The 43,855-nt window shown below is 59.9% G+C and carries 40 protein-coding genes; 18 read left to right on the forward strand and 22 right to left on the reverse strand.

Features of this window, described 5'->3' with window-relative positions; all coding sequences use genetic code 11:
* Nucleotides 1-254: 254 nt before the first annotated feature.
* Entirely contained in the window at nucleotides 255-3,005 is a 2,751-nt protein-coding gene (locus tag AACY49_RS27375) for a response regulator (protein WP_339527437.1), read from the forward strand.
* 97 nt (nucleotides 3,006-3,102) lie between these two features.
* A complete protein-coding gene (locus AACY49_RS27380; RefSeq protein WP_258699541.1) occupies nucleotides 3,103-4,092 on the forward strand; it encodes a 2-hydroxyacid dehydrogenase in 990 nt (329 codons plus the stop codon).
* A gap of 5 nt (nucleotides 4,093-4,097) precedes the next feature.
* Here AACY49_RS27380 and AACY49_RS27385 read toward each other — a convergent pair whose 3' ends face one another.
* Entirely contained in the window at nucleotides 4,098-4,493 is a 396-nt protein-coding gene (locus AACY49_RS27385; RefSeq protein WP_258699540.1) for a hypothetical protein, read from the reverse strand.
* A gap of 134 nt (nucleotides 4,494-4,627) precedes the next feature.
* Here AACY49_RS27385 and AACY49_RS27390 point away from each other — a divergent pair, with 134 nt between their 5' ends.
* Entirely contained in the window at nucleotides 4,628-5,062 is a 435-nt protein-coding gene (locus tag AACY49_RS27390) for a hypothetical protein (protein ID WP_339527438.1), read from the forward strand.
* Nucleotides 5,062-5,466 (forward strand): META domain-containing protein, encoded by a 405-nt coding sequence (locus tag AACY49_RS27395; RefSeq protein WP_258699538.1) that lies wholly within the window; start codon nucleotides 5,062-5,064, stop codon nucleotides 5,464-5,466. The genes AACY49_RS27390 and AACY49_RS27395 overlap by 1 nt, the downstream gene beginning before the upstream one ends.
* Before the next feature lie 174 nt (nucleotides 5,467-5,640).
* On the opposite strand, the gene AACY49_RS27400 is transcribed toward AACY49_RS27395, so the two are convergent.
* Nucleotides 5,641-6,108, reverse strand: coding sequence for a TlpA family protein disulfide reductase (locus tag AACY49_RS27400; RefSeq protein ID WP_320393639.1), 468 nt, complete (start codon nucleotides 6,106-6,108; stop codon nucleotides 5,641-5,643).
* Nucleotides 6,109-6,222: 114 nt separating this feature from the next.
* Here AACY49_RS27400 and arsC point away from each other — a divergent pair, with 114 nt between their 5' ends.
* The 3 genes from arsC to AACY49_RS27415 are packed head-to-tail and all read left to right on the forward strand — an operon-like array spanning nucleotide 6,223 to nucleotide 7,596.
* A complete protein-coding gene (gene arsC / locus AACY49_RS27405; protein WP_339527439.1) occupies nucleotides 6,223-6,576 on the forward strand; it encodes an arsenate reductase (glutaredoxin) in 354 nt (117 codons plus the stop codon).
* Nucleotides 6,573-7,178 (forward strand): NAD(P)H:quinone oxidoreductase, encoded by a 606-nt coding sequence (gene wrbA, locus AACY49_RS27410; protein WP_258699535.1) that lies wholly within the window; start codon nucleotides 6,573-6,575, stop codon nucleotides 7,176-7,178. The genes arsC and wrbA overlap by 4 nt, the downstream gene beginning before the upstream one ends.
* Nucleotides 7,171-7,596: a DUF2069 domain-containing protein gene (locus AACY49_RS27415; protein WP_339527440.1), complete on the forward strand. Its 426-nt coding sequence runs from the start codon at nucleotides 7,171-7,173 to the stop codon at nucleotides 7,594-7,596. The genes wrbA and AACY49_RS27415 overlap by 8 nt, the downstream gene beginning before the upstream one ends.
* 99 nt (nucleotides 7,597-7,695) lie before the next feature.
* On the opposite strand, the gene AACY49_RS27420 is transcribed toward AACY49_RS27415, so the two are convergent.
* Nucleotides 7,696-8,370, reverse strand: a complete 675-nt coding sequence (locus AACY49_RS27420; RefSeq protein WP_320393636.1) for a DNA-3-methyladenine glycosylase I — start codon at nucleotides 8,368-8,370, stop codon at nucleotides 7,696-7,698.
* 131 nt (nucleotides 8,371-8,501) lie between these two features.
* The gene (gene ttcA, locus AACY49_RS27425) at nucleotides 8,502-9,326 is read right to left on the reverse strand and encodes a tRNA 2-thiocytidine(32) synthetase TtcA (protein WP_258699532.1); all 825 of its coding nucleotides are present in this window, start codon (nucleotides 9,324-9,326) and stop codon (nucleotides 8,502-8,504) included.
* A 329-nt stretch (nucleotides 9,327-9,655) separates the two neighbouring features.
* Here ttcA and AACY49_RS27430 point away from each other — a divergent pair, with 329 nt between their 5' ends.
* Nucleotides 9,656-10,258, forward strand: a complete 603-nt coding sequence (locus AACY49_RS27430) for a Yip1 family protein (protein ID WP_320393635.1) — start codon at nucleotides 9,656-9,658, stop codon at nucleotides 10,256-10,258.
* A gap of 158 nt (nucleotides 10,259-10,416) precedes the next feature.
* Nucleotides 10,417-10,911: a SprT family zinc-dependent metalloprotease gene (locus AACY49_RS27435; RefSeq protein WP_095051660.1), complete on the forward strand. Its 495-nt coding sequence runs from the start codon at nucleotides 10,417-10,419 to the stop codon at nucleotides 10,909-10,911.
* Between the two features lie 39 nt (nucleotides 10,912-10,950).
* Here AACY49_RS27435 and AACY49_RS27440 read toward each other — a convergent pair whose 3' ends face one another.
* Complete coding sequence (locus AACY49_RS27440; RefSeq protein WP_339527441.1) at nucleotides 10,951-12,132, reverse strand: CaiB/BaiF CoA transferase family protein; 1,182 nt, start codon at nucleotides 12,130-12,132, stop codon at nucleotides 10,951-10,953.
* 146 nt (nucleotides 12,133-12,278) lie between these two features.
* A complete protein-coding gene (locus AACY49_RS27445) occupies nucleotides 12,279-13,613 on the reverse strand; it encodes a dicarboxylate/amino acid:cation symporter (RefSeq protein ID WP_339527442.1) in 1,335 nt (444 codons plus the stop codon).
* 340 nt (nucleotides 13,614-13,953) lie between these two features.
* On the opposite strand from AACY49_RS27445, the gene AACY49_RS27450 reads away from it, so the two are divergent.
* Nucleotides 13,954-14,967, forward strand: a complete 1,014-nt coding sequence (locus tag AACY49_RS27450; protein WP_339527443.1) for an AraC family transcriptional regulator — start codon at nucleotides 13,954-13,956, stop codon at nucleotides 14,965-14,967.
* 146 nt (nucleotides 14,968-15,113) lie between these two features.
* Here the strand turns inward: AACY49_RS27450 and AACY49_RS27455 are convergent, their stop codons facing one another.
* From AACY49_RS27455 to AACY49_RS27470, 4 genes are all read right to left on the reverse strand, one after another.
* On the reverse strand, nucleotides 15,114-15,473 hold the full coding sequence (locus AACY49_RS27455; RefSeq protein ID WP_339527444.1) for a DUF6124 family protein: 360 nt from the start codon (nucleotides 15,471-15,473) through the stop codon (nucleotides 15,114-15,116).
* A 483-nt stretch (nucleotides 15,474-15,956) separates the two neighbouring features.
* Nucleotides 15,957-17,303 (reverse strand): ATP-binding protein, encoded by a 1,347-nt coding sequence (locus AACY49_RS27460; RefSeq protein ID WP_258699526.1) that lies wholly within the window; start codon nucleotides 17,301-17,303, stop codon nucleotides 15,957-15,959.
* Nucleotides 17,300-17,977, reverse strand: coding sequence for a response regulator (locus AACY49_RS27465; protein ID WP_030131106.1), 678 nt, complete (start codon nucleotides 17,975-17,977; stop codon nucleotides 17,300-17,302). Before AACY49_RS27465 ends, AACY49_RS27460 begins: the two co-directional genes overlap by 4 nt.
* Before the next feature lie 217 nt (nucleotides 17,978-18,194).
* The gene (locus tag AACY49_RS27470) at nucleotides 18,195-18,797 is read right to left on the reverse strand and encodes a hypothetical protein (RefSeq protein ID WP_339527445.1); all 603 of its coding nucleotides are present in this window, start codon (nucleotides 18,795-18,797) and stop codon (nucleotides 18,195-18,197) included.
* Between the two features lie 147 nt (nucleotides 18,798-18,944).
* Between AACY49_RS27470 and AACY49_RS27475 the strand changes: the two genes are divergently transcribed.
* Both AACY49_RS27475 and AACY49_RS27480 read left to right on the forward strand, forming a co-directional pair.
* Nucleotides 18,945-19,736: a dienelactone hydrolase family protein gene (locus AACY49_RS27475; RefSeq protein ID WP_339527446.1), complete on the forward strand. Its 792-nt coding sequence runs from the start codon at nucleotides 18,945-18,947 to the stop codon at nucleotides 19,734-19,736.
* Nucleotides 19,737-19,941: 205 nt separating this feature from the next.
* Entirely contained in the window at nucleotides 19,942-20,667 is a 726-nt protein-coding gene (locus AACY49_RS27480) for a 4'-phosphopantetheinyl transferase family protein (protein WP_320393627.1), read from the forward strand.
* A 133-nt stretch (nucleotides 20,668-20,800) separates the two neighbouring features.
* Here AACY49_RS27480 and AACY49_RS27485 read toward each other — a convergent pair whose 3' ends face one another.
* A complete protein-coding gene (locus tag AACY49_RS27485; protein ID WP_339527447.1) occupies nucleotides 20,801-22,411 on the reverse strand; it encodes an ATP-binding protein in 1,611 nt (536 codons plus the stop codon).
* On the reverse strand, nucleotides 22,408-23,130 hold the full coding sequence (locus tag AACY49_RS27490; RefSeq protein WP_095051649.1) for a response regulator: 723 nt from the start codon (nucleotides 23,128-23,130) through the stop codon (nucleotides 22,408-22,410). The genes AACY49_RS27485 and AACY49_RS27490 overlap by 4 nt, the downstream gene beginning before the upstream one ends.
* A gap of 738 nt (nucleotides 23,131-23,868) precedes the next feature.
* Here AACY49_RS27490 and AACY49_RS27495 point away from each other — a divergent pair.
* Complete coding sequence (locus tag AACY49_RS27495; RefSeq protein ID WP_339527448.1) at nucleotides 23,869-26,763, forward strand: ribonucleoside-diphosphate reductase subunit alpha; 2,895 nt, start codon at nucleotides 23,869-23,871, stop codon at nucleotides 26,761-26,763.
* A gap of 161 nt (nucleotides 26,764-26,924) precedes the next feature.
* Here the strand turns inward: AACY49_RS27495 and flgE are convergent, their stop codons facing one another.
* From flgE to AACY49_RS27525, 6 genes are all read right to left on the reverse strand, one after another.
* Nucleotides 26,925-28,253 (reverse strand): flagellar hook protein FlgE, encoded by a 1,329-nt coding sequence (flgE, locus tag AACY49_RS27500; RefSeq protein WP_258699520.1) that lies wholly within the window; start codon nucleotides 28,251-28,253, stop codon nucleotides 26,925-26,927.
* A 31-nt stretch (nucleotides 28,254-28,284) separates the two neighbouring features.
* Entirely contained in the window at nucleotides 28,285-29,007 is a 723-nt protein-coding gene (flgD, locus tag AACY49_RS27505; protein ID WP_258699519.1) for a flagellar hook assembly protein FlgD, read from the reverse strand.
* Nucleotides 29,008-29,022: 15 nt separating this feature from the next.
* Nucleotides 29,023-29,466 carry a flagellar basal body rod protein FlgC gene (gene flgC / locus AACY49_RS27510; protein ID WP_007937507.1) on the reverse strand — a complete coding sequence of 148 codons (444 nt, stop codon included), beginning with the start codon at nucleotides 29,464-29,466 and terminating at the stop codon, nucleotides 29,023-29,025.
* 3 nt (nucleotides 29,467-29,469) lie between these two features.
* On the reverse strand, nucleotides 29,470-29,877 hold the full coding sequence (flgB, locus tag AACY49_RS27515; protein WP_007937506.1) for a flagellar basal body rod protein FlgB: 408 nt from the start codon (nucleotides 29,875-29,877) through the stop codon (nucleotides 29,470-29,472).
* A gap of 264 nt (nucleotides 29,878-30,141) precedes the next feature.
* Complete coding sequence (gene cheR / locus AACY49_RS27520; RefSeq protein WP_320393621.1) at nucleotides 30,142-30,969, reverse strand: protein-glutamate O-methyltransferase CheR; 828 nt, start codon at nucleotides 30,967-30,969, stop codon at nucleotides 30,142-30,144.
* 46 nt (nucleotides 30,970-31,015) lie between these two features.
* Nucleotides 31,016-31,948, reverse strand: a complete 933-nt coding sequence (locus tag AACY49_RS27525) for a chemotaxis protein CheV (protein ID WP_258699517.1) — start codon at nucleotides 31,946-31,948, stop codon at nucleotides 31,016-31,018.
* 81 nt (nucleotides 31,949-32,029) lie between these two features.
* Here AACY49_RS27525 and flgA point away from each other — a divergent pair, with 81 nt between their 5' ends.
* The 4 genes from flgA (at nucleotide 32,030) to AACY49_RS27545 (ending at nucleotide 34,649) form a co-directional block, all read left to right on the forward strand.
* A complete protein-coding gene (gene flgA, locus AACY49_RS27530) occupies nucleotides 32,030-32,791 on the forward strand; it encodes a flagellar basal body P-ring formation chaperone FlgA (RefSeq protein ID WP_339527449.1) in 762 nt (253 codons plus the stop codon).
* Nucleotides 32,792-32,971: 180 nt separating this feature from the next.
* Nucleotides 32,972-33,298, forward strand: coding sequence for a flagellar biosynthesis anti-sigma factor FlgM (gene flgM / locus AACY49_RS27535; protein ID WP_258699515.1), 327 nt, complete (start codon nucleotides 32,972-32,974; stop codon nucleotides 33,296-33,298).
* Between the two features lie 48 nt (nucleotides 33,299-33,346).
* On the forward strand, nucleotides 33,347-33,814 hold the full coding sequence (locus AACY49_RS27540) for a flagella synthesis protein FlgN (protein WP_339527450.1): 468 nt from the start codon (nucleotides 33,347-33,349) through the stop codon (nucleotides 33,812-33,814).
* 88 nt (nucleotides 33,815-33,902) lie between these two features.
* Nucleotides 33,903-34,649 carry a flagellar brake protein gene (locus AACY49_RS27545; protein ID WP_258699514.1) on the forward strand — a complete coding sequence of 249 codons (747 nt, stop codon included), beginning with the start codon at nucleotides 33,903-33,905 and terminating at the stop codon, nucleotides 34,647-34,649.
* 64 nt (nucleotides 34,650-34,713) lie between these two features.
* On the opposite strand, the gene AACY49_RS27550 is transcribed toward AACY49_RS27545, so the two are convergent.
* From AACY49_RS27550 to AACY49_RS27565, 4 genes are all read right to left on the reverse strand, one after another.
* The gene (locus AACY49_RS27550) at nucleotides 34,714-36,096 is read right to left on the reverse strand and encodes an MFS transporter (protein ID WP_339527451.1); all 1,383 of its coding nucleotides are present in this window, start codon (nucleotides 36,094-36,096) and stop codon (nucleotides 34,714-34,716) included.
* Between the two features lie 71 nt (nucleotides 36,097-36,167).
* Nucleotides 36,168-37,409: a glutamine synthetase family protein gene (locus AACY49_RS27555; protein ID WP_339527454.1), complete on the reverse strand. Its 1,242-nt coding sequence runs from the start codon at nucleotides 37,407-37,409 to the stop codon at nucleotides 36,168-36,170.
* A gap of 361 nt (nucleotides 37,410-37,770) precedes the next feature.
* Nucleotides 37,771-38,463, reverse strand: coding sequence for a sensor histidine kinase (locus tag AACY49_RS27560; protein ID WP_339527452.1), 693 nt, complete (start codon nucleotides 38,461-38,463; stop codon nucleotides 37,771-37,773).
* A complete protein-coding gene (locus AACY49_RS27565) occupies nucleotides 38,460-40,064 on the reverse strand; it encodes a response regulator (RefSeq protein ID WP_320393616.1) in 1,605 nt (534 codons plus the stop codon). The genes AACY49_RS27560 and AACY49_RS27565 overlap by 4 nt, the downstream gene beginning before the upstream one ends.
* Nucleotides 40,065-41,004: 940 nt before the next feature.
* Between AACY49_RS27565 and AACY49_RS27570 the strand changes: the two genes are divergently transcribed.
* On the forward strand, nucleotides 41,005-43,855 hold a 2,851-nt coding region (locus AACY49_RS27570), incomplete at its 3' end, for a beta strand repeat-containing protein (protein ID WP_339527453.1).

Below are 43,855 nucleotides of genomic sequence, written 5' to 3' on the forward strand. Positions count from 1 at the left end.
GTTTTCCCAAAAATATTTGTTTTAAAATTATATGCCAAAAAAATAAAAGTTGCCCTTTAAAAAAAATTCCCCCCCCCGGGGAAAAAAAATTTTTGCCCCCCCCCCCCCCCCCCCGCGACCAAAGCGCTGAAGTGGCCGACGAATGACGACATCAATTTTACGAAGATTGCCCGCATGCAAATCGCTACACTGCGCAGGTGGCGCGTGCCGGACGCATGTGCAGGTCAATAAACAGCTGGATGCAGGAGAGTTGCGTGCTCAAGAAACTGGGAATTAAAGGCCGCGTGCTGTTGCTGACCCTGTTGCCGACCACCCTGATGGCGCTGGTCCTGGGCGGCTATTTCACCTGGATGCAGCTATCGGACTTGCAAGCCCAACTCATGCAGCGCGGCGAAATGATCGCCGAACAGCTGGCGCCATTGGTGGCCCCCGCCATGGGTCGCAAAGACAACGAGCTGCTGGAGCGCATCGCCACCCAGTCCCTGGAGCAAACCGATGTGCGCGCGGTGACCTTCCTCGCCCCCGACCGCACGACGCTGGCCCATGCCGGCCCGACCATGCTCAATCAGGCGCCCTTGGGCAACGGTTCACAGCTGCTGCGCCGCAGTGGCAATGACGCCACGCGTTACCTGCTGCCGGTGTTCGGCAAGCACCGCAACCTGGCTGGCGACCTGATCCCCGGTGAAGCCGACCGCCTGCTGGGCTGGGTCGAACTCGAACTGTCCCACAGCGGCATGTTGCTGCGCGGTTACCGCAGCCTGTTCGCCAGCCTGCTGTTGATCGGAGGGGGCCTGGCCGGTGCGGCGCTATTGGCGTTGCGCATGGGCCGGACCATCAACCGGCCGCTGAGCCAGATCAAACAAGCCGTGGCGCAGCTCAAGGACGGTCACCTGGAAACCCGTCTGCCGCCCCTCGGCAGCCAGGAGCTGGATGAACTGGCGTCCGGCATCAACCGCATGGCCGGCACCCTGCAGAACGCTCAGGAAGAATTGCAGAACAGCGTCGACCAGGCCACCGAAGACGTGCGTCAGAACCTGGAAACCATCGAAATCCAGAACATCGAGCTGGACCTGGCGCGCAAGGAAGCCCTGGAGGCGAGCCGGATCAAATCCGAATTCCTGGCCAACATGAGCCATGAAATCCGCACGCCGCTCAACGGCATTCTCGGCTTCACGCATTTGCTGCAAAAAAGCGAGTTGACCCCGCGTCAGCTCGATTACCTGGGCACCATCGAAAAATCCGCCGACAGCCTGCTGGGGATCATCAACGAGATTCTCGACTTCTCGAAAATCGAGGCCGGCAAACTGGTGCTCGACCATATTCCGTTCAACCTGCGCGACCTGCTGCAAGACACCTTGACCATCCTCGCCCCGGCCGCCCACGCCAAAGAGCTTGAGCTGGTGAGCCTGGTTTATCGCGATACGCCACTGTCGCTGGTGGGCGATCCGCTGCGACTCAAGCAGATCCTCACCAACCTTGTGAGCAATGCGATCAAGTTCACCCGCGAAGGCACCATCGTCGCCCGGGCGATGCTCGAAGAAGAGCATGAAGACAGCGTGCAACTGCGCATCAGCATTCAAGACACCGGCATCGGTCTGTCCAATCAGGACGTGCGCGCCTTGTTCCAGGCCTTCAGCCAGGCTGATAACTCGCTGTCCCGGCAACCTGGCGGCACTGGCCTGGGGCTGGTGATTTCCAAACGCTTGATCGAGCAGATGGGCGGCGAGATCGGCGTCGACAGTACACCGGGCGAAGGCTCGGAATTCTGGATCAGCCTGAGCCTGCCCAAAACCCGCGACGACGCCGAAGACCTGCCCGGCCCACCGCTGCTGGGGCATCGGGTGGCGGTCCTGGAAAACCATGAACTGGCCCGTCAGGCATTGCAGCATCAACTGGAAGACTGCGGCTTGGCCGTCACGCCGTTCAACACCCTGGAAAGCCTGGCCAATGGCGTGACCGGCGCCCATCAGACTGATCAGGCGATCGGCCTGGCGGTGCTCGGCATCACCAGCAACGACATGCCACCGGAGCGCCTCAACCAGCATATCTGGGACCTCGAACACCTGGGTTGCAAAGTGTTGGTGCTGTGCCCGACCACCGAACTGACGCTGTTCCACCTCTCGGTGCCCAACCCCCACAGCCAGCTCCAGTCCAAACCGGCCTGCACCCGCAAATTGCGCCGGGCCCTGTCCGATCTGGTCAACCCACGCCAGCAACGCAGCGACCCCGGCGAGCCGGTCTCCAGTCGCGCGCCGAAGGTCCTTTGCGTGGACGACAACCCGGCCAACCTGCTGTTGGTGCAAACCCTGCTCGAGGACATGGGCGCCAAGGTGCTCGCGGTGGAAAGCGGTTACGCCGCGGTCAAGGCCGTGCAGAACGAGACCTTCGACCTGGTGTTGATGGACGTGCAGATGCCCGGCATGGATGGGCGTCAAAGCACCGAAGCCATCCGCCAGTGGGAAAGCGAACGGCATTGCACGCCACTGCCGATCGTTGCCCTCACCGCCCATGCGATGGCCAACGAAAAACGCGCGTTGCTGCAAAGCGGCATGGATGACTACCTGACCAAACCCATCAGCGAACGGCAACTGGCGCAAGTGGTGTTGAAATGGACCGGCCTGGCGTTGCGTAATCTGGGGCCGGAGCGCTCCAGCGACCGCCATAACGGAAATGAGTTGCAGGTGCTCGATCACGAAGAAGGCCTGCGCCTGGCGGCCGGCAAGGCCGATCTGGCGGCGGACATGCTGGCAATGTTGCTGGCCTCCCTGGAAGGCGACCGCGAGGCCATCCGCGTCGCCCGTGAAGCCAACGACCAGAATGCCCTGATCGAGCGGGTCCATCGCCTGCATGGGGCAACCCGTTATTGCGGCGTACCGCAACTGCGCGCCGCCTGCCAGCGCAGTGAAACCCTGCTCAAGCAACAAGACCCGAAAGCCCCCGGCGCGCTGGAAGAACTCGAACGAGCCATCAATCGCCTCGCGGCCCACGCGCGCATCAATGCCTGATGCAGCGCAATAACGCCGAGCGCCCTGAACGCTAAACTCAACGCCTGTAGCAGCTGCCGAAGGCTGCTACGGGGTTTGAGACTTCCAGGAGGACAGCATGCGCACGATTCTTTTCAGCAGCCAGACCTACGACCGCGACAGTTTTCTTGCCGCCGACCTGCCCGCCGGCATCGAGTTGCAGTTCCAGTCGGCCCGGCTGAGTCTCGACACGGCGGCACTGGCCGAACATCACGAAGTGGTCTGCGCCTTCATCAATGATGACCTCAGCGCCCCGGTGCTCGAACGCCTGGCAGCAGGCGGCACGCGCCTGATCGCCCTGCGCTCGGCCGGTTACAACCATGTCGACCTGACAGCGGCGAAGCGCCTGGGATTGCTGATCGTGCGGGTCCCGGCCTACTCGCCTCATGCCGTGGCCGAACATGCGGTGGCGTTGATCCTGGCGCTCAACCGTCGTCTGCACCGTGCCTACAACCGCACGCGAGAAGGCGATTTCAGCCTGCACGGGTTGACCGGTTTCGACCTGGTGGGCAAGACCGTCGGCGTGGTCGGCACCGGGCAGATCGGCGCGACCTTCGCGAACATCATGCACGGCTTCGGCTGTCGGTTGCTGGCCCATGACCCTTATCCGAACCCGCAGGTCGAAGCCCTCGGCGCGCGCTACCTGAGCCTGCCGCAACTGCTGGCCGAGTCGCAGATCATCAGCCTGCACTGCCCGCTCAACGAGCAGAGCAAACACTTGATCAACCGCGAGTCACTGGCGCACATGCAGCCCGGCGCAATGCTGATCAACACCGGGCGCGGCGGTCTGGTCGACACGCCGGCGCTGATCGACGCGTTGAAAAACGGCCAGTTGGGTTATCTGGGGCTGGACGTGTATGAAGAGGAGGCGCAATTGTTCTTCGAGGATCGCTCCGACCTGCCGCTGCAAGACGATGTGCTGGCGCGCCTGCTGACCTTTCCGAACGTGATCGTCACCGCGCACCAGGCCTTCCTGACCCGCGAAGCCCTGGGCGCGATTGCCGCGATCACCCTGCAAAACATCGCGGCCTGGGCGGCAGGTTTGCCACAGAACCAGGTCGAGAGCTGATCGGCTCAGGCCTTGGACAAAATAATCATCAGCGCCAACCAGCCGAAGCCGATCAAGCGCTGCCCAAGGGAATGTCCGCGACGCAGCAGGAACCAGACAAAAAACGGCGGCAGAAAGAAAATCATGAGTTTCAGCCAGAGTTCCACGGGACGCGGCCCATTGAGCACAGGTGCCGGAACCTCGGCCTGAACTTCGGTCTTTCGTTTACGCCCGAACGCGGCCGGGGTTACCCGAGGCACACTCTCATTGCTCGGTAAATGCCCGAAAGAAAGCGGTGCTTCCACAGGCGCTGCCGTCGAAGTGGCCGCTTGCACCGTTGCCGCAGGTGCACCGCAATGAATGCAAGCAGGCGCCGTGGAGCTGATGCGCTGCTTGCATTCATAACATTCGATTAAGGCCATTTCCGTTCCTTAGAGATGCAAAAGCGGCAGTGTGCCATGAGTTGGCGAGTCATTTGAACCAGATCGAAGGTCACATGCCCGCGCCATGCTGCGTTCAAGCCCGTGCTAGCATATCGCGCATATTTGGAGGACCCATGGTCGAACACGATTTCCGTTACAACCTGATGAACCCGCAACACACCCTCACCGAATGCCGCGCCCTCGTGCCGGGGCGTTATCAAGTCACCGGCAACGGCGGCTCGATTCGTAATAACGACGTGCTGGTAGTGACCCTCAAAGGCAGCAAGGACTTGTCCATGCGCCTGACCGTCGAAACGGTTCGCCACCTGATCAACCCGCCCGGCCAATGGGTCGCGGTGGCCAGTGGTCCGGTGTTCGGCGAATTGGCGATTCACACCTGGCAAGTCAACTGCGACAGCTGCGCCAAAGAACTGAGCTTTGAGTTCGCGGTCGACGCCAAGCTGGGCAACAAGGCCGAAAAACCGGCTGCCACCGCGCGAATTGCCGAATTGGGCTGGACCACTGCCTCCGAGAAGCACCTGTGCCCGAAATGCCAGGAGCCTGCGTGATGAAACGCCTTGCTCTGACCACGATGGTCGGTGCCAGCCTGCTGGGCTGCGCCGCCGAGCCGGTAAAGTTGCAACAGAACCGCAGTTACATTCTGGAATGGATCGGCGAACGTCCGCTGATGGACTACAGCCACCTGACCATCACCCTCGATGAAGACGGTCGGGCTTATGGCAATGGTGGCTGCAACCACTGGTTCGCGCCGTATTCCCTGGAAGGCGAAAAGCTGAGCTTCGGCAAGATCGGCAGCACCCGTAAACTCTGTGCGCCGGCGCTGATGGAGCAGGAAAAACGCTTCCTGCAGGTGTTGGAAAACGTCCAGCGCTGGGACGTCTCGCCGATCGATCAGATGCGCTTTTGGCCAGCAGAAGGCAAGCCGTTGCGTTGGTGGCTTGAAGAGGGTTGATTACTCTCGGTTGTAGCCAAGTGAATGACTGTGGCGAGGGAGCTTGCTCCCGCTCGGCTGCGTAGCAGTCGTAAACCGGTCCATACGGTCTGTCTGAAGAACCGAGGTAACGTGTTTTAGGGCTGCTTCGCAGCCCAGCGGGAGCAAGCTCCCTCGCCACAGGTCGGTGCTCGATCAGTTGGTCGCCTGCAACGCCTCAAGCTTCGCCATCACCCCCGCCGCCGTCTGCTCGCCCATCAACTGTTCCCGCACCTTGCCCTTGTCATCGATGATGTAAGTCACCGGCAGCGCTTCACTGCGCGGCAATTCGAAAAGGTCGGCCGGGTCCTGGGCCAATACAGTGAACTTGATCCCCAGTTTCTCACTGGCGCTTTTCAACTCTTCGCCCTGCACATTGTCGAAGTTGACCCCGAACACACCGATCTTCTTGCCCTTGAGCTGCTCGGCCAGCACGTTCAGCTCCGGGATTTCGGTACGGCACGGGCCGCACCATTCAGCCCAGTAATTGAGCACCAGCCATTGTTTGTCCAGACGCTCGGCGGCGATTTTGTGGCCGTTCTGGTCGATGCCATAGTCGTTGCCACATCCCCCCAGCAATAACGCCCCCATGATCGCCAATGCCGCTGCCAGTCGCCTTGTCATGTCTCGATCCTTGTCAAAAATAGAATGCACCTGCGACCCATCGCCTCCCAAGGTTCTGGATTACGCGCCGCACAGTTAGAATAGCCGCCACCTTACGCAAGATGCGACCCGCACATGACCGATCTGACGCTTTATCACAACCCGCGCTGCTCGAAATCCCGCGGTGCGCTCGAACTGCTCGAAGCCCGTGGCCTGGCCCCAACGGTGGTCCGCTACCTGGAAACGCCGCTGGACGCCGCGCAAATCCAGAGCCTGCTGAGCAAGCTCGGCATCAGCGCCCGACAACTGCTGCGCACCGGCGAGGACGAGTACAAAACCCTCAACCTGGCCGACAGCGGTTTGAGCGAGGCGCAATTGATCGCCGCCATCGCCGCGCACCCCAAACTCATGGAGCGCCCGATTCTCGAAGTCGGCGACAAAGCCATCATCGGCCGTCCGCCGGAGAATGTGCTGGAGTTGCTGCCGTGAGCGCGCCGTACATTCTGGTGCTGTATTACAGCCGCAGCGGCTCGACCAATGAAATGGCCCGGCAGATTGCCCGTGGCGTCGAGCAGGCCGGCCTTGAAGCCCGGTTGCGCACGGTGCCGGCGATCTCCACTGAATGCGAAGCCGTGGCGCCGGACATTCCCGATGAAGGCGCGCTGTACGCCAGCCTCGACGATTTGAAGAACTGCGCCGGCCTGGCCCTGGGCAGCCCGACCCGCTTCGGCAACATGGCCGCTCCGCTCAAGTACTTCCTCGACGGCACCAGCAACCTGTGGCTGACCGGCGCCCTGGTGGGCAAACCGGCCGGGGTCTTCACCTCGACCGCGAGCCTGCACGGCGGCCAGGAAACCACCCTGCTGTCGATGATGCTGCCGTTGCTGCACCACGGCATGTTGATCACCGGCCTGCCCTACAGCGAATCCGCGCTGCTGGAAACCCGCGGCGGCGGCACGCCGTATGGCGCCAGCCATCACGCCGGGGCCGATGGCAAAAGCGGTTTGAATGAACATGAAGTCGCGCTATGCCGGGCTTTGGGTCTGCGGCTGGCGAAAACCGCGCAGAAGCTGGAGAGCCACAGTGGCTAAGAAGCCTAAGATTCTGCCTTCCATCGAATGGCTCGAACCGCGAGTCAGAGCGATGCGCGTCATCAGCCTGCTGTGCTTTTTCGGGCTGGCGGGGCTGCTTTGCGCCTACTACCTGGTGTTCGCCGACCTGCATGGCGCGCGGCCGTGGGTGATTCTGCTGATCGAACTGGTGCCGTTGCTGTTACTGGCGCCGGGGATGATTGTCGGCAGCGCTCGTGGGCATTCGTGGATGTGTTTTGTGGTGAACCTGTATTTCATCAAGGGCGCACTGGCCGCGTATGACCCGAACCGGCAGCTGTTCGGTTTGCTGGAGATGGGCGCAAGCCTGGCGGTGTTCTGCTCGGCGTTGCTGTATGTGCGGTGGCGGTTTCAGTTGAACCGCAAGTTGGCGGGGGAAGGCGGGATTTCCGCCGCCTGACACACCGCTATCACGAGCAGGCTCGCTCCCACAGGGGATTTGTGAACGACACCAATCCAATGTGGGAGCGAGCCTGCTCGCGATGCGGACGACTCGGTCTTAATGATTGACGGTATACGCCAGCATCATCGAAATCTGGCTCATCGGCCGTCCACCGCTCTCTTCATGCCACTGGTTGAACGCATTCTGCACTGTGGCCAGATCCCGCAAACTGCTCGGCACCTTGTCGACGATCTGCTGCGCACTCAGCGCCGCGACCACGTCGTAGCTCGGCACGAAGGTGTCCTTGCCGACCATTCGCAAGAATCGCGGAGCCGACAAACCGCCCAATTGATGGCCGTGTTTTTTCAGGCAGGTCCATAAACCGACGATATCGGTCACCGGCCACTCGGCGATCAAGGCACCAAAACTGCCCTTCTCATGGGCGACATCCAGAATGAACTGCGCATTGCGCGGCACGCTCTTGAGCTTGCCCAGGTGGCGGATGATCCGCGCGTCCTGCATCAAGCGCTCCAGATGTTCGGCGCTCATCAACACGACTTTTTCCGGGTCGAATTTGAAGAACACTTCTTCGAACGCCGGCCACTTGGCATCCACCAGGCTGTGCTTGAGCCCGGCGCGGAATACCCGCAACGCCATGGTCGAGAGGTAGCGGTCGTCGCTGATCTTGCGCAATTGCGCCGGGGTCTTGGGGACGGGCAGATGGGCTTCCAGTTCAGCCGCCGAACCGAAGCGGTTCAAGCAGTACTCGTTCAGCCACTTGTAGTCGCGCATGCCCTCTCCTGAGGAATGAAGCGAAAAACCAACTGTGGGAGCGAGCCTGCTTGCGATGGCGCCGTATCAGTCAACACTGATGTCTCTGACAGAACGCTATCGCGAGCAGGCTCGCTCCCACACTATTTGTGTCAGAGATTGACCACGTTGACGAAGCGCGAAGCCGCCGTTTCGTCGATCTTGAGGCTGGTGAAGTCGAACAGGTTGCGGTCCGCCAGTTGCGACGGGATCACGTTCTGCAAGCTGCGGAAAATGCTTTCGGTACGGCCCGGGGTCTTGCGTTCCCACTCCTGCAACATCTCCTTGACCACCTGGCGTTGCAGGTTTTCCTGAGAGCCGCAGAGGTTGCACGGGATGATCGGGAATTGCTTGAGGTCCGAGTAGGCCTGGATGTCTTTTTCGTTGCAGTACGCCAGCGGACGGATCACCACGTTGCGCCCGTCGTCGGCGCGCAGTTTCGGCGGCATGGCCTTGAGCGAACCGTTGAAGAACATGTTCAGGAAGAACGTCTCGACGATGTCGTCGCGGTGGTGACCGAGGGCCATTTTGGTCGCGCCGATTTCATCGGCAAAGGTATAGAGGGTGCCGCGACGCAGGCGCGAGCACAGCGAGCAGGTGGTTTTTCCCTCAGGAATAAGCTCCTTGACCACCGAGTAGGTGTCTTTCTCGACGATGTGGTACTCGATGCCCAGTTCTTTGAGGTAAGCCGGCAGCACATGCTCGGGAAAGCCTGGCTGCTTCTGGTCCATGTTCACGGCGACGATCTCGAACTTGATCGGGGCGACCTTCTGCAAATGCATCAGCACGTCGAGCATGGTGTAGCTGTCCTTGCCACCGGACAGGCAGACCATGACCTTGTCGCCGTCTTCAATCATGTTGAAATCGGCGACAGCCTCACCGGCCTGGCGGCGAAGGCGCTTTTGCAGTTTGTTCTGGTTGACCGTAAGAGTGCCCATGACGCGAAATCCGTGAGGTGTGACGAAAGGCCGGCATTTTACGCAAAAACCCTGGCGGGGCGAAGCCTGCGCTTTATATGACTTGAGCATACCCCTGTGGCGAGGGAGCTTGCTCCCTCGCCACAGGATTCATTCGGCACAGACCCGGCGGCGATTAACAAGATTGTTTACAGCGCGATTTGCTCTAAAGCCCTCGCACTATTGCCAGTAACTCCTTTCTATACTGCGACATAAGGTCGCGCACGTATTCAGACCTGTACTTACCTGGCCACTTTGGCCCGTAAGCGCTCCGCTGGGGGGCGATGGCAACAACAAGAGGAGTGACTGGCATGATCCATCACGTAGTGGGGCTTTTCACCCACCCTGACCAGGAATGGAAGGAAATCCGTGGCGACCAGGAGGAAAGCATCAGCCACATGTACCTGACGCACACCCTGATTCTGGCGGCGATCCCCGCCGTCTCCGCGTTTATCGGCACCACGCAGGTCGGCTGGGTCATTGGTAGTCGAGCGCCGGTGATGCTGACCATGGAAAGCGCGCTGTGGATGACCATCATGTCGTACGTGGCGATGCTCGGCGGCGTCGCGGTGATGGGCGCCTTCATTCACTGGATGGCGCGCACCTATGACGCCAACCCAAGCCTGGCACGCTGTGTCGCGTTCGCCACGTACACCGCGACCCCACTGTTCGTCGGCGGCCTGGCGGCGCTGTATCCGCACCTGTGGCTGGGGATGATCGTCGGCACCGCGGCCGTCTGTTACACGGTGTACCTGCTGTATGTAGGCTTGCCGACCTTCATGAACATTCCGTCGGACGAGGGATTTCTGTTTTCAAGTTCGATACTCGCCGTCGGACTGGTGGTGCTGGTGGCCATCATGGCGTTCACCGTGATTGTCTGGGGCCTGGGCGTGGGACCGGTCTATACGAATTAGCAACACATCGGCCAAAAACAGGACTTGCCAATACAGGCCGCCGCAAGGCGGCCTTCTAGCGCTTAAGAATAGAGCGTGGCGACGACCATTCGGCCCCTCGGCGATTCGCAAGTCCCCAGGGTTGCGGCATACTCGACGCCTCTGGAGATCCATCAAGCATGCCCGAGCAACTCAATACCCGCGTCGAAGACTGTTTCCTGCAAGCCGAATCCTTTTTCAAACGACCTTTCAAACGCCCCGTGGTAAGCCTCAAGCTGCGCGGGCAAAAAGCCGGTGTCGCGCATCTGCACGAGAACCTGCTGCGTTTCAACCCGCAGCTGTACCGGGAAAACACCGAAGACTTCCTCAAACAGACCGTGGCGCATGAAGTCGCGCACCTGATCGCCCATCAACTGTTCGGCGACCGCATCCAGCCTCACGGCGAAGAGTGGCAACTGATCATGCGCGGCGTCTACGAACTGCCGCCCAACCGCTGCCATACCTATGACGTCAAACGCCGCAGCGTGACCCGCTACATCTACAAATGCCCGTGCCCCGACAGCGATTTCCCGTTTTCGGCCCAGCGTCATGGTTTGGTGAGACAGGGGCGGCGGTATCTGTGCCGGCGTTGTCGCAGCACGTTGGTGTTCAGTGGCGAGATGCGGGTCGAGTAACCCCATGATCGTTCCCATGCTCCGCGTGGGAACGATCAATCAGCTCACTACTTTCGCCATACGCAACTCTTCGATGCGCTGCGCACTAAACCCCAACTCCCCCAACACCTGATCGGTATGCTCACCCAAGCCCGCCCCGATATGCTGCGGCTCAGGCAACCCATCCGAAAATTTCAACGGACAAGCCATCTGCGCCTGAGTCGTTCCATCGCCCCTCGGCACTTCAACCACTAATTCCCGTGCCTTCAACTGCGGATGCCGCACCGCTTCGCCCAGGCTCAACACCGGTTCGACGCACGCATCGACCCCGGCAAACAGCTCACACAACGTGGCAAAGTCGTATTTTTCGAATTCAACTTTCAACGCTTCCTTGAGCACCTGTTGCCGGGCCGGTTCGGGTGACAGCCCCTGAGCTGCCAATTCCGGCCGGCCCAGCGCCGTGCAAAGTTGCTGCATGAACGCCGGCTCCAGGCTGCCCACTGACAACCAGCGCCCATCGCGTGAACGGTAGTAGTCGTAGAAGCTGCCACCATTGAGCATCTGCTCTTCCCTGCCCGGCGCCACACCACAGGCCAGGTATCCGGCACCGGCCATGGCATTCAGGCTGAAAGCGCAATCGGTCATGCTTACATCCAGATGCTGCCCCTGCCCTGTCTGCTGCCGCGCGATCACCGCCGCCAGCAGGCCGATCACCCCGTGCAGCGAGCCACCCGCGACATCCGCCACCTGCATGCCCAACGGTAACGGGCCGCTGTCGGCCCGGCCGGTGTAGCTTGCCAGCCCGGCCAGCGCCAGATAGTTGATGTCGTGGCCGGCGCGGTCCTTGTAGGGGCCGGTCTGGCCGTAACCGGTGATCGACACATAAATCAGCCGTGGGTTGATCGCCCTCAAGGCTTCATACCCCAGGCCCAGCCGGTCCATCACGCCGGGACGGAACTGCTCCAGCACGATGTCGTAGTCCGCAAGCAACGACTTGATCACCTCCAGCGCCTCGGGCTGCTTGAGGTCCAGGGCCAGGCTGCGCTTGTTGCGATTGAGGTACGCGTGGCTGGCCGACACGCCTTGATCGTGCGGCGGCAATACTCGCAGCAGGTCCATGCGGGTCGGCGATTCGATGCGCAACACCTCGGCGCCCATGTCTGCCAGCAGCAACGAGGCGAACGGCCCCGGCAACAGTGTCGAGAAATCCAGAACCTTGAGTGATGCCAGTGGACCGAGCATAAGCGTTCTCCCGTGCGATTCCCCAAGCCTAGGCAGCCGAGGACATTGCAGCAATCACCTGATGCGTCAGTGGCAGTGACCGTTGCGCTCAAATTGCAGGCATGAAAAAACCCGCCGAAGCGGGTTTTTTCATGCAGCCAGAGTGCTTACTTGACGCTGGCCGGGGTCGGGCCTTCAGCCACGCCCAGGTCGTCTACTTCACGCTCGTCGGAGATACCGCGACCGCCGGAAGCCAGTTCGACTTGCAGCTTGTCTTCGTCCAGCTCTTTCACCCACTTGGCGACCACGAGGGTGGCCACGGCGTTACCCACAAGGTTGGTCAGCGCACGGGCTTCGGACATGAAGCGGTCGATACCGAGGATCAGCGCCAGGCCAGCCACCGGCAGAGTGCCCACGGCCGACAGGGTGGCTGCCAGCACGATGAAACCACTACCGGTCACACCCGCCGCACCTTTGGAGGACAACAGCAGCACCAGCAGCAAGGTGATCTGGTGAGTGAGGTCCATCGGGGTATCAGTCGCCTGAGCGATGAACACAGCCGCCATGGTCAGGTAGATCGAAGTACCGTCGAGGTTGAACGAGTAACCAGTCGGAATCACCAGACCCACAACCGATTTATCCGCACCCAGGCGCTCCATTTTGATCAGCATGCGTGGCAGAGCCGATTCCGACGAGGAAGTGCCCAGTACGATCAGCAGTTCTTCACGGATGTAGCGAACCAGTTTCAGCACGCTGAAGCCGTGTGCGCGGCAGATCGCACCCAACACCACGACGACGAATACGATGCAGGTGATGTAGAAGCAGATCATCAGCTGACCGAGTTGCACCAGCGAACCGACACCGTAGGCGCCGATGGTGAAGGCCATCGCACCGAACGCGCCGACTGGAGCGAGCTTCATGATCATGTTGATGATGTTGAACATCACGTGAGCGAAGCGATCGATGAAGTCCAGCACCGGTTTGCCGTAGGCACCCAGGCGATGCAGGGCGAAACCGAAGATCACCGAGAACATCAGCACTTGCAGGATGTCGCCGTTGGCGAACGCGCCGACGATGGTATTCGGGATTACATTGAGGACAAAGGCAATGATGCTCTGGTCTTTACCGGCCGAGATGAAGCCAGCAATTTTGCTGGTGTCCAGGGTCGTCACGTCGATGTGCATGCCGGCGCCCGGTTGCACGACGTTGACCACGACCAGACCGATCAGCAAGGCAATGGTGGAGACGATTTCGAAGTACAGCAGCGCATAGCCGCCGGTCTTGCCGACCGATTTCATGTTCTGCATGCCGGCGATGCCGCTGACAACGGTACAGAAGATGATCGGTGCGATGACCATTTTGATCAGTTTGATGAACCCGTCACCCAGCGGCTTGAGGGCTACACCGGTCTGCGGGTAGAAGTGACCGAGCAGGATGCCGATAGCGATGGCAACGATCACCTGGAAGTACAGGGATTTATACAGTGGCTGACGAGTCGTCATTGCAAAGTTCCTCAAGAGTGCCTCAGTAACAACATCCAACTGTTGCCCCTGACACCTCATTTGCGAACCCTCCTGCACTGGAGGGATTTGTTTTGTCGAGCTGCGCGATGGCAGACCTCTGCGACTTGTATCGCAAGCCCCGTGCCACCTTCGAAAAAAACCCTGCCAGCCTCGTGACATCAAGGGTTACAGGTTTTTTTGGGTCACTGACCCGCTACATCGATGTGGCGGATTTCCGCCCATCAGCCAAACCTCGTCCTGCAATTTGGCGGATATCCGCCTTGTTGATTCTCGACAGGCACCGCTACCATCCATTGCTCAGTGGACGGACCTGCCCTCTATGCGCGAACGCACCATCGCCAGCCATTTCGCCCGTGCCGCCCTCGGTGGCGCGCGTCGGCGTGGCTATGACTATTCGAGTCTTTTACTGCAACTGGGGATCAGCCCCGAGTTGCTCGAGGAGCCGCGCGCCCGAATCGCACCTGAGCAATTCGCCCGATTGATCCAGGCACTGTGGCTGGCCCTGGACGACGAATACTTGGGCTTCGGGCAGGCACCGAGCAAACCCGGCAGCTTCGCGATGATGTGCCACGCGGTGATCCACTGCCGCACGTTGGAGAAAGCGCTCAATCGCGGTTTATTGTTTTACAGCCTGTTCCCTGGGGCGCCACGTCTGACGCTGAGCCGCGAAGGCGACAGGGTTCGCCTGAGCCTGGACGATTCGCCGCTGTGGGACCCGGACCATTTCCTCAGCGAAAGCCTGTTGGTGATCTGGCATCGGTTCGGCAGCTGGCTGATTGGCCAGCGCATTCGTCTGGAGCAGGCGACGTTCAGCTACCCGAGACCCGAACACGGGGCCGAATACGACTTGCTGTTTTCTTGCCCGCTGAGCTTTTCCACCGTAAAGAGCACGACGGCGCAGAGCAGTCTGTTATTTCACAGTCGCTACCTGAACATGCCGCTGTTGCAGGACGAACGAACCCTCAAGCACTTTCTCGAGCGCTCCCCCGCCGACCTGCTATCGCGTCCCGACGAGGGCGACAGCCTGAGCAGCCAGCTGCGGCGTTTGCTCAGCCGCGACAGTGCGCGCTGGCCGGACCTGGAAGCGGTGGCCGCGCACCTGCACATCAGCCCGCAAACCTTGCGTCGGCATTTGCGCGAAGAAGGCACGAGTTTTCAGGAGTTGAAGGACCAGTTGCGGCGGGATATTGCGATTTATCACCTGGGGCGCGCGGATCTGTCGTTGCAACAGATTGCCGAGCAGCTGGGGTTTTCCGAGCCGTCGGCATTTCACCGGGCGTTCAAGAAGTGGACGGGGTTGACGCCGGGGGCCTATCGCGCTCAGGAGAGTTGAGTTCTAGCGCTATTTTTTTGATCGTTCCCACGCGCAGCAAAGGAATGCAGCCCGGGACGCTCCGCGTCCCATCTAGAGCCGAACGCGGAGCGTCCGTTGAGGCATTCCCACGCAGAGCGTGGGAACGATCGGTTACAGGTTTTTCGCTAGCCTTGTGGATCGTAGTTATCCAGCACCCGATTGACTGCCAACTCACCCAGCATGACCACCTGCTGAATCCCCAACATCATGTTGCGATGGGGCATGTCCATCAACCCGGCGAACTCACTGAGCATCACGCTCGCTGACGCCAGGGATTCGCAGGCGTTGACCAGCAGGGTCTCGTTATCGACCTCGGCGCCGACATGGTAGATGGTGCTGGGTTTGCGCGGAGTGTCTTTGGGAATGACCGGTTTGAGGTAGTAATCGAGGGCGCGGTCGGCGGCTTCGTTGAGTTTTTTGGAGTCGGGGGTTTCGTACGGAGAAACGTCGTCGGTTTCCGGTGGGTTGGGCGTGATCTTGAACATGTGAAGCTCCGTGGTTGGTTGAGCCGCCACGACCTATCGCTAAACAAGTAAAGGTGGCGGCTGTACGCAGGTTAGCGATCCGGGTCACAGAAACCCCGGGTAGACTCGAAGGTCTCCCACGCACAGCCACCATTACGCGAATTGCAGGCAATAAGAACTGCAAGCAAAACTTGGGCGCTTTTGCGTCTGTGTATGGGATCGGATCGCTAAACCCGATCGCTGATTCGTCAGCGACCGGCAAACGATAGAGCCCACACCCCAGGCGCACAAGCCGGCGGATTCTGGCGTAGTCGTAGGCAGCGGCGCAAGGATGTGTAGCCTGAGTGAGTGTCTGGAGATGTGTTTTAAACACCGCTGTTAAAGATCGTTCCCACGCTCTGCGTGGGAATGCCTCAATGGACACTCCGCGTCCGCTTCGGCAGGGACGCGGAGCGTCCCGGGCTGCATTCCCACGCGGAGCGTGGGAACGATCGGTGACAGGGGTCAAACCACCGGAAAATGAATCCGGAACGCCGCCCCGCCCATCGGCGAATCCCCCAGTGTCAGCTTGGCGCTGTAGCTTTCGATGATGTCCTTGACCACCGCCAACCCGATTCCCTGCCCCGGATGCTGGCGATCCAGCCGCTCGCCCCGCTGCAGAATCCGTGCACGCTGATCTGGTGGCACGCCCGGCCCGTCATCTTCGACGCAGAGTTCAATGCCACTGAGGGTTTCGCGCACGCTGATACGTACTTCGCTCAGGCACAGGCGATAGGCGTTTTCCAGCAGGTTGCCCATCATTTCCAGCAAGGCGCCTTGCTCGATCGGCACGTAGCACGGCTCCGGCAGGTCGAACGCGACACGCACACGTTTGTCGCGGTAGACCTTGTCCAGCGTGTCGCAGAGGCTTTGCAGCACCGGGCGCAGGCGCACCTGATGGCGCACCAGGCCACTTTTGCGCAGGCTGGCGCGTTGCAGTTGATAGCCGATCTGCTGGCTCATGCGTTCGATCTGGGTTTGCAGCACCCAGGCCTGATCGCGCTCTTGCGGCTTTTGCGCCATGTCTTCGCTGACCCCTTGCAACACCGCCAACGGGGTTTTCAGGCTGTGGGCCAAGTCGTCGAGGGAGTCGCGATAACGGCTGCGCTGTTCACGCTCGCTGTGCAGCAAGCGGTTGAGCGAGCCGGTCAGGCGCAGCAGTTCCCGAGGGTGCTCTTCACTCAGGCTTTCACGCGTACCGCCCTCGATCTGGTCCAACTCCTGGCTCAGCCGGCGCAACGCCTGCAAACCCCAGGTCAGGCCGATCCACAGCAAGGCGAGCAACACCAGTAACGCCGCGCCGAAGCCAAGGTAGAGGTTTTCCCGCAGGCCTTCGAGGGTGATTTCGTATTCGCGCACCGGTTGCAGCGCGACGATGCTGAACGCCGCGCTTTTGCCGCCCAGCAGTTTGACCTCAACGTCATAAACGAAGAACTCTTCACCATTGGCCTCGCGAATCCTCGCGAACTCGTTACCGCGCCCGTCGTAACGCGGCTTGTAGTTGATGTTCTCTTCCTGGGTGGCCTTCGAACGCCACACCAGATGACCTTCGCGGTTATAGATGTAGCCAAGCAAACGGCTGTCGGTGAGGTTGAAGCGCTCATCGGGCAACTGCGCCGGCATCTGCAAGCTGTTGTTGTCCACCCGGGCAGCGGAGATCAGCGTGGTGACGTCCGACGCCAGGCGCTGTTCGATGGAATCCTGCAACGCCAGGCTGAACGCGCCCTGCATCGCCGGCAGCAACGCCAGCATGAACAACACCGCCAGGGTCGTGGCGGCGAGCATCAAACGGACACGGAGGGAACGAATCAAGTGCAGCGCTCATTGAACAGGTAGCCGAGGCCACGCACGGTATCGATTGGTTTGAAGCCAGCCGGGCCTTCGAGTTTGCGGCGCAGGCGGCCGACCAGCACTTCGATCACATTCGGATCGCGCTCGTCGTCATCCGGGTAGAGCTGCTCCATCAAACGGTCCTTGGCCACCACTTGCTGGTGATGCCGCATCAGGTACTCGAGGATCCGGTATTCGTAGGCGGTCAGTGCCAGCGGTTGTTCATCGAGGGACGCCTGTTTGCGGTTGAGGTCCAGCAGCAAGGGACCGGCGACGATGGTCGACTGGGTGAAGCCGCTGGAGCGGCGCAGCAAGGCATTGAGCCGGGCGTCCAGCTCTTCGAACTGGAACGGCTTGACCACGTAGTCATCGGCGCCGGCGGCGAGGCCTTCGACCTTGTCTTGCCAGTTGCCGCGCGCGGTGAGGATCAGAATCGGAAAGGTTTTGCCTTGGGAACGCAACTGACGAATCAGGTCGAGCCCGCCCATGCCCGGCAAACCGAGGTCGATCACCGCCAGGTCATGGTTGAACTGCCCGGCCTGATACAACGCCTCCTCGGCATTGGCCACGGACTCGACCACGTGGCCGCTATCCGTCAGGCGGGTTTGCAGGTGATGGCGCAACAGCGCTTCATCTTCGACGACCAGCAATTTCATAACGCTCTCCTGGGCAAATCAATATCTCCAAAGACAACCTCGATGGCTGACAGGGCGATGCCAGTCAATTAAGCCGCGGAACCTGTGGGAGCGGGCTTGCCCGCGATGACGGCAGCACATTCACCATCGATGTGTCAGACAGATCGCTATCGCGGGCAAGCCCGCTCCCACAGGAATTGCGTTTAACTGACTGGCGCATACCCTCGCGAAACGCTGTTTAGAAAGCGTAGTTGGCGGACAGGTAAGTCTGGGCGCTGCTGGTCAAGTCCAGCGAACCCTGTTTGCTGCCGCCGCGCTCGCTCATCTCGGTGCTGGCATTGCTGCGCAGGTAACGGTAACCCAGCTCGACCGAGGTGTTTTGCGAAACTTGCTGCAATACACCGATCTGGCCACCGATGGCGTAACCGATGTCGCTGTCGCGGCTGAAGCCTGGCGAATCCTGGGTCAGTTTGGTCAAACCAGCGGTGGCACCGCCGAACAGTCTGGTGCTGCCACCCACCGGGTAAAACAAATCGTAGCTGCCCAGCAGGTTTTCCTGACGCAGTTTAATGCCATTGTGCGAGCCTGAGACGTTGTCATAAGTGGCGTAGTAGCGGCCCTTGCTGTCTTGCTGGCCCACACGCAAGCCCCAGGTGTTGTCCTTGCCGATCACACCATCGGCGTTCGGATGGTTGAGGTTGTCGTTCAGGGCGTTGGATTTTTTAACCTTGTCGCTGGTCTGGCCAAAGGTCAGGCCGGCGAAATTGGTGGTGTCGGCGTGGGCGGCAACACTGGCGCCCATCACGGTGAAAGCCAGCAGCAGTTTTTTCAAAGTAGTCATTGGGGAATTTCCTCATGCGCTATGTGCTTTTTGGGTACGGGGCAAGGTTACCGCCCCCTCCCTGTACTGCCCCTGAACGCACTCTGAACCTGAGCTGAATCACATCGACTACGCTGTTCTGACAACTCTTGATAAGGAGGTTTGATCATGCGTGTGTTACTCGCCCTCGTATTACTGGTTCTGAGTGGGGTCAGCCAGGCCGCCATCCAGACCCGGGAAATTCCCTACCAGAGTGCCGACGGCACCAAGCTGATCGGCTATTACGCCTACGACGACGCCATCAAAGGTCCGCGCCCGGGCGTGGTGGTGGTGCATGAGTGGTGGGGCCTCAACGACTACGCCAAGCGCCGCGCCCGTGATCTGGCCGGTCTGGGCTACAGCGCGCTGGCGATCGACATGTTTGGCGACGGCAAGAACACCGAACACGCCAAGGACGCCATGGCTTTCATGCAAGCAGCGTCGAAGGACAGCGCAGCGGCCAGTGCGCGGTTTCTGGCCGGGCTCGATTTGCTGAAGAAACAGCCACAGACCGATCCGGCCAAACTGGCAGGCATCGGTTATTGCTTCGGCGGCAAGGTGGTGCTGGATGCGGCACGTCAGGGCTTGCCGCTGGCGGGCGTGGTGAGTTTCCACGGTGCACTGGCAACCAATACGCCGGCTGTGCCTGGCAGTGTGAAGGCGAAAATCCTGGTGGAGCATGGCGCGCTGGACAGCATGGTCACGGCGGATAACGTGGCGGCGTTCAAGGCGGAAATGGACAAGGCCGGTGCCGACTATAAATTTGTCAGCCTCGAAGGCGCCAAGCATGGGTTCAGCAATCCCGATGCGGATCGCCTGAGCCATGGCGACCACGGCGGGCCGGACATTGGTTACAACAAGGCCGCGGATGAGCAGTCGTGGGCGGACATGCAGGCGTTTTTCAAGAAGATCTTTGGCTGACACACCGACAGCATTGCTCCCTGTGGCGAGGGAGCTTGCTCCCGCTGGGCAGCGAAGCGCCCCCAAAACCTGCAACCGTATTTCGTCAGGTACAACGCGTTTGCCGCCTTTACCACTGCTTCGCAGCCGAGCGGGAGCAAGCTCCCTCGCCACAAAAGCCCTCAGCCACTACCCAGCCTCAAGGCAACCCGGCAAAATGCCCGTCATGAATCCCGTCCCCGCCCTACCCGCCTGCTGCACCCCGCTCGACGCCCTTTGGCCGCTGCCGTTTGTGCTGCCCGATACAGTCCTGTTGGGGACTCACTTCGATCCCAAGCAACTGGCCAGCGATGATTTTCAGCGCAGTGCCATCGAGCCGCCCGCGAGCATCCAGCGTTCGGTGGCCAAGCGCCAGGCCGAGTTTCTCGCCGGACGGGTTTGCGCTCGGGCCGCGTTGCAACAACTGGAAGGGCTGAGTTTCATTCCGGCCATTGGTGAGGACCGTGCACCGGTGTGGCCAGCGCATATCGCCGGTTCGATCACCCACAGCACCGGCCGGGCCGCGGCGATTGTCGCGAACAAGGCCCATTGGCGCGGTTTGGGGATGGATCTGGAAAACCTGCTCGACGCGGAACGGGCCGAACGCCTGGCCGGGGAAATTCTCACCGGGCCTGAGTTGCAGCGCATGGCTGTCGGGGCTCGCGATCAACTGGCAATGTGGGTGACGCTGACGTTTTCGGTGAAGGAAAGCCTGTTCAAGGCGCTCTACCCGATCGTCCAAAAGCGCTTCTACTTCGAACATGCCGAAGTGCTGGAGTGGAGCGAGGGTGGTGACGTGCGATTGCGGTTACTGACTGACCTGTCCAGTGAATGGCGTAGCGGCACTGAGCTGGACGCGCAATTTGCAGTGATGGATGGGCATTTGTTGAGTCTGGTCAGTATCAAGGCCTGAAGGCTTTCAGTGTTTGGGATGCCCCCATCGCGGGCAAGCCCGCTCCCACAGGTTATGTATCAGTCGAAAGAACACCAATAACCTGTGGGAGTCGGGCTTGCCCGCGATGGCGCCCTAAAGGACACCCTCAATCTCAACGCCGCTCCTGATTCCTCGGCCAGCTCAAACTGAAACAGGCCCCGCCCAGGCTTTTGCTCTTGCCGATCAATGCTCGCCCGTCATGCCAATGGATGATTCGCCGCACGATCGACAACCCCAACCCATGCCCACCCGAGGCGCGGGTGCGGCTGTCATCGAGGCGCAGGAACGGGGTGAAGATTTTCTCCCACGCCGTTTCCGGCACGCCCGGCCCGTCATCCTCGACATCCACCCGACAGCGCTGCTGCCCCACCTGATAACTGACGGTCACCCGTGACTGGGCGTGGCGCATCGCGTTGCTCACCAGGTTCTGCAACGCCCGGTGCAGGTAACGCGGCTCGGCTTCGACCCAGGCGCCGTCGCAATCGGCGGCCGACAGGCACAAGCCGCGCTGCACCGTGACCTCGGCGCGCAGTGGCGCCAGTTCCTCGATCACCTGGTTGACCAAGGCATCCAGATCGATCCGCTGGAAATTCAGCGCCGGCGAGCCTTGCTCCAGCCGCGCATAAGTGAGCATCTCATCGACCAGCCGATCGAGGTCCTCGATGTCGTGGTCCATGCCTTCGCGGTACTTCTCCAGCGCCTCAGGCGTGCTGGCCGAGCCGATCATCTCCAGGCCAAAGCGCAGCCGCGCCACCGGTGTGCGCAATTCATGGGACACGGCACGCACCAGTTCTCGCTGAATCGCCAACAATTGCTGCAAGTGCTCGGCCATGCCGTTGAACGCCGAGGCCAGGCGCCCCACCGAGTCGGCGCCGCGTGCCGGTACGCGGGTTTCCAGGCTGCCCTTGGCGATGCGTGTGGCGGCGGCTTCCAGCCCGCGCAAACGGCGCTCCAGTTGCCGTACCAACAGATAGACAATCAAACCGATCAGGCTCAGGCCCAGGGCCGCGATCAGCACCAGCCACTCGGGCGGGTAAGGATTCATCTGATACAGCGGGCCGATTTCCAGCACCCACGGCGTACCGACCATGCCGGCAAACACCCGGATCGAATCGCCGCCCTTGCCCAGCGCCATCACCGTGTCGCCTTCGGACACGCGGCGGCTCTGGTCTTCGTCCATGTCGGCCTGATCGACCGTGACCAGCCGCAGATCAAAGCCGAACCCCTTCTCTTCCTTTAACTGCGCCAGGCGCTTGGGCTGCTCGGCCACCGGGTAGCGCACCAGTTCATCGGCCAACAGGTAAATGGTCGCCCTCGCCAGTTGTTCGCTGATCTGCTGGACTTCCCCCGTGAGCACCAGTTGCTCCTTGTCGCTGACCAGGCGATAAACCTTCGCCGCATGCGGGCCGGTCTGCTCCACCAGTGCCTGGCCGCGCAGCACGCGGGTGCGCTGGGTCAGGTCGAGGTCGGTCTGGGGGAACGTCTTCAGCGCCAGCGGAATCCCGAGCAAGCGCCCCCACACCAGCAAGGCCCGGTGGCGCTCGGTTTCGTTCATCGGTTGCAGATTGTCAGCCATCAGCGAGAACGTGCCGTGGGCCAGGCGCTCACGGTACTGCTCGCTGCGCACTTGGTTAAGCAGGTGCAGGGCCAGCACGCCGAGCACGGCCACCAGAATCAGTGCCGCGCACATGCCGCCATAAATACGCAGGAAGATCGAGTTCACAGCGACAAGTCTGCGCAGGCTTCGGGAACGAACAGATAGCCTTTGCTGCGGATGGTTTTGATCAGCCGCGGATGCTCCGGGTCATCGCCGATCTTGGGGCGGATGCGCGAAATGCGCACGTCGATGGAACGGTCCTGGCCGTCATAACCGATTCCGCGCAACGCGGTGAAAATTTCTTCGCGAGACAGAATACGTCCGGCATTGGCCACCAGCAGCCAGAGCAGATCGAATTCGGCGCTGGTCAACTCAATGCCTTTGTCATGCAGCCAGGCCTCGCGCAACGCGTTGTCCACCACCAACGGGCCGAACTGTAGACGCCGTTGTTTTTCCGGAGCGGTTTCAGGAGTTTCACTGCGCCGTAACAAGGCCTGGATGCGCGCCAGCAGCAGACGTGGGCGAACCGGTTTGCAGACGTAGTCATCCGCGCCGAGGTCGAGGCCGAGGATTTGATCGGTGTCATCGGTGCGCGCGGTGAGCATCAGGATCGGGCCGTCATACTTGTCGCGAACCTTGCGGCAAATGCTTAGGCCATCTTCGCCAGGGAGCATCAGATCGAGGATCACCAGGTCCGGTTTCTCCTTGATGATGCGTGCCGCGGCGAGGGCGCCGTTGCCCTCGATCGACACACGCAGGCCATTGGCTTCGAGGTAGTCGCGGGTCAGTTCGGCCAGACGCTGGTCGTCCTCGACAATCAATACCTGCCAGACTTCTTGCTCCACGGTGACCTCTGCTTGCCAACATCACTTTAAAGGGAAGGATCCACCCGTCTTTTTGTAATGATTGGGGAGGATAAGAATGCATCTGCATTGGCCGATTGTATAAACGTCGCACGGCGGGAACACAAGCCGGTAAATACGTTCGGACACAACGGTTTTTTGTGATAGGGTTCGCGCCCTTAAAAATCCGGATGACTGTTTTCTGTCGCTGAAAATCAGTGAAAAACAGTCGGCTCCAGCCAGGTCGCGGCCTACACGCCTGTTCCCTCTTTCACACACAATTTACGCACAGGTTTATCCACAGGTAGTACATTGCAACACCCTCCAAAACGCATTATCTTGTACCTCGGCGCCAAAAAAACCCTACATGTAGGGTTTTATGCCAAAAACCAAACACAAACCGGACACCGATTTCAAGCGCTTTTATTGCCTCTTTCCGGTTGAACCAAACGTATTTTCGAAAGACCAAACCGCGCGTGCGGATGGCTACTGTTTTTAAGCCCGAAACGGCGATAACGGTACGGGTGTTGCAGTCATTTACTGCCGCCCAAAACGGAATTCGGTTTCAGGCCCAAGGCGTGACACCAAAGACTTCGGCATGGAAGCGGCGCCCAATAGCCCCTTCCTGATCTGTCCCGAAGTTGGTATGCCCGGCCCCCGCCGGTTGTAGTGCTTCAGGACAGAACGGTGGGCACCGTGATGGTGCCCAAACAAACATAGAGAATGTGGAGACAACCCCCCATGCAAACCGACACAACTCGCGAGAACCCGCAGGGCACCTTGCCGCAGGCCGCCGATTCGAATTCGGATCTGTCCGCCACCGCGCCTGGCCAGCTGCGCGTGATCAAGCGTAACGGCACTGTCGTTCCTTACACCGATGACAAGATCACCGTCGCCATCACCAAAGCGTTTCTTGCAGTTGAGGGCGGCACCGCTGCCGCTTCGTCGCGCATCCACGATACCGTTGCCCGCCTGACCGAACAGGTCACCGCGACCTTCAAGCGTCGCATGCCATCGGGCGGCACCATCCACATCGAAGAAATCCAGGACCAGGTCGAACTGGCCCTGATGCGTGCCGGCGAGCAGAAAGTGGCTCGCGACTACGTGATCTACCGTGACGGTCGTTCGAAAGAACGTGCAGCCCACGCACCGGCCGAAGAAGCGGTCAACGCTCACCCGTCGATCCGCATCACCCGCGCCGATGGCAGCCTTGCACCTCTGGACATGGGCCGCCTGAACACCATCGTCACCGAAGCGTGCGAAGGCCTGGAAGAAGTCGACGGCGACCTGATCCAGCGCGAAACCCTGAAAAACCTGTACGACGGCGTGGCCCTGACCGACGTCAACACCGCCCTGGTGATGACCGCCCGTACGCTGGTCGAGCGTGAGCCGAACTACTCGTTCGTGACCGCCCGCCTTTTGATGGACACCCTGCGTGCCGAAGGCCTGAACTTCCTGGGCGTCGCCGAGAGCGCGACCCACCACGAAATGGTCGACCTGTACGCCAAGGCGCTGCCGGCGTACATCGCCAAAGGTATCGAATTCGAATTGCTGAACCCGGTTCTGGCGTCCTTCGACCTGGAAAAACTCGGCAAGGCGATCAACCACGAGCGCGATCAGCAGTTCACCTACCTGGGCCTGCAAACCCTGTACGACCGTTACTTCATCCACAAGGACGGTATCCGCTTCGAACTGCCACAGATTTTCTTCATGCGCGTGGCCATGGGCCTGGCGATCGAAGAGAAGCAGAAAGAAGACCGTGCGATCGAGTTCTACAACCTGTTGTCGTCCTTCGACTACATGTCTTCGACTCCAACCCTGTTCAACGCCGGCACCCTGCGTCCACAGCTGTCGAGCTGCTACCTGACCACCGTGCCGGATGACCTTTCGGGCATCTACCACGCGATCCACGACAACGCCATGCTGTCCAAATTCGCGGGCGGCCTGGGCAACGACTGGACGCCGGTTCGTGCGCTGGGCTCGTACATCAAGGGCACCAACGGCAAATCCCAGGGCGTTGTGCCGTTCCTGAAAGTCGTGAACGACACCGCCGTCGCCGTTAACCAGGGTGGCAAGCGCAAAGGCGCTGTCTGTGCCTACCTGGAAACCTGGCACATGGACATCGAAGAGTTCATCGAACTGCGCAAGAACACCGGTGATGACCGTCGTCGTACCCACGACATGAACACCGCCAACTGGATCCCTGACCTGTTCATGAAGCGCGTCTTCGATGACGGCAAGTGGACCCTGTTCTCGCCGTCCGAAGTGCCGGACCTGCACGACCTGACCGGCAAGGCCTTCGAAGAGCGTTACGAGTACTACGAAGCCCTGTCCGAGTACCCAGGCAAGATCAAGCTGTTCAAGACCATCCAGGCCAAAGACCTGTGGCGCAAAATGCTGTCCATGCTGTTTGAAACCGGCCACCCATGGCTGACCTTCAAAGACCCGTGCAACCTGCGCAGCCCGCAGCAGCACGTGGGTGTGGTTCACAGCTCGAACCTGTGCACCGAGATCACCTTGAACACCAACAAGGACGAGATCGCCGTTTGCAACCTGGGCTCGATCAACCTGCCGAACCACATCGTGGACGGCAAGCTCGACACCGCCAAGCTGCAACGCACCGTGAACACCGCCGTGCGCATGCTCGATAACGTGATCGACATCAACTACTACTCGGTGCCGCAAGCGAAGAACTCCAACTTCAAGCACCGTCCGGTCGGTCTGGGCATCATGGGCTTCCAGGACGCTTTGTACCTGCAGCACATCCCTTACGGTTCCGATGCTGCCGTCGAGTTCGCCGACAAGTCCATGGAAGCGGTCAGCTACTACGCGATCCAGGCTTCCTGCGACCTGGCTGACGAGCGCGGCGCCTACGAGACGTTCCAGGGTTCGCTGTGGTCCAAAGGCATCCTGCCGCTGGATTCGCAACAGATCCTGATCGAGCAGCGTGGCCAGAAGTACATCGACGTTGACCTGAACGAAACCCTGGACTGGGCACCGGTTCGTGCCCGTGTACAGAAAGGCATTCGTAACTCCAACATCATGGCCATCGCACCGACCGCGACCATCGCCAACATCACTGGCGTGTCGCAGTCGATCGAACCGACCTACCAGAACCTCTATGTGAAATCGAACCTGTCGGGCGAATTCACCGTGATCAACCCGTACCTGGTTCGCGACCTGAAGGCTCGCGGTCTGTGGGACGCGGTCATGATCAACGACCTGAAGTACTACGACGGTTCGGTGCAGCAGATCGAGCGCATCCCGCAAGAACTCAAAGAGCTCTACGCGACTGCGTTCGAAGTGGACACCAAGTGGATCGTCGACGCCGCCAGCCGTCGTCAGAAGTGGATCGACCAGGCTCAGTCCCTGAACCTGTACATCGCCGGCGCTTCGGGCAAGAAACTCGACGTGACCTACCGCATGGCCTGGTACCGTGGCCTGAAAACCACTTACTACCTCCGTGCCCTGGCCGCGACCAGCACCGAGAAGTCGACCATCAACACCGGTAAGCTGAACGCTGTTTCCAGCGGCGGCAACCACGGCGAAGATTCGGTTCTGGCAGCGCCTGCCGGTCCGGCGCCAGTGCCGAAGGCGTGCGCCATCGACGAGCCGGATTGCGAAGCTTGCCAGTAAGCTGAGCCGGTAGGCGCTCCACGGCGCTTACCTGAAACCCCCGATGAGCCTCTGGCTTGTCGGGGGTTTTCTTTTGCCTGCCTTTAAGGTCTTTTATCTTGATTCTGCAAGGCAAAAAAAACCCCTCTTGCGAGGGGTTTCTTATGCAGCACTATCAAGCATCAGGTCATCTGAATGATGGTCTGCATGATGGTGCTCTGGGTGGAGATGGTCTTGGCGTTGGCCTGGTAGTTACTCTGGGCCTTGATCAAATCAACCAGCTCGTTGGTCAGGTTGACGTTGGACTCTTCCAGAGAGTTGGAAACCACCGAACCCAGGGTGCCGGTAGTCGGTGCATCGTAGCCCGGGATACCCGAAGCGAAGGTTTCCCTCCAGCTGGTGCCACCCACTGCCTGCAAGCCTTGTTCGTTGGTGAAGCTGGCCAGCGAGACCTGACCGATGGCCTTGTTCTGGCTGTTGCTGAAGTTGGCGAACAGGGTACCGGTATCGTCAATGGTCAGGTTGGTGATCTGGCCAGTGGCGTAACCATCCTGGGTCGGCAGCGAACGGGCGGTATCGGCGTTGTACTGGGTAGTATTCGTCATATCGATCGCTATACCCCCAGAGTTTGCAGCTGCGCCGTTTGCCGTCCACACGCCACTGGTAACAGTACCGGGAACCCATGCGCCAGCCCCGCTCCCCTTCATGGTAATCGTCGTGCCGCTGACGGTGAATGGGCTGGCAGCCGGTACAGTGATACCCGTCAGCGTGCCGCTGGAGTTGAATGTCATCGTCGCTGACGGCTGCGTCGCCGCAGAGTATGCAGTACCGTCAGGGTTACGCCCGTCGACCAGGGTGTAGGTCTGCCAGGTATTGGCCGCCGTCTTGACCATGTACTGATCCATGGTGTGCGCGTTGCCCTGGGTATCATAGATAGAGGTACTGAACGACTTGGTATACGTCGAAACGTCGGTCGGATCGAATGGGGAAGTAGCCTGATTGATATCTGTCGCAGTCGAATTCAGGTTGATCGTCGAACTGACCGCGGTAGTAGCCTTGGGCGAGAGGTTGGAGGTGTCGATCCGCAGGTCGGTCAACACACCGTTGACGATCTTGCCGTTGGAATCCACCCCATAACCTTGCAGGCGAGCGGTACCGTCGCTGTTGGTGATGTAACCATCCTTATCGGTCTTGAACGTACCAGCACGGGTATAGGTCAACGAACCGTTGTTACTCAGTACAAAAAAGCCCGAGCCCTGGATCCCCATGTCCAGCACGTTGCCGGTGTTGTTCACGTCGCCCTGGGTGAACTGCTGGGAAACGTTGGCCAGGCGCACGCCATTGCCGACGGTCTTGCTACCGGTGCCCAGTTTGGTCGCCGAGTAGACGTCTTCGAATTCTGCACGGGACGATTTGAAACCGGTGGTCGCGACGTTGGCGATGTTGTTGCCGGTCACGTCCAGTTGTTTGTTGGCGGCATAGAGACCGCTAAGGCCGATATTGAAAGACATATTCCACTCCTTTGTGCCGTGTTAGTCGGCTCTATATACCAATGGTTTCTACTTTGGACAGGGCAACGCTGCCCAGGCCTGCCAGGTTCAGCATCAACTCACCGCCGGTCTGGCTGATGGTCACGCTGTTAACCGTTGCCGGCAGGTAAGTAATCAGAGAGGTGCTGGTGTTGTCGATGGTGCTCGTCGCGCTGAAGGTGTAGGTGCCCGCCGTCGCCACGGCGCCCGCATCGTCCTTGCCGTCCCAGGTAAAGCTGGAATTGCCCGCACTCTGGCTGCCCAGATCGAGTGTGCGAACGGTTTCACCATCAGCGTTGTTGATTTTGATGGTGACCCCAGACACAGACGAGGGCACGACGACCGTACCGGTGAGACTCTTGGAGGTATCGACCACGGCGGTGTCGGTCTGCGCGATAACCGAACGGCCCACCAGCGAAGAAGCCTGCAAGGCTTGCGACGAGCTGTAGCTGCTGGCAAGGCTGGTGACCGTGTCGTTGAGCGTGGTAATGCCTTCCAGGCTGCTGAACTGCGCCAGCTGTGCCACGAACGCGGTGTTATCCTGAGGATCGAGCGGGTTCTGGTTCTTGAGCTGTGTCACCAGCAACTGCAGGAACGCGTCCTTGCCCAATGCCTGATTGCCCGTCGCGCTACTGGTCGCAGAAGACAGGCTATCGGTGGTGCTGCTGGTCTTGACCGAAGAGTTGGCCAGGATGTCAGTGAGGCTCAAACTACTGGTGGTATCGGTAACGCTCATGTGAATCGCCCCTTATCACTGACCGAGGGTCAGGACCTTCTGCATCATGGTTTTGGCGGTGTTCATCATTTCGGCGTTGGTCTGGAACGAACGGCTCGCGGAAATCATGTCGGCCATTTCTTCGACGACGTTGACGTTCGGGTAGTAGACGTAGCCCTTGGCATCAGCGGCCGGATGGTTCGGCTCGTAGCGCGCTTCAAGGTTGCTCTGGTCTTCGACCACGCCCAGCACTTGCACGCCTTGACCGGCCGCATCCTGGTTCTGGAACAGCGAATCACTGCCGCCGCTCTGACCGCCCTGGAACATGGTGGCGAACACCGGGTGACGGGCGCGGTAGGTCTGATCGATGCTCGACGAAACGGTCTCGGCGTTGGCGATGTTACTGGCGACGGTGTTCAAGCGAGTGGTCTGGGCACTCATGCCGCTACCGGCAATGTTGAAAACACTGGATAGAGACATGAATTACTCTCCGCGCAGGGCTGACACCAGCCCTTTGAATTTACTGTTGAGCAGGGTGAAGCTGGCCTGGAAGTTGACCGCGTTTTCCGCGTAGTTCGATTGTTCCAGTTGAGCGTCCACGGTGTTCTGGTCGATCGACGGCTGCATCGGCGTGCGATACATCAGCGACTCGTCGCCATTGCCCAGACCTTCAGCTTCGATATGACGGCTGTTGGTCATGCTCAAGGCGAACTTGCCGTTTTTGGTTTTCTCGTTTTGCTCGGCGAGCACTTTCGAGAAGTCCAGATCCCGAGCCTTGTAGTTCGGGGTGTCGGCGTTGGCGATGTTGTTGGCCAGGACTTCGGCGCGCTGAGCGCGAAAGCCCAGGGCTTGTTCGTGGATACCGAGCGCTTTATCGAAGCTGATGCTCATGTCGGGAAACCTTCGGGTGACCTGATTTTTCGTACGATGGACATAGCAAGCGGCGTGCCAATTCAAATATCCCCGTAAACCGGGGCTTTGCGGGTAAGGGCAAGGCGGCAATGCCAGAAAAGCGGCAACCGATTTCCGCCGCCTGCCGCTTTTCTGCCGCTTCTGAAGGGAAATACTTATCCCCCTGTGGGAGCGTGGTGATGTCCCAGGCATAAAAAAACGGGAGCCCCCTGAGGACTCCCGTTTTTTTATGCCGTCAACGAATCACTTCGCCTTGTAAATGATCCCCGGGCTGCACTGGACCATCTGGTAATGATCCGGCAAACCGTTCAGCGCTTCGGACGCGCCAAGGAACAGATAACCGCCGGGCTTGAGCGTGCTGTGAATGCGCAACAGGATGTCTTTCTTCACCTCGGCGGAGAAGTAGATCAGCACGTTGCGGCAAAACACGATGTCGAACTTGCCCAGGCTCGCGTAGCTGTCCAGCAGGTTGAACGAGCGAAACTCCACCCGACTCTTTATCGGCGCCTTGATAACCCAGCGCCCCGGCCCTTTGGGGTCGAAGTAACGCTGAAGGCGCTCGGGCGACAGGCCGCGGCCGATGGCCAGGCTGTCGTACTCGCCGGTCTTGCAGTTGGTCAGCATGGTGCCGGACAGATCCGTGGCAACGATCTGCACGCCCATCTTCAACTGACCCATGTTGACTCGCTCGAACTCATCGATGGACATCGACAGCGAATACGGTTCCTGACCCGACGAACACGCCGCCGACCAGATCCTCAGGCGTTGACCGGGGCTTGCCTTGATCGCTTCAGGCAATACCTTGTTCTTCAAGACTTCAAACGGATAGGTGTCACGAAACCACAGGGTTTCGTTGGTGGTCATGGCATCCACCACCATCTCGCGCAAACCGCTGCGCGGTTGGGTCTGGATGCGCTGAACCAGCTCACTCAGCGATTTGATGCCCTGCTGCTCCATCAGTTTGTTGAGACGGCTCGAGACCAGGTATTGCTTGTTTTCACCAAGCAAAATGCCACAGGCTTTTTCCAGGAAGACCCGGAACTGTTCGAAATCCAAATTACCCGTAGACAATGATGCGGCCTCTTAAATCGTGTTGACCGCCAGGGGCAAAGCGCCCCTAGCTGATATCTGCTGCTTTGATCCGGTCGACCACCCGGGATGCCAAGTCATCAGGACGGAACTTGGCCAGGAAGTCATCGGCACCGACTTTCTTGACCATCGCCTGATTGAACACACCCGACAACGAAGTGTGCAGGATGATATGAAGCTTCTGCATGCGCGGGTCGGCGCGGATCTCGGCTGTCAGGGTGTACCCGTCCATTTCCGGCATCTCGATGTCGGAAATCATCATCAGGAACTCGTCTTCCGGCTTCTTGCCCTCGTCAGCCAGTTTGCGCAGGTAATCCAGCGCTTGCCGACCGTCGTTCAACGCCACCACTTCGACGCCGATCGTTTGCAGGCAACGGGATACCTGCTTGCGCGCCACCGACGAGTCATCGACCGTCAACACCCGCAAGGACAATGCCTTGTGCTGAGTCTCGACATCCACCACGCCCATCGAAATCGATTCCGGTGTCGGCGCCACTTCCGCCAGCACCTTCTCGACGTCGATGATTTCGACTAACTGATTGTCGACCCGAGTCACAGCGGTCAGGTAGTGATCGCGTCCCGTACCCTTGGGTGGCGGATGAATCTCCTCCCAGTTCATGTTGACGATGCGCTCCACCGATCGAACCAGGAAACCCTGGGTCTTGGTGTTGTACTCCGTGATGATCACGAAGGGATTGCTTTGATCCAGCAACCGACCGGAACCGGTCGCCATCGCCAGATCCAGAATCGGAATGGTCGCCCCCCGAATATTCGCCACACCGCACACGACAGGACTGGACTTGGGCATCAGGGTCAGCTTGGGGCATTGCAGCACCTCACGAACCTTGAATACGTTGATCCCATACAGCTGCTGGCCGTCGAGACGGAACAACAACAGCTCAAGGCGATTCTGCCCTACCAGTTGCGTGCGCTGGTTCACCGAATCCATTACACCAGCCATGCCCAGACTCCTACACCAACGCTAAGTGTGTTGCGACGCCCATTCATTACTAAACGGCACGGCGCTTGCTTTTTAACTCTTATGAACACAGAACCGACATTTTTCCGACGCCTGACATCAACCTGCCACAGATTGCTCTGTGCGATGTCGGCCGTTTGCCTGTTCAACGCTGGCAGCCCTGCCCTTGCTGATACGGTTACCTTGCCTGACATGCTTATCGGCGTCACTCAGGGCTTTCTTGAATTCACCGTAGAGGACTATCTGGCTACCAGTCAAACGCAAGGCCGCTACGAAATCCAAGTCAACCAGCTCGATCCGCGCCTGCGCATGCCCATGTGCGACAGGGAATTGACAGCCACCCTCGAGAGCCCGGCAAGGCCTCTGGGCCGGGTCACGGTCAAGGTTCGCTGTGAGGGCGCCTCGCCCTGGACAATCTTCGTGCCCGCTCAAGTAAAGCTGTTTCGCGACATCGTGACCACCACTCGTCCCCTCAAGCGCACAGGGATTATCGAACCTCAGGACGTGACCCTGCGCGAGCGCGATATCAGCCTGATAAACCAGGGTTTTCTGACCTCTGTCGATGAGGCGATCGGACAAAGACTTACCCGACCAATGGTCGCCGATCAGATCATCACCCTGGTGCACCTCGAACAGGCGGAAGTGATTCGCAAGGGCGACCAGGTGGTGATTACTGCCCGCAGTGGTACGCTCAGTGTGCGCATGCCGGGTGAAGCGCTGTCCAACGGCGGTCTGCGCGAACAGATTCGCGTGAAGAACCTTAACTCCCAGCGGGTCATCAAGGCGCAAGTCACCGCGCCCGGTCAGGTAGAGGTTTCTATGTGAGCGACCATGCAGGGCTCTCTGTTCGTGAAGATGTGGCGCTGACCATAGCTGTTGCCTAAACTGTGCCGCATGCAGGACGCGCGCTGGCGCATGCAAGCTCATTGATAAATGGGCCTAAAGTTTTTCGGGGAATCGCCGAAAACATGGCAAGCGTCCAAATTCCCAGAGGTTTTTTTTATCATGGTCATCGATTTCAGTCGTTTAAACAGCTCCTCGTCACTTACGGGCAGTACGCGTACCAGCACCGCGAAGGAAACCGTCGAAGCCGGCCAATCCACGCCGCTGAATACCCCGGCCGAACAGGCCAGTACCACCAAAAGCGGGGAATCGGTACACCTCAGTGATGAGGCTCAACAGTTGCAGAAGGTCACTGACAAGCTGCGCGATCAGCCTGCCGTCGACAACGCCCGCGTGGCCGAGTTGAAAGCAGCGATTGCCGATGGCAGCTATAAAGTCGACAGCAACCGTGTAGCCAGCAAACTGCTCAACTTCGAAGCCCAGCGCTAGGCCACGGCCCGCGCCAGGCTTTTGGACGCTTAAAACCCAAGGCCAGCCATGCACGACACTCATTTACTGCAATTGATCATCGACGACTTTGCCCCGGCACAACAACTGCTGGAGCTCCTGCAAACCGAGTCCCTCGCCTTGCACGGGCGCGACATGCCACTGCTCGAAGAAATTCTGGCGCATAAACAGGCATTGATCATTTTGCTCGAACAGCATGGCCGCAAGCGCAGTGAAATCCTCGCCAGCCTCAACCTGCCAACCAACCGCCAGGGCCTGGAGCAACTCGCCAGCCAGTCGAGCATTGGCGAACAGTTGCTGGGACAGAGCGACGTGCTGACCGACCTCCTGGCCCAGTGCCAGGCCGCCAATGCCAACAATGGCCAGTCGATTCTGGTGCAGCAGGCCGCCACGGCCAACCAGTTGAAAATCCTCACCGGCGGCGAGCCGCCAGCGCTCTACGATGCCCGCGGATCAACCTCCAAGCTCGCCAAGCCACGCCCGCTCAGTCAGGCTTGAGCCTTTCAATGAGCACGCCCTATCAAGACGCGAAACATGCTGGCAGAATGCCAGCCAGTAGTCATATTTGTCTGGAGATTGATACCCCGTGTCCAATGCCTTAAGCGCGGAAGATGCTCCGCAGCCACCCAAGGTGCTCACTACGCCCCTGGAAATCTCCGGCAACCTGCGCCAGCTGCAAGACAGCCATGACCCGCTGATCATCACGTTCCACGAGCGCAGCCAGCGCTTCCAGAGCTATCTGGTGGACGTTGACCGTGACAGCAACATGATTGCCCTGGACGAAATGATCCCCCGCGACGGCGAACGCTTTCTGCTGGCCGGCGAACCGTTCAAGGTCGAAGGCTTCCACGAAGGTGTGCGCATCGCTTGGGAAAGCAATGGCCCGCTGACGATCGACGAATCTGGCGATGGCCGCTGCTACCGTGGCGCACTGCCCGATGAGGTGGTTTACCACCAGCGCCGCAATGCTTTCCGCGCCGCATTGAAGCTGGCACAACTGGTGAATGTCGAACTGGGGGGGGACAAACTCAAGTCGCCCATCGGCGGCAAGCTGCTGGACATTTCCGCCACTGGCTGCAAATTGCGCTTCGAAGGCGACATCACCACCAGGCTGCAACTGGGCCAGGTCTACGACCGCTTCATCGCCGCCCTGCCCTTCGGCAGCATGACGGCACCGGTCGAGTTGCGTTACCTGCACTTCGAAGAAAAGATCAACACCACCTTCGCCGGCGTGCGCTTTCACAACATGAGTGGCCTGGTGCAGCGGCAAGTCGAGCGGTTCGTCTATCAGCTTCAGCGCGAAGCGCGACGCTTCGATAAAGACGACTTCTGATACGCCACGCCCATAAAAAACGGGCAGTCCCTTGCGGTGACTGCCCGTTTTTTTTATGCCTTGATCAAGGCCTTGCTTCGGTAAAACTTTGCTCGCGCCCCGCGTCAGGGTCTGACGATTCCGAATCTGTTGCAGCTTCGGTTTCCGGCTCGGCATCTGGATTGAAGTCAGCCTCAGGGTTGACCGGATTCTGCATCTGGTCATGCACCACCTGCTCATCGACACGCGGGTCAAGGCAAGCGACCAGTGGTGAACTTGCCATACTGTCCGGCATGGCCACGTGATGCAGCGGGGCATCGTCCACCTGATGCAGGTTGGTGACCGCTTTCGGACGGATTCGCCAGACCAGCACCAAGGCGAAGAAGCTGAAGAAGGCATAGAGCATCTGACTGCCGAACAACTTCATCAACACCCCGGCCACCAGCGGCCCGATACTCGCGCCGACACCGTAGGTCACCAACAGCATCGCCGTCAGCGACACCCGGCGATCACCCTCCACGTGGTCATTGGAAAACGCCACCGCCAACGGATACAGGCAGAACTGCACCAATGAACAGAGGAACCCGGCGATGAACAGTACTTCCAGCTGCACCTTCGGCATAATCGCCAGCGGCAACGCAGCCAGCGCCAGGCAAAATGCAAAACTGCGAATCAACAGCGCCCGGTCATAGCGGTCCGACAGCCAACCCAACGGCCACTGCACCACCAGGCCCGCAAAAATGCAGCTCCCCATGAACAGACCGACCTGCTCGGTGGACAATCCTTGTTGCGAGGCATACAGCGGTGCCAGGCCGTAGAACGAACCGACGATCAACCCCGACCCCAACACCGTGCTCAGCGACTGCGGCACGCGCTTGATGAAGAAGCGCGGTTCCATCGGTGCCGGGTGCAAAGGCGCCGGGTGAATTCGCCGGGTCAGGGCCACCGGCACCAGGCACAGGGCGAAACACAGCGCGACCAACATCAGCAGTTCCAGGCCCAGCCCCGGGTGCATGACCAGAATCAACTGACCCAACACCAGCCCCAGATACGAGGCGATCATGTAACCGCTGAACACCACTCCACGTTTATTGGCTTCTGCCTGCTCATTGAGCCAGCTTTCGATCACCATGTACTGGCACATCATGCCCAGGCCAACGATCACCCGCAGAAACAGCCACGCAGGCAACCAGTCCACCAGGCCATGGCCCAGCACTGCCGCGCCGACAATCCCGGCGCAGGCCGAATAGGCCCGAATATGCCCGACCCGGGCAATCAGCCGATGGCCGATCTTGCCGCCCAGCACCAGGCCGAAATAGTTGGCCGCCATCAACGCGCCGACCCACAGGCTGTCGACTTTATCGGCCGCCAGGCGCAGTGCAAGGTAAGTACTCAACAGGCCCGAGCCGATCAACATCATCAGCGAAGCGAAATAAAGCCCTCGAAAGGATTTCAGGATTTGGCGCATCGGCGTTCCGAGCGGCTCCTTGCAGTGAGTATCGGGCTATCGACAAACGATAGCCCGATGGCGACAGATCGTCAGGCCTGGGCTGCTAGAACACGCCGTTCCCAGGGAGTAATTTCATCAAGGAAGCTGGTCAATTCCATGGTCTTCGAAGCGATGTAGCCTTCGATGAACTCCTTGCCGAACAGTTCCTTTGCCAATTGGCTACGCTTCAGACGTTCAAGAGCGGCATGCAAGGTACACGGCAGCGAAAGATTATCCGGCACCACGAATTCGCCCTGAACTGCCTCGCCCGGCTCCAGCTTGTTCTCGATGCCATACAGCCCCGACGCCAGGCTCGCGGCGATCGCCAGATACGGATTGGCATCGGCCCCCGGCAAGCGATTCTCGACCCGACGAGCGACCGGTGAGCTGGCCGGAATGCGCAGTCCGGCGGCGCGATTGTCGTGGGACCAGCAAGCATTATTCGGCGACGCATAAGGATGGCACAGGCGCTGATAAGAGTTCACGTTCGGCGCAAACAGCGCGGTGAAATCCGCCAGGCCGGCCTGCTGGCCACCGATGAAATGACGGAAGGTCGCGGTCGGCTCGCCAGCCTTGTCACTGAACACGTTACGCCCGGTGCCGATCTCAACGATGCTCTGATGGATATGCATCGAACTGCCCGGCGTGTGCGCCAACGGCTTGGCCATGCAGACCACGGTCAGGCCATGCTTGAGCGCCACTTCTTTGAGCAGATGCTTGAACAGCAACGTCTGGTCGGCCAGCAGCAACGGATCGCCGTGCAGCAGGTTGATCTCGAACTGGCTGACGCCCATCTCGTGCATGAAGGTATCACGCGGCAATCCCAGCGCCGCCATGCCTGCGTAGACTTCTGTGAAGAATGGCCGCAAGCCGTTATTGGAGCTGATGCTGAACGCCGAATGACCGTCCTCGCGACGACCGTCCAGGCCTACCGGCGGCTGAAAGGGTTGCGTCGGATCGGGATTGGGCGCGAAGACGAAGAATTCCAGCTCGGTCGCCACCACCGGCGCCAGCCCCAGGGCAGCGTAGCGAGCGATCACAGCCTTGAGTTGGCCGCGGGTCGACAGATGTGAATTCTCGCCGGTCAGTTCCTGCGCATCGCAAATGGCCAGCGCCCGAGGCTGCGTGCTCCAGGGCAAGCGATGGATCTGCGCGGGATCAGGCACCAGCGCCAGGTCGCCATCATCACTGCCGTAAAAGCGCGCCGGCGGATAGCCACCCATGATGCATTGCAACAGCACTCCCCGCGCCATTTGCAAACGCCGCCCTTCGAGGAAACCTTCGGCGGTCATTACCTTGCCGCGTGGTACGCCGTTCAGGTCCGGCGTGACACATTCAATCTCATCAATGCCCGTCAATCGCTGCGCGAGTGAACGCTGGCCATCGGTTGTCATGACGCAATCCTTGTTGTTGTACGAGCCGCGAACGGCGACCCGTACAAAATAGGCTCCGGCTGTTCGGAATATCAAGCAGCATCCAACAAAAAACCGCGCTCCCGTGGGAACTCGATCTGCTCTGACAACACGGCCCCCGTAGGAGCTGCCGAAGGCTGCGATCTTTTGATCTTGCCTTTAAAAAGCAAAGTCAAAAGATCGCAGCCTTCGGCAGCTCCTACGGGGCGTATTCCTAATCAGGGACGGCGTACGCAGGGATTCAGGGGAGATAGAGGCTGAACACACCGCCGCCCAATGGGCCACCGTTGCTGATTTCGGTGCGTCCGCCCACGCCATTGCGCTGGTGCAGGGCGGCAATCCGCCCGGCAAAGTACAGGCCCAGGCCTGTGCTGCCACTGCTGTGGTTGATGCCCTGCACATAATCGGCCTGACGCTCGATCATCTCGGGTGGATAACCCTCGCCATCGTCGTTGATGGTCAGCACCAGTTGCCCCGCCTCATCGCTGACGGTGATCAACAAGGCATGCCGGGCGTAACGAATGGCGTTGTTGATGCTGTTGGCGAGCACCGAGGCAATCAGCTCCCGATCGAAGAAACCCAGCGGGCTCAACGGGTCTACTTCATAGGTCGCGATAATGCCGCGGCTGGCGAACACTTCTTGATGAGCCGCCAGTTGCGCCTCGATGAAATCATCCAGCTCATGGTAGGCCGGCTGCAACGGCATCTGGTTGACGCCGAGTTTGTACAGCCCCAGCAACTGCACCAACATGCCATTGAGGTGGGCGAACTCGAACTCGATGACGCCCTGCTCCGGCGTATGCCGCTCAGGGTCGGGCAAACGCGCCAGCCATTGGCTGTGAGCCTGCATCAGCATGGCCAGAGAGTTCTTCATATCATGCACGGTGGAGGCAATCACCGTGGAGAAGTCGAGTGACGGTTCGCTGTTGATCATTCGCCGAACGCCTTGATTTTCAGTTTCTCGTAGCGCGGATAACGCGCGTCGGTATCGGGCATCAGGCCGACCGTTTTCAAGCATGCCCGGCATTCTTCCAGCTCCGCCGACGGCACGCTGGTGTCGGTGCCATGCAGCAGCGACTGCGCCATGTTCAGGGCAATACTGATGTTCTTCGGCTGCAACGCCAGGGCTTTGCGGAACACATCCCGGGCTTCCACCAGGTTGCCGGTCTTGTACACCCGCACGCCCTGGCGGTTGAGGTCGGCAGCCGCATTACCGGAATTGAGGATGGTCGGGTCGTCGGTCAGCTTGGCGATGCCCTTCATCACAGTCGGATCGTCGCCGTAGATTTCCGCGCAGTTTTTCAGCATCGAGGCGCCGGCACTCGCCTGCCCCAGCATTTGCAGCTGCTTGGCCACCAGCAGCGCCGCTTCGGCACTCATGAATTGCTCCATGCCATCGAGGCGCATCATCGCTTGCTCGGTGAGCTTCTCGGCGGTTTCGGCATCGTTGAGCAGCAGGCTGGTGGCCTTCATCAGGCGCGCACGAATCTGCAAGCCGGGGTCGGAGGGGTTCTCCTTCGCCACCGCACTCAGCGTCGTATTGATTTCAAGGCGGGTCCGGGTGTCCAGGCCCTTTTCCGCGCCCTTGCTGATCAAGGCGTGGGCCAGGCCGAGATTGCTTTCCGCATCCTTGAAACGCGATTGCGCCCCTTGATTCACGGCCTGGCGATAGGCTTTGGAGGCGGTGTCGAAATCTTCGTTGGTCATTGCCAGTTTGCCCAGCAACGCTTGCCGGCGCACCGCCAGCGGCGACAGGCGAATAGCCTCCTCCAACACTTTCTGCGCCGCTTTGGTGTCGCCTTCGGCGACCAGCACGTCGGCCATGCCGTCGTAGAGGGCCGGCATCATCGGGAAGACTTTCAAGGCTTTTTCGTAGATGCCTTTGGCCTGGCTGACCTGGCCGCGCTTGAACAGCAACTGGCCCAGCCCGGCAAACGCCCACGGCAAAGGACGATCCGCCAGAATGCTGTCGTACAAGCGCTCCAGCGCTTCGTTCTGGTTCAAGTCGCGCAACGCATCGGCGCGGTAACGCAGGCACAACGGCGAATAACGAATGTCCTGTTTGCACAGGGCAATACAGGCATTGAGCACTTCAACCGGCTTGCCCCGGTCAAGGGCTTGCAGGATCGGTTTGAGCAAGGTCTTGCGCTGTTCCAGTCGTTCCAGGCGCTGGGCCAGGCCCGAACGGTTGAACGGCTTGGTCAGGTATGCGTCGGGTTCGTGCTCCAACGCGCTGAGCACCATGGCCTGGCTGGTTTCTGCCGTGACCATGACAAACACACTTTCATGGCTGATCAGCTTCTCGATCATCAGGTCTTCGAGCACCTGCTGACCGTTCTTCTTGCCATCGCCCAGGTGGAAATCCTGCAGGATGAAGTCATAGGACTTCTGCGAGCACATGCGCAGCGCCTGTTCGCCGGTATCGGCGGTGTCGACGTCCTTGACGCCCAGCTCCCGCAGCATGGACCTGACGGAACTGCGGAAATCCGAGAAATCATCGACGATCAGAAAGCTTTTTTGGTGATACGACAGCATCGAAGATTTCCAGACAAATTAAGAAGAACAATCCAAAGGCACGACACGGGCGAGCTCAGCTTCGCGGTCCTTTTGGCGCGCAGATGATAGCGGGAGGCCATCGGCTATCAAGCAATTTCGCACAAACCCGTGATGACGATTGCCAGCCGCCAGTGACGAAAATCACAACGACCGCTCGGGTTATCGGCCAGTAGTCGCGTTCCCTTGAAGCGGCGGGCGTGTAATCGCGTATTTGGCTGTCATCACAGGCTTCCCATGCAGTCGTCGGGTGGTTCGGGCATGAAAAAAACCCACCAGAAAGAACGCTCTGGCGAAGCCTTTTAACAGCTGAGCGCTGAAATCTGATGATTTCCAAGAGCCCCGCGACTCGGCCAGCCCATGCCCCGCTTGGGTTTCAGCTCATTCAAGCCCCGCCAGTGCTGAGTGCCCATGCCCCCTTCGCCAAAAACAAATCGACATAATATTGACACCAAAACACCCACCTGTCGGAATATTGGCACTTCATCCTGTTACCTTCAGTTAACACCTTTACAAAGCCTGACCCCACAACTAAACACACATCAAACTGATATCAGATAAGGCCGTATTCCTGAGTCAGTGCTGCACCAAAACACGGCCTCACCCAGCTATCACTTCAGGGGTCCCTGCCATATGGGTACTCTCAGATTATTGCGCGCCATGCGCAACGCAACCCCAGGCTTGGGCCCACGGTCGCCCAACAGCTCCTGCGATTCGCTCCTCAAGTGCGGCGAACTTTTTCACCCCCGCGACACCAGCGTCCCTCTGCCCGCAGCGCCTATTCCGTCGGGCCCGGACGGCCGACGATGTCCGGCGGTCGCCTCGCACCGCTCCTGAACACCCTGAGCGGCACAAGCACGGGACTTCGTCCTGTTTGCAGTCCCTGGCGATTCAAATAAAAAAAAATTCTCGGGAGAAAGACATGGCTACCACCACCACAACTTGCGGCGGCACCGATACTTCGTTTTCCAACACACCGCAGGCGAAGGACGACATTTTCACTACCGGTGTCATTGGCACGGGCAGCGCGACCATCACTGAGAACCTGCTGGGAGTCGTGTACCTGAACGTCATGTCCAATGACCTCGGTGGCAACGCAAAGACACTCTGGTCACTCGATAATGCGACCAGTCTTTCTACCGCCACCAAGGTTTATGCTCCGGCCGATCTGCTGGTCCAGGACACGAGCAGAATTGAGGCGACGAGTACCGACACCAGCCTCAATGGGGCAAAGATCTGGATTACGTCGGATGGCAAGGTCGGCTATGACGCCGCTACGCTGTCGACGACTTTCAAGGCCCAACTTCAGGCGCTTGCGGCTGGAGGGTCCCTGACGGACAGCTTTACGTATGCGATTCGTCTCGGCAACGGCACCCTCAGCTGGGCCACTGCACAGGTGCAATTCGCGGGTGTGAATGACAGCGTGACGATGAGCCTCGGCGCACAGGCCGGCACCGTAACCGAAGATGCGACCACGACGCCGAGCACGACCGACTCGCTGAGCACGACGGGTACGATTGCGTTTAACGACGTAGATCTGAGCGACACGCATACCGCCTCTTTCGCGGCGGCAGGAGGCAATACCACAGCGCTGGGCAACTTCGCCCTTGCCTCTGTCATAGAAGCGGCCAATGCGGCCAACGGCACCGTTAACTGGACTTACACCGTGAATAATGCGGCAGCCCAGTACCTGGCCCAGGGTCAGACGGCTATCGAAACCTATGTGGTCACCGTCAATGATGGGCATGGCTCGTCGACAACGAAGAGTGTGACCATCACCATCACCGGTACCAACGACCAGGTGCACATCACCAGCGGCGTGCAAGCCGGCGATGCCAAGGAAGACAGTGGCGACTACGCTGCCAATGGCAGCATCACCTTCACCGACGCCGACCTGATCGACACCCACAGCGTCACCGTCACGCCGGGCGCTTCCGGCTACCTGGGCAGCTTCACTACAGATCCACTGCACGACAGCACCGGAACCGGCAGCGGTTCGCTGGGCTGGCACTTCGCGGTAGACAACGCCGCCCTGCAGTTCCTGGGCGAAGGCCAGACCCTCACCCAGACCTATAACGTGGCGATCGGCGACGGCACGGTACAGACCGTGACCATTACTATCACCGGCACCAACGACCAGGTACAGATCACCAGCGGCGTACAGGCCGGCAATGTCGAGGAAGACAGCGGCCACTACGCGGCCAGCGGCAGCATCACCTTCACCGATGTCGACCTGATTGACACCCACAGCGTCAGCGTCACGCCGGGCGCTTCCGGCTACCTGGGCAGCTTCACCACCAACCCGCTGAGCGACAGCACCGGCACGGGCAGCGGCTCACTGGGCTGGAACTTCGCGGTAAACAACACCGCCCTGCAGTTCCTCGGCGAAGGCCAGACCCGCATCCAGACCTATAACGTGGCGATCGGCGACGGCGCGATGCAGACCGTGACCATCATCATTACCGGCACCAACGACCGGCCGACGCTGACGATTGCCGACAGCACCGGGGCGATGAACGAAGGCAACGGCACGGCCACGCTGAGCGACAGCGGCGCCCTGAGTTTTACCGATCTGGACAGCACCGACACGGTGACCGTGTCGCAGACCGCCAACAACGACATCGCCTGGAGCGGCGGCACGCTCAATGGGGGCATGGCCTCGGCACTGGTGGCCGGTTTCTCGGTCGATCAGGATAGCTGGAACTACAGCAGCAGCCAGAACCTCGATTTCCTCGGCGCGGGTGAAACCATCACCTTCTCCTACGCCGTAGTCGCCACCGACGACAGCGGCGCGGCTAACGCCGCCTCGGCGACTCAGACTGTCAGCATCACCGTCAGCGGCAGCAACGACGCGCCGGTGCTCAGCTTCGCATCGGGCAATGATGTGGGCGCGGTGCAGGAAGACACCAGCCTCAGCGTCAGTGGCCAGTTCAGCTCGACCGACATCGATCACGCGGCCACCGCCACCTGGACCATCAATGGCTCGCCAACTGGAACCTATGGCTCGATCGCCGTCGACAGCAGCGGCCAGTGGACTTACACCCTGGCCAACGGCAGCGATGGCATCGCCAGTGCGGTGCAATCACTGAAGGCCGGCGAGAGTCATGACGAGGTGTTCAGCGTGCAGGTCAGCGATGGCCTCGGCGGCGTCAAGACTCAGCTGGTGACTGTCACCGTCAGCGGCAGCAACGATGCGCCGGTGCTCAGTTTTGTGACCGGCAATGATGCCGGCAACGTGCAGGAAGACACCACGCTCAGCGTCAGTGGCCAGTTCAGTTCAGCCGACATCGACCACGATGCCACCGCCAGCTGGTCCATCAATGGCTCGGCAACTGGAACCTACGGCTCGATCGCCGTCGACAGCAGCGGCCAGTGGACCTACACCTTGGCCAACGGCAGCGATGGTATCGCCAGTGCGGTGCAATCGCTGAAGGCTGGCGAGAGTCACGACGAAGTGTTCAGTGTGCAGGTCAGCGATGGCCTCGGCGGCGTCGATACCCAGCTGGTCACCGTCACCGTCACCGGCAGCAACGACGCGCCGGTGCTCAGTTTTGTGACCGGCAATGATGTGGGCGCGGTGCAGGAAGACACCAGCCTCAGCGTCAGTGGCCAGTTCAGCTCGGCCGACATCGATCACGATGCCACGGCCACCTGGAGCATTGCCGGAACCAATACCGGCGCCTTCGGCTCGATTGCCGTGGACAGCAGCGGCCAATGGACCTACACCCTGGCCAACGGCAGCGATGGTATCGCCAGTGCCGTGCAATCACTGA

Source organism: Pseudomonas sp. EL_65y_Pfl2_R96 (assembly GCF_963970905.1).
In the GTDB taxonomy this organism is placed as follows: Bacteria; Pseudomonadota; Gammaproteobacteria; order Pseudomonadales; family Pseudomonadaceae; genus Aquipseudomonas.

Coding starts and splice junctions, on each gene's coding strand:
- flgA (WP_339527449.1), top strand. CDS start 32,030: ATGAACACAGAACCGACATTTTTCCGACGCCTGACATCAACCTGCCAC.
- AACY49_RS27455 (WP_339527444.1), bottom strand. CDS start 15,473: ATGTTCAAGATCACGCCCAACCCACCGGAAACCGACGACGTTTCTCCG.
- AACY49_RS27560 (WP_339527452.1), bottom strand. CDS start 38,463: ATGATCAACAGCGAACCGTCACTCGACTTCTCCACGGTGATTGCCTCC.
- AACY49_RS27380 (WP_258699541.1), top strand. CDS start 3,103: ATGCGCACGATTCTTTTCAGCAGCCAGACCTACGACCGCGACAGTTTT.
- AACY49_RS27465 (WP_030131106.1), bottom strand. CDS start 17,977: ATGAAATTGCTGGTCGTCGAAGATGAAGCGCTGTTGCGCCATCACCTG.
- AACY49_RS27385 (WP_258699540.1), bottom strand. CDS start 4,493: ATGGCCTTAATCGAATGTTATGAATGCAAGCAGCGCATCAGCTCCACG.
- AACY49_RS27400 (WP_320393639.1), bottom strand. CDS start 6,108: ATGACAAGGCGACTGGCAGCGGCATTGGCGATCATGGGGGCGTTATTG.
- flgE (WP_258699520.1), bottom strand. CDS start 28,253: ATGTCTTTCAATATCGGCCTTAGCGGTCTCTATGCCGCCAACAAACAA.
- ttcA (WP_258699532.1), bottom strand. CDS start 9,326: ATGGGCACTCTTACGGTCAACCAGAACAAACTGCAAAAGCGCCTTCGC.
- flgM (WP_258699515.1), top strand. CDS start 32,972: ATGGTCATCGATTTCAGTCGTTTAAACAGCTCCTCGTCACTTACGGGC.
- AACY49_RS27420 (WP_320393636.1), bottom strand. CDS start 8,370: ATGCGCGACTACAAGTGGCTGAACGAGTACTGCTTGAACCGCTTCGGT.
- AACY49_RS27430 (WP_320393635.1), top strand. CDS start 9,656: ATGATCCATCACGTAGTGGGGCTTTTCACCCACCCTGACCAGGAATGG.
- flgD (WP_258699519.1), bottom strand. CDS start 29,007: ATGAGCGTTACCGATACCACCAGTAGTTTGAGCCTCACTGACATCCTG.
- AACY49_RS27390 (WP_339527438.1), top strand. CDS start 4,628: ATGGTCGAACACGATTTCCGTTACAACCTGATGAACCCGCAACACACC.
- AACY49_RS27495 (WP_339527448.1), top strand. CDS start 23,869: ATGCAAACCGACACAACTCGCGAGAACCCGCAGGGCACCTTGCCGCAG.
- AACY49_RS27435 (WP_095051660.1), top strand. CDS start 10,417: ATGCCCGAGCAACTCAATACCCGCGTCGAAGACTGTTTCCTGCAAGCC.
- AACY49_RS27555 (WP_339527454.1), bottom strand. CDS start 37,409: ATGACCGCCGAAGGTTTCCTCGAAGGGCGGCGTTTGCAAATGGCGCGG.
- AACY49_RS27480 (WP_320393627.1), top strand. CDS start 19,942: ATGAATCCCGTCCCCGCCCTACCCGCCTGCTGCACCCCGCTCGACGCC.
- AACY49_RS27565 (WP_320393616.1), bottom strand. CDS start 40,064: ATGCTGTCGTATCACCAAAAAAGCTTTCTGATCGTCGATGATTTCTCG.
- flgB (WP_007937506.1), bottom strand. CDS start 29,877: ATGAGCATCAGCTTCGATAAAGCGCTCGGTATCCACGAACAAGCCCTG.
- AACY49_RS27395 (WP_258699538.1), top strand. CDS start 5,062: ATGAAACGCCTTGCTCTGACCACGATGGTCGGTGCCAGCCTGCTGGGC.
- AACY49_RS27525 (WP_258699517.1), bottom strand. CDS start 31,948: ATGGCTGGTGTAATGGATTCGGTGAACCAGCGCACGCAACTGGTAGGG.
- AACY49_RS27445 (WP_339527442.1), bottom strand. CDS start 13,613: ATGACGACTCGTCAGCCACTGTATAAATCCCTGTACTTCCAGGTGATC.
- arsC (WP_339527439.1), top strand. CDS start 6,223: ATGACCGATCTGACGCTTTATCACAACCCGCGCTGCTCGAAATCCCGC.
- AACY49_RS27470 (WP_339527445.1), bottom strand. CDS start 18,797: ATGACTACTTTGAAAAAACTGCTGCTGGCTTTCACCGTGATGGGCGCC.
- AACY49_RS27450 (WP_339527443.1), top strand. CDS start 13,954: ATGCGCGAACGCACCATCGCCAGCCATTTCGCCCGTGCCGCCCTCGGT.
- AACY49_RS27440 (WP_339527441.1), bottom strand. CDS start 12,132: ATGCTCGGTCCACTGGCATCACTCAAGGTTCTGGATTTCTCGACACTG.
- AACY49_RS27550 (WP_339527451.1), bottom strand. CDS start 36,096: ATGCGCCAAATCCTGAAATCCTTTCGAGGGCTTTATTTCGCTTCGCTG.
- AACY49_RS27540 (WP_339527450.1), top strand. CDS start 33,347: ATGCACGACACTCATTTACTGCAATTGATCATCGACGACTTTGCCCCG.
- AACY49_RS27475 (WP_339527446.1), top strand. CDS start 18,945: ATGCGTGTGTTACTCGCCCTCGTATTACTGGTTCTGAGTGGGGTCAGC.
- flgC (WP_007937507.1), bottom strand. CDS start 29,466: ATGTCTCTATCCAGTGTTTTCAACATTGCCGGTAGCGGCATGAGTGCC.